This is a genomic window from Gordonia sp. IEGM753 (genome assembly GCF_050321825.1).
Lineage (GTDB): Bacteria > Pseudomonadota > Gammaproteobacteria > Pseudomonadales > Pseudomonadaceae > Aquipseudomonas.
Genome location: NZ_JBNQGB010000003.1, coordinates 54,324 through 110,625, shown reverse-complemented (window position 1 = coordinate 110,625; position 56,302 = coordinate 54,324). Strand labels below are relative to the sequence as shown.

Genomic DNA, 56,302 nt, shown 5'->3' with positions numbered 1-56,302 from the left:
ACCCAAACACCGTCCTTGAGCAGTTCATCGCCCTTCTTCGCCACGTGCTTGAGTGCCGCTTTCGGGTTGTCACGGTCGATGGCGATAGGCCGCAACATGGCCATGGCCCAACCGAAAAACGGTACGAACAACAGCGACCGCTTGAGCACTTGGCTCAACGGCTGGAAGTAAGCGGAAAGGAAAAAAGTTTCCCAGGTGCTCTGGTGGTTCGACTGAATCACGCAGGGCTGCTCGGGCACATTTTCGGCGCCCTTCACTTCGTAGCTGATGCCAAGGAAAACCTTGCTGAGCCACAAGGCGCAGCGGCACCAGTAAACATTGATGAAGCGATAGCGTGCCTTGAACGGTAGAAAAGGCGCGATAAAAAAGCTCAGGCTGCACCAAAGCAAAGAGCTGGTGCCCAGCAACAGGTAAAAGAGGAAGGTTCTGATGGCCTGCAGTATCGACATGGTGACGTTTACCGTGCGGGCTCTGCCCGTCTTTATAAAGCGCAATCCCGATCAATCCTTGGTCAGGAATCTCGAAAACGCTCTAATTGTGGATAAGTTCTGCGGCAATCGCCGCCAGATCGTCAAAAATCAAGGTGCCTACCGGTAGGGTCAAGCCCTGAGTCTTTTCGCCTTTCCCGGTCTTTACCAAAACGGGCTGAGAATCGACGGCTTTGGCGGCTTCCAGGTCACCGAGACTGTCGCCAACAAACCATAGATTCGTCAGCGGTACGTTGTAATGTGCGGCAATGGATTTCAACATGCCGGGTTTTGGCTTGCGGCACTCGCAGCCTTCGTCTGGCCCGTGCGGGCAGTAAACGATCAGCCCGACTTCACCGCCCTGCTCCGCCACCAGCGAGCGCAAGCGCTCGTGCATGGCGTCCAGGGTGGCGATGTCGTAATAGCCGCGAGCGATGCCAGACTGGTTGGTTGCCACAGCTACCGTCCAGCCGGCCTTGCTCAACTGCGCAATGGCCTCGATCGAGCCGGGGAGCGGTAACCACTCCTCAACCGATTTGATGTAAGCGTCGGAGTCGTAGTTGATCACCCCGTCCCGATCGAGAATCAGCAGTTTCAACAGCAGCTCCTTAGCCCAGCAGCGAGATATCAGCGACACCGAGGAACAGCCCACGCAGGCGCGACAGCAGTGCATAACGGTTGGCGCGCACATTGGCGTCATCCGCGTTGACCATCACGGCTTCGAAGAATGCATCCACGGGTTCACGCAGGGCCGCCAGGCGAGCCAGCGATTCGCTGTACTGGCGCGCAGCGGCCATCGGTTGTACGGCTTGGTCAGCTTGCTGGATTGCCGAGTACAAGGAGAACTCGTTGGCATTGTCGAAGTACTTGGCTTCAACGACGGTCGGCACCGAACCTTCAAATTTGCTGAGCAAGTTCGAAACACGCTTATTGACCGCTGCCAGCGCAGCCGCTTCAGGCAATTTGCGGAACGCTTGAACAGCTTGTACACGCTGATCGAAATCCAGCGCCGAACCCGGCTTCAACGCACGCACCGACAGATAGGTCGCCACATCGACACCTTCGTCTTCGTAACGCGCCCGCAGACGGTCGAAGACAAATTCCAGCACCGACTCATTGAGACCGGCCACTTTGACTTTGGTACCGAACGCGTTCACCGCAAACGCTACGGCGTCGTTCAGGTCGAGGTCGAGCTTCTTGTCGATCAGGATGCGCAGCACACCCAACGCTGCTCGGCGCAGTGCATACGGGTCTTTGCTACCGGTTGGCAGCATGCCGATGCCGAAGATGCCGACCAGGGTGTCGAGTTTGTCAGCGATGGCCACGGCCGCGCCGGTCAATGTGGTTGGTAGCTCAGCGCCGGCACCGCGAGGCATGTATTGCTCGTTCAGCGCCAGGGCGACTTCTTCCGGCTCGCCGTCATTGAGGGCGTAGTAATAACCGGCGACACCTTGCATCTCCGGGAACTCACCGACCATTTCGGTCGCCAGGTCGCACTTGGACAGTAGCCCCGCACGGGATGCCCAGGCTGCGTTGCCGCCAATGCGCTGAGCAATGAATGCGGCCAGTCGGGATACGCGCTCGGCCTTGTCGTAGACGCTGCCGAGTTTTTCCTGGAACACCACGTTTTGCAGGCGCAGGTTGAAATCTTCGAGTTTCTGCTTCTTGTCTTGCTTGAAGAAGAACTCGGCGTCGGTCAGGCGTGGACGAACCACTTTCTCGTTACCGGCGATAATCTGTTGCGGGTCTTTGCTTTCGATGTTGGCCACGGTAATGAAACGAGGCAGCAACTTGCCGTCGGCATCCAGCAGGCAGAAGTATTTCTGGTTGTCCTGCATGGTGGTGATCAATGCTTCTTGCGGCACGTCGAGGAAACGCTCTTCGAACGAGCACACCAGCGGCACCGGCCATTCAACCAGCGCGGTCACTTCATCGAGCAAGGCTGGCGGAACGATGGCCGTGCCTTCCTGCAAGGTCGCGAGTTCTTCGGTGCGCTTGCTGATGATTGCGCGACGCTCGTTGGCATCGGCCAGAACGTAGGCAGCACGCAGGTCGGCCAGGTAGTTGGCCGGTGCGCTGATGCGTACATTTTGCGGGTGATGGAAGCGGTGACCACGCGAATCACGGCCAGCCTTCTGGGCGAGAATCGTGCAATCGATGACCTGGTCACCGAGCAGCATGACCAGCCACTGGGTCGGGCGAACGAATTCTTCCTTGCGAGCACCCCAACGCATGCGTTTCGGGATTGGCAAGTCGTTCAGGGAATCTTCGACGATGGTCGGCAGCAGGCTCGCGGTCGGTTTGCCGGCGATGCTCTGGCTGTAACGCAGTTTCGGGCCGCTCTGATCGATTTCGCTCAGGTCGACACCGCACTTCTTGGCAAAGCCAAGCGCTGCTTGAGTCGGGTTGCCATCGGCGTCAAACGCGGCCTGACGTGGCGGGCCGTCGAGGTTGATGCTGCGATCCGGTTGCTGGGTGGCCAGCGCGGTGATCAGCACGGCCAGACGGCGCGGTGCGGCGTAAACGGTTTTGGCTTCGTAGTTCAGACCGGCCGCTTGCAGGCCTTTGTCGATACCGGCCAGGAACGCATCGGCCAGGGTGTTCAGGGCTTTGGGTGGCAGTTCTTCGGTGCCCAATTCAACCAGGAAATCCAGAGCACTCATTGTGCAGCCTCCAGCTTAGCCAACACTTCATCACGCAGGTCCGGGGTCGCCATCGGGAAGCCCAGCTTGGCGCGAGCCAGCAGGTAGGCTTGCGCAACGGAACGCGCCAGGGTGCGTACACGCAGAATGTATTGCTGACGCGCAGTCACCGAGATTGCCCGGCGCGCATCCAGCAGGTTGAAGGTATGGGAGGCCTTCAACACCATTTCGTAGCTCGGCAACGGCAGCGGCTGGTCGAGTTCGATCAGGCGCTTGGCTTCGCTTTCGTAGAAATCGAACAGCTCGAACAGCTTCTCGACGTTGGCGTGTTCAAAGTTGTAGGTCGACTGCTCGACTTCGTTCTGGTGGAACACGTCGCCGTAGGTGACTTTGCCCATTGGGCCGTCAGCCCACACCAGGTCGTAGACCGAATCCACGCCTTGCAGGTACATGGCCAGGCGCTCGAGACCATAGGTGATCTCGCCGGTCACCGGGTAGCACTCGATGCCGCCCGCTTGCTGGAAGTAAGTGAACTGGGTCACTTCCATGCCGTTCAGCCAGACTTCCCAGCCCAGGCCCCAAGCGCCCAGGGTTGGCGATTCCCAGTTGTCTTCAACAAAGCGAATGTCGTGGACCAACGGGTCCAGGCCGACGTGCTTGAGGGAGCCCAGGTACAGTTCCTGGAAGTTGTCCGGGTTCGGCTTCAGCACTACCTGGAACTGATAGTAGTGCTGCAGACGGTTCGGGTTTTCGCCGTAGCGGCCGTCAGTCGGGCGACGACTGGGCTGCACATAAGCGGCGTTCCACGTTTCCGGGCCGATGGCCCGCAAGAACGTGGCTGTGTGGAAAGTGCCGGCGCCTACTTCCATATCGTAGGGCTGAAGTACCACGCAACCTTGCTCGGCCCAGTATTGCTGGAGGGCGAGGATCAAGTCTTGGAAGGTACGCACGGCTGGCGTAGGCTGGCTCACGAAATTCACCTGTTTCTTGGGCTGCGATTTAAAGAGCGGGAGTATACCCGATTCGTTGCTGCGCACGCCCCCTGGAGCCTTATGCCACGCTGCTTTTGGTGTTCCGAAGATCCGCTGTACATGGCTTATCACGATCACGAGTGGGGCACGCCGCTACGCGATGCGCAGGGTTTGTTCGAGTTGCTTTTGCTCGAAGGGTTCCAGGCCGGCCTTTCCTGGATCACCGTGCTGCGTAAACGTGAGCGTTATCGCGAGGTGCTGTTCGGCTTCGACGTGCAGCGCGTGGCGCAGATGAGCGATGCCGAAATCGATGAATTGATGCTCGATCCCGGCATCATCCGCAACCGCTTGAAACTCAACGCGGCCCGGCGCAATGCCCAAGCCTGGCTGGCGCTGGAGGACCCGGTGACGTTTCTCTGGTCGTTCGTCGGCAACACACCGGTGATCAATCATTTCAAGGACCGTAGCCAGGTTCCGGCCATCACCCCGGTCGCGGTAGAGATGAGCAAAGGCCTGAAAAAGGCTGGTTTCACGTTCGTCGGCCCGACCATTTGTTATGCGTTGATGCAGGCGTCGGGGATGGTCATGGACCACACCCAGGACTGTGATCGTTACGCGACTTTGGCGAACGGTGGTTAGAATGGTCGACTCGCGCACAGCACAAAATCAGGAGTGACCTGTGGATAAGTTTAAAGGCGCCTTGCTGGTAGGCGCTCTGCGGCTGTTTGCCCTGCTTCCGTGGCGGGCAGTGCAGGCGGTGGGGTCGGCGATTGGCTGGCTCATGTGGAAAACCCCCAACCGTTCCCGCGATGTGGTGCGGATCAACCTGTCGAAGTGCTTCCCCGACATGGACCCCGCCGAACGCGAGCGTCTGGTTGGCCAAAGCCTCAAGGACATCGGCAAGTCACTGACCGAAAGCGCCTGCGCGTGGATCTGGCCGGCTCAACGTTCCATCGATCTGGTACGTGAAGTCGAAGGCCTCGACGTGTTGAAGCAAGCCCTCGCGTCCGGCAAAGGTGTGGTCGGCATCACCAGCCATCTGGGCAACTGGGAAGTGCTGAACCACTTCTACTGCAGCCAATGCAAACCGATCATTTTCTATCGCCCGCCCAAGCTCAAGGCCGTCGACGATTTGCTGCGCAAGCAACGCGTGCAATTGGGCAACCGCGTCGCGGCGTCGACCAAGGAAGGCATACTGAGTGTGATCAAGGAAGTGCGCAAAGGTGGTGCAGTGGGCATTCCCGCTGACCCGGAACCGGCCGAATCTGCCGGTATCTTCGTGCCGTTCTTTGCGACCCAGGCTCTTACCAGCAAATTTGTGCCCAACATGCTCGCTGGCGGTAAAGCGGTCGGTGTGTTCCTGCATGCCCTGCGATTGCCGGACGGTTCAGGCTACAAGGTCATCCTGGAAGCTGCGCCGGACGCCATGTACAGCACTGACACCGAAACATCCTGTGCCGCCATGAGCAAAGTCGTCGAGCGCTATGTGGCGGCTTATCCGAGCCAATACATGTGGAGCATGAAGCGATTCAAGAAGCGTCCGCCGGGCGAAGAGCGCTGGTATTAGGCTGTTGGCATGATCTGTGGATAACTTTTCGATCAAGGTTATCCACAGTTGACACGTACAGGGCGCAGAAGATGTCCGAACATCGTAAATCGTTTCGAATCAAGATCAGCCATCACAGCTTCGGTGAATGCTTGGGCCAAACCCGCAACCTCTCGACCACCGGGGTTTACGTCAAGCACCCGATGTTGTCCGCATTACTCCCGGGCGCGATGGTGTACGGCCAGGTCCAGGACTTGCCCACCAGCGCACCGCGGGTGTTGATGGAAGTGATATTGGTGGATGCCGATGGAATCGGTTTGCGCTATCTGTGATCAGAGCGCCTGGCGTTCGAGCTTCTTCAAAAACACCGTCATTTCCTTCTCTGCCTGCTTGTCGCCATGCGCTCGCGCGGCCTCAAGCCCTTGCTCCCAAGCCTGACGTGCAGCGGGATAGTCCGCGAGTGCCACGTGCGCTTTGCCTAACAGCTTCCACGCCGCCGAATACTTCGGGTCGAACGCAACGCAGCGCTGAAAATGCTTGGCGGCCTTGGCGTTATCCCCAAGATCCAGGTAGCCCTTGCCCAAGCCAAACCGGAGCAAAGCGTTATCCACACCCTTGGCGAGCATTTTTTCCAGGGATTCGATCATGGTCGTTCCTATTGAGGTGTGTCAGAAGGAATATTCTCTGCGACGCCGCTATCGCGAGCAGGCTCGCTCCTACAGTAGATCTTCAGTGAACAGTAGTTGGGTGTGCGGCGCAGAACCCTGTGGGAGCGAGCCTGCTCGCGATGAGGCAACTTGAGACACCAGAATATCTGGATCAGAAGAAGCTCAGCCCCACGTGAAACAGCTTCTCAACATCCCGAATGTGCTTTTTATCCACAAGGAACAGAATCACATGGTCGCCCGCTTCGATCACCGTGTCGTCGTGAGCAATGATCACTTCTTCATCACGAATGATCGCGCCAATCGTAGTGCCCGGGGGCAAGCCAATGTTCTCGATGGCCTTGCCAATGACCTTGCTCGATTTCGCGTCGCCGTGGGCAATCGCCTCAATCGCTTCGGCCGCGCCACGGCGTAGCGAATGCACACTCACGATGTCGCCGCGCCGCACATGCGCCAGCAAGGTGCCGATGGTGGCCAATTGTGGGCTGATGGCGATGTCGATGTCGCCGCCCTGAATCAAATCAACGTAGGCCGGGTTGTTGATGATCGTCATCACCTTCTTCGCGCCCAAACGCTTGGCCAGCAATGAAGACATGATGTTGGCTTCATCGTCGTTGGTCAGTGCCAAGAACAGGTCAGCATCAGCGATGTTTTCTTCGAGCAACAGATCGCGGTCCGATGCACTGCCCTGCAACACAACGGTGCTGTCCAGCGTGTCTGACAGATGCCGGCAGCGTGCCGGGTTCATCTCGATTATTTTGACCTGGTAACGGCTCTCGATAGCCTCGGCCAAGCGTTCGCCTATTTGCCCGCCGCCGGCAATCACGATGCGCTTGTAGGTTTCATCGAGGCGGCGCATTTCGCTCATCACCGCACGAATATTCGCTTTGGCGGCGATGAAAAACACTTCGTCATCGGCTTCGATCACCGTATCGCCTTGCGGCAAAATCGGCCGGTCACGTCGGAAAATCGCCGCCACCCGGGTTTCGACATTGGGCATGTGTTCGCGCAACTGACGCAGTTGCTGGCCCACCAAAGGGCCGCCGTAATAGGCCTTCACCGCCACCAGTTGCGCCTTGCCTTCAGCGAAGTCGATGACCTGCAACGCGCCGGGATGCTGGATCAAGCGCTTGATGTAATTGGTCACCACTTGTTCCGGGCTGATCAGCACGTCCACCGGAATCGCTTCGTTATCGAACAGTTCGGCGCGGGTCAGGTAGGCCGCTTCGCGCACGCGGGCAATTTTGGTCGGCGTGTGGAACAGGGTGTGAGCGACCTGGCAGGCAACCATGTTGGTTTCGTCGCTATTGGTGACAGCCACCAGCATGTCGGCATCGTCCGCGCCAGCCTGGCGCAGCACTGTCGGCAAGGAGCCGCGGCCCTGAACCGTGCGGATATCGAGCCGGTCACCGAGGTCACGCAAACGCTCGCTATCAGTATCGACCACGGTAATGTCGTTGGCTTCGCTGGCCAGGTGTTCCGCCAGCGAACCGCCAACCTGCCCCGCACCGAGGATGATGATTTTCATCCAGTCACTCCATTGAATCCATTTAACCGCGCGCGGCGGCGATCTTGATCAGCTTGGCGTAGTAGAAACCATCGTGGCCGCCTTCCTGTGCCAGCAATTGGCGACCATGCGGTTGCTTGATGCCTGCTGCAGTGGCGAGGTCCAGCTCACGAGCACCCGGGGTGCGAGCCAAAAACGCTTCGATGACTTCGGTGTTCTCGGTCGGCAATGTGGAGCAGGTGGCGTATAGCAAAATCCCGCCGACTTCCAGGGTTATCCACAGGGCGTCGAGCAGTTCGCCTTGCAGCACCGCCAGTGCGGCGATGTCGTCGGGTTGGCGGGTCAACTTGATGTCGGGGTGACGACGGATCACGCCAGTCGCCGAGCATGGCGCATCGAGCAAAATGCGTTGGAACGGTTTGCCATCCCACCACGTGGCGGTATCGCGACCGTCCGCAGCTATCAGCTCGGCGCTGAGGCCTAGGCGCGCAAGGTTTTCCCGCACCCGCACCAGACGTTTGGCTTCGAGGTCCACGGCCACCACGCCGGCGAGTGCCGGTTCGGCTTCAAGGATGTGGCAGGTCTTGCCACCGGGTGCGCAGCAGGCGTCGAGCACCCGTTGGCCGGGTGCCAGGTCCAGCAAATCGGCGGCCAGTTGCGCCGCTTCGTCCTGCACGCTGATCCAGCCCTCAACGAAGCCCGGCAGGCTGCGCACGTCTGCAGCGGTGTCGAGAATGATGCCGTCCGGACTGTAAACGCACGGTGTGGCGGCGATCCCGGCACCGGTCAGCAAACCGAGGTAAGCGTCTCGGGTGTGATGACGACGGTTGACCCGCAGGATCATCGGCGGGTGTGCATTGTTCGCCGCGCAAATGGCTTCCCACTGTTGTGGCCAGAATGCCTTCAGCGATTTTTGCAGCCAGCGTGGGTGAGCGGTGCGCACGACAGGGTCGTGTTCCAACTCTGCCAGCAGCGCTTCACTCTCACGTTGGGCGCGACGCAGGACAGCGTTGAGCAAGGCTTTGGCCCATGGCTTTTTCAACTTGTCGGCGCAGCCCACGGTTTCACCGATGGCGGCGTGGGCCGGAACGCGGGTGTAGAGCAGTTGGTACAGGCCCACCAGCAGCAACGCCTCGACATCCGCATCGGCCGCTTTGAACGGTTTTTGCAGCAACTTGGCCGCCAGCGCCGACAACCGCGGCTGCCAGCGAGCGGTGCCGAACGCCAGGTCTTGAGTGAAGCCGCGATCACGGTCCTCAACCTTGTCCATTTGCGTCGGCAGCGAACTGTTGAGCGAGGCTTTTCCGCTAAGAACAGCAGCAAGTGCCTTGGCGGCGGCCAGACGCGGGTTCATTGCGCATCTGCCGTTTGGCCAAGCACCGTTCCGACCGCGAATTTTTCACGACGGCTGTTGAACACATCGCTGAAGTTCAGCGGTTTACCCCCGGGCAGTTGCAGGCGGGTCAGGCTTAAGGCTTGCTCACCGCAGGCGACGATCAGGCCGTCCTTGCTGGCGCTGAGGATTTCACCGGGCGCGCCCTGCCCTTCGGCGAGTTTCGCTGCCAGCACTTTCAGCGCTTCGCCGTTCAGCGTGCTGTGGCAGATCGGCCATGGATTAAAGGCGCGCACCAGGCGCTCCAGCTCCACGGCCGGACGGCTCCAGTCGATGCGCGCTTCGTCTTTGTTCAATTTATGAGCATAAGTGGCGAGGCTGTCGTCCTGCACTTCGCCCTCCAGCGTTCCGGCCGCGAGCCCGGCAATGGCTTGAATCACCGCCGGTGGCCCCAGTTCCGCCAAACGATCGTGAAGACTGCCGCCGGTGTCGTCACCCGTAATCGGGGTGCTGACCTTGAGCAGCATCGGACCCGTGTCCAGGCCCAGCTCCATGCGCATGACGGTCACACCGCTTTCGCTGTCGCCTGCTTCTACCGCGCGCTGGATCGGCGCGGCGCCCCGCCAGCGTGGCAGCAAGGAGGCGTGGCTGTTGATGCAACCCAAGCGCGGGATATCCAGCACCACTTGCGGCAGGATCAGGCCATAAGCGACCACCACCAGCAAATCGGGCTTCAGCGCGGCCATTTCAGCCTGGGCATCTGCATTGCGCAGTGTGGGTGGCTGTAACACCGGGAGGCTGTTTTCCAGCGCCAACTGCTTGACCGGACTTGGCATCAGCTTTTGCCCACGACCCGCCGGACGGTCCGGCTGGGTGTAGACCGCAACAATCTCGTAAGGGCTGTCGAGCAGGGCCTTGAGGTGTTCAGCGGCAAATTCCGGGGTGCCGGCAAAGACGATGCGCAGTGGCTCAGTCATGGAAACTCTCTATTACAAAGCAGTCGCAAAAGAAAAAGGCTTGCCGCAGCAAGCCTTTGAAAGGAGGGCATCAAGCGTTCTGGCGATGGAGCTTTTCCAGTTTCTTCTTGATTCGATCGCGTTTGAGGTTGGACAGGTAGTCGACGAACAATTTGCCGTTGAGGTGGTCGCATTCGTGCTGGATGCACACGGCGAGCAGGCCTTCGGCGATCAGTTCATAAGGCTTGCCGTCGCGGTCCAGGGCTTTTACCTTGACCTTCTGTGGGCGATCAACGTTTTCGTAGAAGCCTGGCACAGACAGGCAGCCTTCCTGGTATTGCTCCATCTCGTCGGTCAGCGATTCGAACTCGGGGTTGATGAACACCCGGGGTTCGGTGCGATCTTCGGAAAGGTCCATCACCACGATACGCTTGTGCACGTTGACCTGGGTCGCAGCGAGGCCGATGCCTGGCGCTTCATACATTGTTTCAAACATGTCATCGACCAACTGGCGCACTTCGTCGTCCACTACGGCCACAGGTTTGGCAATAGTGCGCAGGCGCGTGTCGGGAAATTCGAGGATGTCTAAAATGGCCATAAGCTTATTTGCTGCACGTGTGAGGTAAAGTCGGGTCGATGGCCTGGCGGGTCCGAAGATGCAGGCTACCGTTGTGAAGCGTAGCTCCCTTCTTTACAAGAAGTGCCGGGAGCGAGCCACGAAGGCTCAAGCGTTTCACGCGAACGCACATAATAAAGGGATTCACCGCATGAGGAAATCACTACTCGCCCTGCTCCTTCTGGCCTCGGCCGGTTTCGCGCATGGGCAAGTGCAACTCAGGGAAGGTTTTCCACAGCAATACACAGTGGTAGCGGGGGACACACTCTGGGACATTTCCGGAAAATTCCTGCGCGAGCCATGGAAGTGGCCAGAGCTATGGCAAGCCAATCCGCAGATTGAAAACCCCAATCTCATCTATCCCGGCGACGTGTTGTCGCTGGTCTACGTCAACGGCCAGCCACGGCTGACGCTCAATCGAGGCGCTTCACGCGGCACTATCAAACTGTCGCCGCGCATCCGCAGTTCACCGGTGGCCGATGCAATCGCGAGTATCCCGCTGCAATCGATCAACAGCTTTTTGCTGAGTAACCGCATCGTCGACAAGGCCGAGGACTTCGACAAGGCGCCCTACATCGTCGCCGGGGATGCCGAGCGCGTGCTCAGTGGCACCGGTGATCGCATCTTTGCCCGTGGCCATTTCGATCCGAATCAGCCGGTGTACGGGATCTTCCGCCAGGGCAAGGTTTACACCGATCCACAGACCAAGGAGTTTTTGGGGATCAACGCCGATGACATCGGCGGGGGCGAAATCGTCGCTACCGAAGGCGATGTCGCGACGCTGGCGCTGCAACGAACCACTCAGGAAGTACGCCTGGGCGACCGCTTGTTCAGCGGTGAAGAACGCTCGATCAATTCGACCTTCATGCCCAGCGCGCCGAACACCAGCATCCATGGGCTAATCATTGATGTCCCACGCGGTGTCACCCAGATCGGCGCATTGGATGTGGTGACGCTGAACAAGGGGCAGCGCGATGGGCTTGCCGAGGGCAATGTACTGGTGGTGATGAAAACCGGCGAAACCGTGCGTGATCGCATCACCGGCCAACCGTTGAAAATTCCTGATGAACGAGCCGGGTTACTCATGGTTTTCCGCACTTACGACAAACTCAGCTACGGGTTGGTGCTGAATGCATCGCGGTCGTTGGCCGTGATGGACAAGGTGCAAAATCCTTAGCTAGCTCTACAAGTTACCAACAGAGTTATCCACAGCTTATTCCCGTTTGTACGGGGCTCATAACGATCAAGGATGATCCATGTCGCTGTCTGCTGCTACACCGGTTTCGCCTGCGGAACTGGAAGCTCGTTTACGTCTGCATCGTTTACCTGAATTGGGTCCGATGCGTTTCAAAAAGTTGCTTGAAGCCTTCGGTTCGGCGTCCAAAGCACTCAGCGCGCCAGCGAGTGCCTGGCGCTCGTTGGGTATGCCATTTGCCTGCGCGGAGGCCAGGCGCTCCACCGATATACGTGACGGCGCGAGCCATGCATTGGCCTGGCTAGAGCGTCCGGGCCAGCATTTACTGATGTGGGACCAGCCAGACTACCCGGCATTGCTAGCGGAAATCAGCGATGCGCCGCCGCTGTTATTTGTTGCGGGTGATCCGGGCATCCTGGAAAAACCGCAGTTGGCGATGGTCGGCAGCCGTCGAGCATCACGGCCGGGCATGGACACCGCTGCTGCGTTCTCGCGTAGTTTGGCCGGCGCCGGTTTTGTCATTACCAGCGGCTTGGCGTTGGGTATCGATGCCGCCGCACATCAGGCTGCTCTGGATGTGGGCGGGCAAACTGTCGGCGTGCTGGGCACCGGGCTTGAAAATTTTTATCCACAGCGCAATCGCAGCCTCGCGGAGGCCATGATCGCCTCGGGCAGCGCCGTGGTTTCCGAGTTCCCGCTGGACGCCGCGCCTTGCGCTGCTAACTTCCCTCGACGCAATAGAATCATCAGCGGTTTGTCCGTCGGTGTGCTGGTGGTCGAGGCCAGTATGGCCAGCGGTTCGCTGATTACCGCGCGACTGGCGGCTGAACAGGGCCGTGAGGTGTATGCGATTCCGGGTTCGATTCATCATCCTGGCGCCAAGGGCTGCCATCGATTGATCCGCGATGGTGCTGTGTTGGTGGAAACCATCGAGCACATCCTGGAAGCCTTGCGCGGCTGGCAACGGTTGGCGGTATCCGCCGAAGCGCCGTCAATCAGGGTGAGCCATCCATTGCTGAAACTGTTGCACGCAGCGCCTCAAACCAGTGAATCGCTGGTCGGTGCCAGTGGTTGGACCTTGTCTAAAGTGCTGGCGTCGCTCACGGAACTTGAAATGGATGGCCGGGCAGTCTGCGAAAACGGGCGCTGGTTTGCACGGGTGAGCTAGGTTTTACGGGGAACATCGGTAAACTGCGCAGAGCCTTTTTCCGGAGAATTTTTCATGGTCAACAGTTGGCGCGTGCAACAAGCCGCACGAGGTATTCGCGCAGGGGCAGTGCTTGCCTACCCGACCGAAGCCGTGTGGGGACTGGGTTGCGACCCGTGGGACGAAGAGGCTGTGGAACGTTTGCTGCTGATAAAGGGCCGGTCCGTGGAGAAGGGGCTGATTCTGGTCGCCGACAACATTCGTCAGTTCGACTTCCTCTTCGAAGACTTCCCGGAACTGTGGATGGATCGCATGGCCAGCACTTGGCCCGGGCCCAATACCTGGCTGGTGCCGCATCAGAATCTGTTGCCGCAGTGGATTACCGGCGTGCATGAAACGGTGGCGCTGCGCGTCAGCGATCACCCGCAGGTCCGGGATTTGTGTGCCTTGGTCGGTCCGCTGATCTCCACGTCGGCCAACCCTCAAGGACGACCAGCAGCGCGCACGCGAATTCGTGTGGAGCAGTACTTCCGCGGCCAGGTGGATTTTATATTGGGCGGAAATCTGGGCGGGCGTAAAAACCCGAGCGTGATTCGCGATGTAGCAACCGGGAACGTCATTCGTCCGGATTGAGACCGTAGTGCTGCCAATCGCGAGCAGGCTCGCTCCCACAGAGATCTCCAGTGAACGCAGGTTTTGCGTTCGACAATGATCCAATGTGGGAACGAGCCTGCTCGCGATGGCGTCCTCAAGGCAACAAAACAGTCGAACCCGTCGTCCGCCGCGCCGACAGCTCGGTCTGTGCCTTCGCCGCCTCAGCCAACGGGTATTTCTGGCTGATGTCCACGTGCAGCTTGCCGCTGCTGATCATCTCGAACAACTCATCGGCCATCCGCTGCAGGTTTTCTGCGTTGTTGGCATAAGTCGCCAGCGTTGGCCGGGTGACGTAAAGCGAACCTTTCGCCGACAAAATGCCCAGGTTCACACCATCCACCGCACCTGACGCATTACCAAAACTGACCACCAGGCCACGTGGCGCGGCGCTGTCCAGCGACGTTAGCCACGTGTCTTTGCCGACGCCGTCATAAACCACCGGGACTTTTTTGCCGTCAGTCAATTCGAGTACGCGTTGTGCAACGTTTTCGTGGCTGTAGTCGATGGTGGCCCAAGCGCCATTGGCTTTGGCCAGCGCCGCTTTCTCTGGAGAGCTGACCGTGCCGATCAACTTTACGCCCAACGCCCTGGCCCATTGGCAAGCCAGCGAGCCGACGCCGCCCGCAGCCGCGTGAAACAGAATGGTTTCGCCAGCCTTGAGTTCATAGGTCTGACGTAGCAGGTATTGCACGGTCAGACCCTTGAGCATCACGCCGGCAGCCTGTTCGAAGCTGATGGCGTCTGGCAGGAGCACCAGATTAGCCTCAGGTAATACGTGAACCTCGCTGTAGGCGCCCAACGGGCCGCTGCCATACGCCACGCGGTCACCCACTTTGAAGCGGGTAACTTCGCCGCCCACCGCTTCAACCACACCGGCACCTTCAGCGCCCAGGCCGGATGGCAACGCAGGCGGCGGGTAGAGTCCACTGCGAAAATAGGTGTCGATAAAATTCAGGCCAATGGCCTTGTTCGTCACGCGCACCTGTAGCGGGCCGGGCTCGGCGGGCTGGTAATCAACATATTCGAGCACTTCGGGGCCGCCATGGGCGCGGAACTGGATACGCTTTGCCATCTGCCTACTCCTAAAATCCTGGGTACGAGAGTTGTAGCACGAAGCTGCCTATCGAACGCTCAACGTTGATCTTCGTCAACTGCGGCGGGTGCACCTGCGATGTTATGCTACGCGCCCATTTGCGCCGGCCCCCCGCTCTGATGGAGCGCCGCGTAGCTTTGCCCGATTCAAGGTGATGCCATGACTACCCGCACCGAGGCCGTAAAAGCCTACCTGCTCGACCTGCAAGACCGCATTTGCGCGGCTCTGGAAACTGAAGACGGCGGCACCCGATTCGTCGAAGACGCCTGGACCCGGCCTGCTGGCGGTGGCGGTCGCACGCGCGTGATTGAAAACGGCACCATCATCGAAAAGGGCGGCGTCAATTTTTCCCATGTCTTTGGCAGCGGCCTCCCACCGTCCGCCAGCGCCCACCGGCCAGAGCTTGCCGGCCGTGGTTTTGAAGCCCTGGGCGTGTCGTTGGTCATTCATCCACACAACCCGCATGTACCGACTTCCCACGCCAACGTACGCTTTTTCATCGCGGAAAAAGAAGGCGAGGAAGCGGTCTGGTGGTTCGGCGGTGGTTTCGACCTGACGCCTTACTACGGCAATGAAGAAGACTGCGTGCATTGGCATCGAGTGGCCGAGCAGGCATGCGCTCCTTTCGGTGCGGACGTGTATTCGCGTTACAAAGCCTGGTGCGACAGCTACTTTCATATCAAGCATCGCCAGGAACCGCGTGGCATTGGCGGGCTGTTCTTCGATGATTTGAACGAATGGGATTTCGACACCAGTTTCGCGTTCATGCGCGCTATCGGCGACGCGTTCATCGATGCATACCTGCCTATCGTGCAGCGCCGAAAAAATGAAGCATTCACGGCCCGGCAGCGCGAATTCCAGGAGTTCCGGCGCGGGCGTTATGTCGAGTTCAACCTGGTCTACGACCGCGGCACACTGTTTGGCCTGCAATCGGGCGGGCGTACCGAGTCGATTCTCATGTCGCTGCCACCCCAAGTGCGCTGGAGCTACGACTGGAAAGCCGAGCCGGGCAGCGAAGAAGCGCGGTTGACTGAATACTTCCTGCAAGACCGCGATTGGTTGGCCAAGGCCTGAACGAGGAGTTCTGATGGACCGTTACGTCGTATTTGGCAACCCGATTGGCCACAGCAAGTCGCCATTGATCCACCGACTGTTCGCCGAGCAAACCCATCAACAATTGGACTACAGCACGTTGCTGGCGCCGCTCGACGACTTTTCCGGCTGCGCGCGGGCGTTTTTTCTTGAAGGTCGTGGGGCGAATGTAACGGTACCGTTCAAGGAAGAGGCCTTTCGCCTGGCCAACAGCCTGACGGAACGAGGCCAACGGGCAGGCGCGGTGAACACGCTGAGCAAACTCGCCGATGGCACTCTGTTGGGTGATAACACCGACGGCGCAGGCCTGGTCCGCGACCTTACGGTCAATGCCGGTGTCAGCCTCAAGGGCAAACGCATCCTGTTGCTGGGTGCTGGCGGTGCGGTACGTGGCGCGTTGGAACCCTTGCTGGCCGAGCAACCTGCTTCAGTGATCATCGCCAACCGCACCGTGGAAAAAGCCGAGTTGTTGGCCGAACTGTTTGCTGACCTTGGCCCGGTATCCGCCAGTGGCTTTGATTGGCTGCGCGAACCGGTGGACCTGATCATCAACGCAACGTCGGCGAGTCTTTCGGGCGAGGTGCCGCCGATTGCCAGCAGTTTGATCGCGCCCGGCAAAACGGTTTGCTACGACATGATGTACAGCAAGGAGCCCACACCTTTCTGCCGCTGGGCTACGGAGCATGGCGCGGCAGTGTCGATGGATGGTTTGGGGATGTTGGCCGAGCAAGCGGCAGAGGCCTTTTTGCTGTGGCGCGGCGTGCGCCCGGATACTGCGCCGGTGCTGGCTGAATTGCGCCGTCAATTGGCCCAGTAACCCGTGTGGGAGCAAGCTCCCACAGGTTTCAGTCTTCGAAACGAATCGGGCATTTCTCCGGACCTTCAAGCTTTCTCAACTCATCAACCACCTGCGGCCGCGCTTGGCGCAGGGTCAGGCTGCGACCTTGCTTGAGCAAGCGTCGTGCTTCCTGGTGCAACATTTCCACACCCGAGTAGTCGATGAAGTTGATCTGTTGGGCTTCGATCACCACGCGTGCGCCGTGCATGCGCTGCAGGCGCACTTGCAGGTAATGGCTGGCGCCGAAAAATATCGAGCCGCCCACCCGCAAAATGTCTTCATCGCCTTCACGCCAATGCTGCACACGCGGCTGTGACGTGCGCTTGAGATAGAAAAACAACGACGCCAGCACCCCCGCATAAATGGCGGTCTGCAACTCCAGTAGCAAGGTCGCGACACAGGTCAGGGCCATCACCACGAATTCGGCGCGGCTGACCCGCAACAAGGCGCGAATGCCACGATGGTCGACCAATCCCCAGGCAATCAGCAGAATACTGCCGGCCATTGCCGGGATCGGAATGTGCGAGATCAGCGCCGCGCCAAAAATCGCAAACAGGGCCACCCATAACGCCGAGAACACGCCAGCCAACGGCGAGCAGGCACCTGCTTCGTAGCTCAGGCCCGAGCGAGTGAACGATCCGGCCGACAGGGAGCCGGAAAAAAACGCACCGACGATATTCGACAGGCCCTGAGCACGGACCTCCTGATTTGCATCGAGCAATTGCTGCGAACGCGCAGCCAAAGAACGGGCAATCGACAGGCTGGTTACCAGCCCAAGCATCCCTACCGCCACCGCGCTGGGCAGCAAACGCAAGATCAGCTCCAGGTCCAGCGGCACCGGGCTGAAGGGCGGTAAGCGCCCGACGAAGGCACTCACCAGTTTCACGTGGCCGAACATCGAGGGCCACAGCCACACCAGCAATCCGCCCAGCAGCAGCGTGATCAGCAGCGTCGGCCAGCGTGGCAGCAGCCATTTGAGGGTGGCGCCTACCACCACTGTCGCCAGGCCCAGTGCAAGAGAGGGTTTATCCACCTCGCCGAGGTGGTGCAACAACGTCATGAAGCTGTCGAGTGCCGTGGCTTTGCCGGGCAAGTCCAGGCCTAAAAGGTTGGGCAATTGCCCGATGGCAATCACCACTGCCGCACCGAGCGTGAAACCCAGCACCACCGAATGCGAAACGAAATTCACTAACGCGCCGAAGCGCAACATGCCCAACAGCCATTGGAAAATGCCTGCCAGCAGCGTCAGAAGCAGGATCAGAGTGATGTAGTCCTGTGACGCCGGCACGGCCAACGGGCTGACGCTGGCGTACAGGACGATGGAAATGGCCGCTGTAGGACCGCAGATCAAATGCCAGGACGAACCCCACAGACAGGCGATCAGCACCGGGATTATGGCGGCGTACAAGCCGTATTCCGGTGGGAGACCGGCGATCAATGCGTAGGCAATGGACTGTGGCAACGCGAGAATCGCGCCACTGAGGCCGACGATCAGGTCGCGCCCGACGCTGGCGCGGGTTTGCCGAGGCAACCAACTGAGGAAGGGAAAGAGTGAATGGCGGCTGGGAAAGGCCATGGGTCCTCTCGGGTGGGGTTTTGGCGCAAGAGTATCAGGACCAATTGAACATTGTGGCGAGGGAGCTTGCTCCCGCTCGGCTGCGTAACAGCCGCAAATTGGAAAACTCGGTGAGAATGACAAGCCGCGTTTGTCGATTTGGGAGCACTGCGCACTCCAGCGGGAGCAAGCTCCCTCGCCACAGGTAACCGTTACAACTTGGCTTTAACCGCCGGCAACGCGTCCTTGCCATCCACTGTCGTCACGCCCTCCAGCCATTTATCCAGTACGGCCGGATTCGCCTTGATCCATGTTTTGACCGCGTCTGCATTGCTGACTTTCTTGTTCACCACGTCGGCCATGATGCTGTTCTCCATTTCCTGGGTAAACGTCAGGTTGGTCAGCAACTTGCCGACGTTCGGGCAGGCCTGTGCATAACCTTTGCGGGTCAGTGTATAAACGCTGCCGGTGTCGCCAAAGTATTTCTCGCCGCCCTTCAGGTAATGCATTTTTAGCTGCACATTCATCGGGTGCGGGGTCCAGCCGAGGAAGGTCACGAACTTCTGTTTTTTCACCGCGCGTGAGACTTCGGCCAGCATGGCCTGCTCGCTGGACTCCACCAGTTTCCACTGGCCCAGCTCAAAATCGTTCTTCTTGATGATGTCTTGAAGAGAGATATTCGCCGGAGCGCCAGAACCGATGCCGTAGATTTTTTTGTCGAACTTGTCGGCAAATTTGTTCAGGTCGGCAAAGTTATGCACACCCGCATCCCAGACGTAATCCGGCACCGCCAGTGTGAACTCGGTGCCGTCGAGGTTCTTCGCCAGTTGCGTCACGTCGCCGGTGGCCACGAACTTATCGTAGAAGCCTTGCTGCGCGGGCATCCAGTTACCTAGAAACACGTCGACCTGGCCATCCTTCAAGCCGCCAAAGGTGATCGGCACGGCGAGCGTGTCGACCTTGGCCTTGTAGCCCATGCCGTCGAGCAGGAATCCGGTAATGGCGTTGGTCGCGGCGATGTCGCTCCAGCCAGGGTCAGCCATTTTTACCGTGTCGCAGCTTTGATCGGCAAAAGCCGAAGCGCTGCTCATGGCCAGCATCGCAACCGTCAGTACTGTGGATAACCTTTGCATGGACTTCCCCTTAACATTATTGGTTTTGGCAGGGTTGTGGATAACGTGCTTTGCGCTCCAGATCATCAAGGTCGATATGGTTGCGCATGTACTGCTGACTGGCGTCCACCAGTGGCTGGTGATCCCAGCTCTTCAGCTTGCCGACAGTCAGCGCGTCGGCAACAAAACGCCGACGACGCTGGCTTGCGAGCACCTGTTGGTGTATCGCCGGAATGTTCCATTTAGCCCGTGCTTCAGCGAGAAACTCATCAAACAACGGTCGATGGGTCTGGCTGAGTTCTTCCTGTTCACGCGGGTCATTGTGTAGGTCGAAGAGTAGGCAAGGGTCGTCTTCGCTGTAGATGAATTTGTAAGCGCCGCGTCGAATCATCATCAGTGGGCTAATAGTGCCCTCAGCCATGTATTCGCCGAAAACCTCGTCGTGTCCGCCCCTCCCTTGCAGGTGCGAAACCAGCGAGCGGCCATCCATCGGCAAGCCCGGCTCCAGCGAGCCGCCCGCCAATTCGACAAAGGTTGGCAAAAGGTCTGCGGTCGACACGGCGGCGCTGACTCGCCCGGCCCCGAACTGGCCCGGTGCACTGATCAACAGCGGCACGCGAGCGGCCATTTCGTACCAGTGCATTTTGTACCAGAGCCCTCGCTCGCCGAGCATGTCGCCATGGTCGCCAGAGAAAACGATGATGGTGTCGTCAATCAGCCCTGTTTCTTCGAGTGTTTGCAGGAGTTTGCCGACGTTGCTGTCGATATAGCTGCAAGCTCCGAAATAGGCTCGGCGTGCATCGCGAATCTTATCCACAGGCAGCGGCTTGTCCCACAAGTCATACACCTTGAGCAAACGCTGGGAGTGCGGATCAAGCTCGGACTGTGCGGGCGTTTCAGGCATCGGAATGTCGGCGTCGTCGTACAGGTCCCAGAAAGCTTTGGGAATGGTGTACGGGTCATGTGGATGAGTCATCGACACGGTCAGGCAAAACGGCTGATCGCCATCCTCGCGGATGTGATCGAACAAGTATTGCTGGGCCTTGAACACGACCTCTTCGTCGAAATCCAGTTGATTGGTGCGCACGCAAGGCCCGGCCTGCAACACCGACGACATGTTGTGGTACCAGGTCGGACGTACATCCGGCTCATCCCAGTTGACCGACCAGCCATAATCCGCTGGGTAAATATCACTGGTCAGGCGTTCTTCGTAACCGTGGAGTTGGTCCGGGCCACAGAAATGCATCTTGCCGGACAGCGCAGTGCGGTAGCCGAGGCGCCGCAGGTAATGCGCATAAGTCGGTACGTCGGCGGGGAAATCCGCTGCATTGTCGTAGGCGCCGATCTTGCTCGGCAGTTGACCGCTGACCAGGGTGAACCGTGAGGGCGCGCACAACGGACTGTTGCAATAGGCGGCATCGAACACCACGCCTTCGGCGGCGAGGCGGCTTAAATTAGGTAATTTGATGGGCGAAGGGCCGTAGAACGGCAACATTGGCGCGGCCATCTGATCGGCCATGATGAAAAGAATATTCTTGCGCTTCATGTGATCGCGGCATTCCATAGTAAATATTTATGCGACAGTGCTGCGATCGAGCATGGATCCCATGTTGTTTGCGGTAAAGCCCATGTCAGGCAATGACTAGGATAAGCACAGCTTATGTATGAAGCCCTTGGCGATTTGTCCCTCGATTTGTTGCGAGCCTTTGAAGCGGCCGCCCGTCAGCGCAGCTTCACCGCCGCCGCGGTCGAACTGGGCACCACGCAACCGGCGATCAGCCAGCAGATCAAACGGCTGGAAGAACAACTCGCCACACGGTTATTCGACCGAATCTACCGCGGCATAGAATTAACCGAGCCAGGGGCGATACTTTTCGAGCAAGTTCAGCTCGGTTTGCAGAATATAGACGCAGGCTTGAGCGCGATCAGTACGCAGGATCACCATGAGGTACTGCAGGTAGCTACCGATTTTGCATTCGCCGCGTATTGGCTGATGCCGCGCCTGCACCGTTTTCACGCCGCCAATCCCCACGTTGATGTCAGCCTGGTCACCAGCGAGCGCAGCCACAACATGCTGCGCTCCGATATAGACGTGGCCGTGCTGTTCGGCGAGGGGCGCTTCAAGCAAGGCCAAAGCCATTGGTTGTTCAGTGAAGAAGTTTTTCCGGTGTGCAGTCCGTTGCTGCTACACGATCAACGTCTGCCGCTGCCCGCGCAGTCATTGCTGGATTTCCCGTTGCTGCATTTGCGTGGCGAAAACGGCAGCAACTGGTTTGACTGGAGCGGCGTGTTTCGCGAATTGGGGATTGCCGCAGCACCCGCGCCGGGGCAATTGCGTTTCGACAATTACACCCTGCTGATTCAAGCAGCGATTGGCGGACAAGGCGTGGCCATCGGTTGGCGGCACCTTGTGGATAACTTGCTGGCACAGGGTTTGTTATGTCGACCGATAGCCGAGACGGTTATTTCACGACTTGGCTATTACGTGGTTCTGCCGCAACGCAAAAGGCGCGGTGCGTTGATCCAGCAATTTGTCGACTGGCTGATGGCGGAGCAAGCCAGCAGCGCACAATCACTCAATGGCCTACCGTTGCCGTCTATCGCTGTATAGCGTCAGCTGCGACGAAACTGACGTGCTGTCCGACGTGCAGGTTCAGGCGCAGTTCATCAGTAATGCCCACGGCGGCGCGGTTCAAGCGCTCCAGTGGTTCGGCAAGGCCCGGTTCCAGACTATGGCTTACGTGGCTGAAATGCTCGATCGTCAAACCTGGCGTTCCACGCGGCGCGTTCACCAATGTCCAGTGCAATGGGCTGCTCTGCAGGGCTTCGCGTATTTCTTCGGCGGCATGGCGTTGCAAGCGGTCTTCTATCTCCGGCTCGTCCAGCACCTCGAAATCGCCCACCAAAAACAGTCGGGTAATGCCTGCCGCTTGCATCCCGTCTATCAGCGCATCAACCGCCAGCACTTGCTCCACAGGACCCGGCACGATGGTTTTTTCCACCTGCTCGCTGCTGAACGGCAGGCCTGGCGCGTCTAACAAACAAATGACGGCCGAACAGCCCGCTACGCTTTGCTTTACCCGTTCAGCGTCAAACAAATCGCCAGTCTTGGTTCGCAAACCCGGGCGTGGCGCGAGCGCGGTCAAGTCATCCAGTATCGCGATGACCTCGTGCTGGCGCCGCAGCATTTCAGCCATCAGCGCACTGCCCAGGCTACTCATGGCACCATATAGCACCACTTTCACGACGGGGGTTTCGGCATTTTTCATGGCTGACATTCCTTGTTTTCGACGTATATGGCGTGTGACCTGTGGCAAACGGTGAGGGTTCGACTGGGTTTCAGAGGGTTTGATATGCAACAGATCAAGGGCTACCACGCCCATGTCTATTTCGACGCCAGCACCCTTGATCAGGCGCGTGCGTTGTGTGAGCAGGCGGCGCAGTTATTTCCATTGAAGATGGGCCGCGTTCACCAGCGGCCGGTGGGTCCGCACCCGGACTGGAGTTGCCAACTGGCTTTTGAGCCTCAGTACATCGGCGACGTGTTGCCGTGGCTGGCGCTCAATCGCGCGGGCCTGGTGGTGTTCCTTCACCCCGACACCGGAGATGATTTGCTCGACCACACTGAGCATGCGATCTGGATGGGCGCGGTCCGGCCGCTAGATGTGTCTATTTTTTGATCAAAGTGTTTCTTCGGTTTCTTCGGGCAACTGCTCATCCAGATGCAACCAGGGTAAACGGCTGTCAGTCCAGATATGCCGCTCGGCCTGCGCTTGCTCCGGATGATCGAGCGTGGCAATGGTGACGTCGATGCTCTGCGGGCTGAGCCGTGTCACCAAGGCAACTTGCGCCCCACACGTCGGGCAGAAATATCGCACGCACGTTGTTGATGATTCGTACTGCGATGGTGGCCCGGCCAGCCACTGAAAAGCCGCTGTTGGTACGGTAATCCATGTGGTGACGATGCCGCCGCTGACTCGTCGGCAAATAGAACAATGACAATGGGCGATGTCGTGCAAAGCGCCGCTGAATTGATAGCGCAGATGTCCGCAATGGCATCCGCCGGTGTGAATTTTGCCCATGTTATTTCCTCCAGACAGGTCCTTACCGATGCCATCGCGAGCAGGCTCGCCCCACACATACGCGGTCATTGAGGAAGCGTTGTGCGAACGAGCCTGCTCGCGGAAGCCGCGACGCGGTCCGACGACCGGTTACCCATTGCACTCAATGCTTTCATCAGCGAAAGCTGGCTGAAAGCTTTCGCCATTAGGATCGCCCCACTCCCGGCAACAGACCGGTTGGCCAATGCCAGTGTTTTATCGCTTGCACGGCCCATTTAACAACAACAATGGTGATCCTGATGTCCTCTGCTACCCGCCGCCTCGCTGTCACTCCGCCCGTACGCCTCGTGCTTGCCGTTCTGCGCTGACCTCACCCGGTTCGCCCATTCCCTAGCCGCGCTACGCCTGGAGTATTCCTATGCTGACTTTCCTTGGCTTTGCCATGGTCATCACGTTCATGTTCCTGATCATGACCAAGCGCCTGTCCGCGCTGATCGCCCTGATCATCATTCCAATCGTCTTTGCCCTGTTCGGTGGTTTTGCGCCGAAGATTGGTCCGATGATGCTCGAAGGCATCACCAAACTTGCGCCGACCGGCGTGATGCTGATGTTTGCCATTCTGTACTTCGCCCTGATGATCGACTCCGGCCTGTTTGACCCTGCCGTGCGCAAGATCCTCAAACTGGTCAAGGGCGATCCGCTGAAAGTTTCGGTCGGCACCGCCGTACTGGCGCTCGTCGTTTCCCTTGATGGGGACGGCGCGACCACTTATATGATCTGCGTGGCCGCCATGCTGCCGCTCTACAGCCGTATCGGCATGAGCCCGCGAATCATGGCCGGCCTGATCATTCTTGCCGGCGGGGTGATGAACATGACCCCGTGGGGCGGCCCGACAGCGCGTGCAGCCAGTGCGCTGCATGTGGACCCGTCCGATATTTTCGTGCCGATGATTCCAGCGATGCTGGCTGGCGTGGTGGCAATCCTGGCGATCGCTTACTTCTACGGTAAGCGCGAGCGTGCGCGTCTGGGTGAACTGCACTTGGCGGGCGATGAAATCGATCACAGCGAAATCAGTGTTTCGCAGTTCCCGGATGCCCGTCGTCCTAAGCTGATCTGGTTCAACGGCGCTCTGACACTGGGCTTGATGTGCACCCTGATCGCCGGCCTGTTGCCGTTGCCGGTGCTGTTCATGGTGGCTTTCAGTATTGCGATGATCGTCAATTACCCTTGCCTGCAAATGCAAAAAGACCGCGTGGCGGCGCACGCTGGCAGCGTATTGGCAGTGGTCGGGCTGATCTTCGCGGCAGGTATTTTCACCGGTATCCTTTCGGGCACGGGCATGGTCGACGCCATGTCGAAAAGCTTGTTGGCGGTGATTCCAGAATTTCTGGGCCCTTACCTCGCCGTTATCACCGCGCTGGTTAGCATGCCGTTCACATTTTTCATGTCGAATGACGCATTTTATTACGGCGTGTTACCAGTACTTGCCGAAGCAGCCAGTCATTACGGTATAACCGCGGTTGAAATGGCACGTGCCTCGATCGTCGGTCAGCCCGTCCACTTGCTGAGCCCGCTGGTACCATCGACCTATTTGTTGGTGGCGCTGGCAGGCATCGAATTTGGTGACCACCAGCGTTTCACCCTCAAATGGGCCGTGCTGGTGTGCATGTGCATATTGGTTGCAGCATTGCTGATGGGGATTTTTCCGCTGTACAGCACTCTATAAGCCCAAGACTCACCATGACGGGTCCAGGCTTCGCTGCTCGAATCCTGGGCCCTTCGTGGTTTAACGCATCCTCAAAGGAATACACATGGAATGGCTGACCAACCCTGAAATCTGGGTTGCCTTCTTTACCCTGACCGCCCTCGAAATCGTCCTGGGTATCGATAACATCATCATGATTTCGATCCTGGTCAGCCGCATGCCCAAGCACATGCAGGCGCGTACCCGGATATTCGGCCTCGCATTGGCGATGATCACGCGGATTCTGTTGCTGCTGTCGATCACGTGGGTCATGCGCCTTACCGCCGACTTGTTCGTGGTATTCGGCCAGGGTATTTCCGGTCGGGACCTGATTCTGTTCTTCGGCGGTCTGTTCCTGTTGTGGAAGAGCTCGCAAGAGATGTACCACGCGCTGGAAGGTGAAGACGAAACCAACGAAGAGCCAGGCGGCAAGGGCGGGAAGTTTCTCTACACCATTATCCAGATCGCGATTATCGACATCGTGTTCTCGCTGGATTCGGTGATTACTGCGGTCGGCATGGTTTCCCATGTACCGGTTATGGTCGCAGCGATTGTCGTCGCCGTGCTGGTGATGATGTTGGCCGCTGGCAAGATCAGCGAATTCATCGACAAGCACCCGTCGCTGAAAATGCTCGCCCTGGCGTTCCTGCTGGTGGTCGGTACCGTACTGATCGCGGAATCCTTCGGCGTTCACGTGCCAAAAGGCTACGTTTACTTCGCCATGGCGTTCTCGCTGGCGGTTGAAGCGATCAACATCAAGTTGCGCACAACGCTGGCGAAAAAGAAAAAACAGCAAGACCCGGTGAAACTGCGCAAGGACGTTCCGGGTCAATAACCCGAACACCGCGCAACCTGAAAGGGGCCCTCGGGCCCCTTTTTCACATTTGCATCAAGCTGTTTTTATGACAGTTTTGTTTCAAACACTTCTTTAGCTATGCGATGCTGGCGCCTGGACCGTTAGCAAACTACAAGCTTAAGTACAGAACGTAGAACGTCGCGCGGCACCGTCAACTTGCCCCTTTGGGGCGCTACCACCACAGGGGGCCCGAATGCTCACCCTGCTCAATTTGTTATCTGCCGTGACCTTGTTGATCTGGGGCACGCACATCGTACGAACCGGCATCCTGCGGGTATACGGCTCTAACCTGCGCCATGTCATTGGCCAGAACATGTCCAAGCGCTGGCTGGCCTTCATTTCCGGAATCGTCGTGACGGCGATGGTGCAAAGCAGTAACGCCACCGCAATGCTCGTCACCTCATTTGTCGGTCAGGGCCTGATGGCGCTGACACCGGCGCTGGCGACCATGCTGGGTGCCGACGTCGGTACTGCGCTGATGGCACGGGTGCTGACGTTCGACTTGTCGTGGCTTTCACCCTTGTTGATTTTCCTCGGGGTGATCTTCTTTCTGTCGCGCAAGCAAACCCGGCTGGGGCAAATGGGCCGGGTCAGCATCGGTTTGGGGCTGATCATTCTGGCGCTGCAACTGATTGTTGAATCGGCGGCACCGATTACCCAGGCCCAAGGCGTGAAAGTTATTTTCGCGTCGCTGACCGGCGACATCTTGCTCGATGCTCTGGTCGGCGCGTTGTTCGCGATGATTTCCTACTCCAGCCTGGCGGCCGTGCTGCTGACGGCCACCCTGGCCGGCGCCGGGGTCATCAGCCTGCCGGTGGCGATTGGCCTGGTGATCGGTGCCAATATCGGCAGCGGTGTACTGGCGTTTCTCAGCACCAGCATGCAGAACGCCGCTGGGCGCCAAGTGGCACTCGGCAGCTTGTTGTACAAACTCATCGGCCTGCTGCTGATCATCCCGGTGCTCGACCCACTGGTGAACTGGATCGACAGCCTCAATTTCAGCTCTCAGGAAATGGTCATCGGCTTCCACCTGCTCTACAACACTGCGCGTTGCCTGATCCTGTTGCCGAGTGTCGGACCGATGGCCAAACTTTGCGCGTGGCTGTTGCCGGAGCGGCCGGAAATCAACGGCACCGCCAAGCCGCGGCATCTTGACCCGACCGCGCTGGTTACACCCAGCCTCGCGTTGGCCAATGCCGCGCGGGAAACCCTGCGTATGGGCGACCTGATCGACAACATGCTCGAGGCGATGCTGGATGTGCTGCACGGCAAACAAACCGCCGTCACTCAGGAAATGCGTCGCCTGACCGACGATGTCGAAGCGCTCTACAGCGCCATCAAGTTGTACCTGGCGCAAATGCCGCGCGAAGACCTCAGCGATCAGGACAGCCGGCGCTGGGCAGAAATCATCGAGTTGGCGATCAACCTCAAACTTGCCAGCGACCTCATCGAACGCATGCTGCGTAAGGTTCAGCAGCAGAAAACCTCGCAGCGCCGTTCGTTTTCCGATGTTGGCCTGGAAGAGTTGGCAGGGTTGCACGGCCAGTTGATTTCAAACTTGCGCCTTGGCCTGTCGGTATTTTTGAGCGCCGATCCGGAGAGCGCTCGTCAATTGCTGCGCGAGAAACGTCGCTTTCGCGCACAGGAACGCCGCCTGGCCCATGCGCATGTCAGCCGATTGCAACGTAAAATCGTGCAAAGTATCGAAACCAGTTCGTTGCACCTGGAATTGATCGCAGACATGAAACGCCTGAATTCGCTGTTTTGCAGCAGCGCTTACGTGGTGCTTGAAACGTCAGAAACGGGCGCACTGGCGACCGACGATTTGGTCGACATTACTCATTCACCCTGAACGTCCACTGTTGTCTGAAGTCTGTTGAACTTGCGCAAGCCGTATGGAAACTCGTTATGCGTTGTCTGTTGTTCGCTTTGGCGTTGCTTGGATCGTTCCCCTCGTTTGCCCTGGACCGCTATCAGGTCGAGGGCTACACGCTGCCCAATGGCCTGCAGTTGTTGCTCAAACCAGGCACTGAGCGTGGGCACGTGGCCATTCGGCTGGTGGTTGGCGTGGGCCTGGATGATTTCACCTGCGCCGACAAAGAGCTGCCGCACCTGCTTGAACACTTGCTGTTCAGTGGTATCGACACCACGGGTGAAGGCGGACTGGAAGAACGCATGCAAGCGCTGGGCGGCGAATGGAACGCCTACACCAGCAATGCCGATACCACTTTCGTCATCGAAGCTCCGGCAAAAAACCAGCGCAAAGTGCTGGATCTGCTGTTGGCGTTGTTGACCCAGACACAATTCGACGACAACGCCATCAATGCCGCCAAGGAAGTGGTGGAGCGCGAGGACGGTGGCCATTATTCGCACCTGCAGCGCTGGATGGACCGTCAAGACCTGGGCCACACGGCGAGCAGCCAGTTGGCCGTCGAACTGGGCCTGAAATGTTCCGAGCGGGCTGAGGTCGATCACCTGACCCGAGAGCAATTGCAGACCGTGCGCAACGCCTGGTACGCGCCCAACAACATGACGTTGATCGTGGTGGGCGATCTCGACCGTTTACTGCCGGCGTACCTGGAACGGGCCTGGGGTGCGCTTGAAGCTGTTGACCCTACCGATCATTTACCGCTGCCGGAAATAAACGCCACGGCCGCCCATGAGCGCAGCCTGATTCATGGGTTTGTCGGCGGCAGCGCGAAATTGCATTGGCTGGTACCGGAGCCGATGCTGGACGAAGTACCCGACGAAGCCTTCGACCTGCTCAAGGACTATCTGGACTGGGCGCTCTATCGCCAGTTGCGCCTGGCTCACAGTTTGTCCTACGGGCCTTCGGCTGAGCGCGAGGTGTTTGGCGGCGTAGGCTTCATGAGCCTGAATGCCGACCTTGAACGCGACGATGTGGCTGAGGCCGAGCGCGTGCTGGAGACCTTGAAAGCCGATCTGCTGAAGAACGGTCTCGACCCCGACACCTTCAATCGCCTCAAACAAGCCGCCATTTCCCGTCAGGCCTGGGCGGTGCAAGGCAACAGTGCGTTGGCCGATTACTACTGGAGCGCACTCGGTGACTTCCAGGACGGCCGTTTCGCTGACCCGGCAAAAGAGCTGCAGGGTGTGACCATTGAAGAAGCGAACAAAGCCATGCGCGAGTTGCTGCTGCAGCCCGGTTACCTGCGCATCGAAAAACCGCTGATGAATTACGATCAGTTGTTGTGGGCGATTGCCGGGATTCTGGGCCTGATGCTGCTGGCCCTGTTGGCCTGGCGCGTTCATCGCAGGCGCTAACAATCCGGGTGTTGAGGGCGTAACCTGTCGGGGATTTTTCCGACGACTATTGTGAACTGCCGAATGCCTAACCTGACCCTGTATGTCCAGCGCATCCTGGAATTGATGAAGCGCTATCCGGGGGTCATTGCGCTCGGCGGATTCATCTCCGGGGTCGGCAGTTTCATTCTGGTCGATCGCCAGCAAGGGCTGGCGACCTGGATCACCATCATCATGCTGATCAGCTGGATCTGGCTGATGTTGGAAAACAGCCTGACGCAGCTTTTCACCAAAATCTTCAAACGCGAAATTCCTCAGCCGCTGCTGCGTTACGCCACGCAGATGATCCACCAGGAAAGTCTGTTTTTCGTCCTGCCGTTCTTTTTCATCACCACCACATGGAACAGTGGCCAACTGTTTTTCACCGGGATGCTGGGGGTCGCGGCGCTGATTTCCATCACCGATCCGCTTTACTACAAATGGCTGGCGCCCCGCCGATGGGCGTTCCTGGCGTTGCACACGCTGACGCTGTTCGCGGCGTTGCTGACGGCGCTGCCGGTCATCATGCACCTGACCACATCGCAGAGCTTCAAATGGGCGTTGGGCATTTCCGTGGTGTTGTCGTTTCCCAGCCTTGCATCGATTTTCCCGATTCGCACGTTGCGCAATGCCTTGGCGATTTTGACGATTACCGTGGGCATCGGCGGCGTCGGTTGGGTCTTGCGCTCGTGGGTGCCGCCGGCAACGCTGTGGATGACCGATGTGGCGATCAGCACCCAAATGCAGGACCGCACGCCCGGCGACAGCCTTGAAGAAGTCAGCGCTGATCAGATTCGCGGCGGCGGGCTGTACGCCTACACTGCAATCAACGCGCCACGCGGTCTCGATGAACGGATTTACCACGTGTGGCAGTTCAACGGCAAAGAGGTCGACCGCATTGCGCTGGATATTCATGGCGGGCGCAAGGAAGGCTATCGTGCCTGGACTCACAAGCAGAACTTTCCGGGTAATCCCGCGGGTGACTGGCAAGTCCGGGTGTTGACCGAAGACGGCCAGTTGATCGGAGTGCTGCGCTTCAAAATTACCGACAGCGCACCGACCAAAGAAAAGTAATGCGGTTCGTGCTATTACGTACTTATGCGTAGTAGCCAAGCAAGCATGGAGCTTATGACCCGCAGCAGTATGGCCGGCAATGCCCAGTTAGACGCCTCTCACTCCCCCGCCCAACTGCGGGTTACGGGTGACTGGACGCTTGCCCATTATGCTGACCTGAAGCACCTCAGCGAAAATCTTCGCGGCCAATACACCGACAGCACTCACATCGACCTTAACGGTCTCGGCGCGCTCGACACCGCCGGTGCGTCGCTGCTGGTCGAGTTACTGGGTTCGGAGCGATTGGGGCGATCTGCCGAGCACCCGGACTGCACGTTGTCTCCCGCTGATCGTGCGCTGCTGCAAACCGTTTACCGCTCGTTGACCGACTTCTGCATCCCGATCAAGGAACCGCAAGTCAGCGTCGGCATTCAGTTGCTGGATCGCATCGGCCGAGCAGTGGATACGGTGTGGCAAGACACCCTGCAACTGCTGGGTTTCGTCGGCCTGATTCTTGAAACCATCGCTCGCGGCCTGTTTCGGCCCAAGCGCTGGCGCCTGACGCCAATGGTCGCGCACATCGAGCAGACTGGCCTCGACGCGGCGCCCATTGTCGCCCTGCTGACGTTTCTGGTGGGCGCTGTGGTGGCGTTCCTGGGCGCGACGGTGCTGGCGAGTTTTGGCGCAAGCATTTTCACCGTGGACCTGGTGGCGTTCTCATTCCTGCGCGAATTCGGTGTGCTGCTGACCGCGATCCTGATGGCCGGGCGTACTGCCAGTGCGTTCACGGCGCAAATCGGCTCGATGAAAGCCAATGAAGAAATCGACGCTATCCGCACCTTGGGCCTCGACCCCATAGAGCTGCTGGTTGTGCCGCGAGTGCTGGCGCTGTTGGTAGCGCTGCCCATGCTGACGTTTCTGGCGATGCTGTCGGGAATCATTGGCGGCGGTGTGGTGTGCGCCATATCGCTGGGTATTTCGCCAGCGATGTTCCTGTCTTTGCTGCAGTCGGACATTGGCGTCCAGCACTTTTTAGTGGGCATGGTCAAAGCGCCGATCTTCGCCTTCCTGATCGCGGCCATTGGTTGTCTCGAAGGCTTCAAAGTCAGCGGCAGCGCCGAATCGGTAGGCGCTCACACCACGTCGAGCGTGGTGCAATCGATATTCGTGGTGATCGTACTCGACGCCGTGGCCGCACTGTTTTTCATGGAGATGGGCTGGTGAGTCGTTTACCCCGAGCGCCCTCCGAGGCGGTGATCGAAGTGCGTGGGCTGTGCAATCGCTTTGGCCAACAGAGCGTGCATGAGAACCTTGACCTGGACTTGTACAAAGGCGAAATCCTTGCCGTGGTCGGCGGCTCTGGCAGCGGTAAATCGGTCTTGCTGCGCAGCATCATCGGCCTGCGCCAACCGACCGAAGGGGTGGTGAAGGTCTTCGGTAAAAACCTGCCGAGCTTGCCCGAACACGAACGCTCGATGGTCGAGCGGCGCTTTGGCGTGTTGTTCCAGCGTGGCGCCCTGTTCTCTTCGATGACGGTGACCGAAAACGTCGCCCTGCCGTTGATAGAGCACGCCGGCCTGAGCCGTAACGACGCGGAACATTTGGCGGCGGTGAAGTTGGCGTTGGCCGGGCTGCCACTGTCGGCGGCAGACAAATACCCTGCTTCGCTGTCCGGCGGCATGATCAAGCGAGCGGCATTGGCCCGGGCGTTGGCGCTGGACCCGGACATCCTGTTTCTCGACGAACCCACGGCCGGTCTCGATCCGATTGGTGCGGCGGCGTTCGACCAGTTGATTCTGACCCTGCGCGACGCCTTGGGTTTGAGTGTGTTTCTGGTGACCCACGACCTCGATACGCTCTACACCATCACCGACCGCGTGGCGGTGCTGGCGCAGAAGAAAGTGCTGGTGGCAGACGCCATCGACAAGGTTTCGGAAACCGACGACGCCTGGATTCACGAATACTTCCATGGCCCTCGTGGCCGCGCGGCGCTGACCGCCGCTAAACAGCTCAACGAGGTCTGACATGGAAACCCGAGCCCATCATGTGTTGATCGGCCTGTTCACCGTGATTGTGGTGGCAGGCGCCCTGCTCTTCGGCCTGTGGCTGGCCAAGTCCAGTGTCGACTCCGAGTTCAAGGATTACGAGATCGTCTTCAACGAGGCCGTCAGCGGTTTGTCCAAGGGTAGCTCCGTGCAGTACAGCGGCATCAAGGTCGGCGACGTGGTGAGTTTGCGCCTGGACCCCAAAGACCCTCGGCGGGTGCTGGCGCGCATTCGCCTAGGCGGCGAAACGCCGATCAAGGAAGACACGCAAGCCAAACTGGCGCTGACCGGGATCACTGGTACGTCGATCATTCAACTCAGCGGCGGCACACCGCAAAGCCCCAAGTTGAAGGGGAAGGATGGCGAGTTACCGACCATCGTTGCATCGCCCTCGCCCATCGCCCGTTTGTTGAACGACAGCAACGACTTGATGGCCGGCGTGAACACGCTGATGCAGAACGCCAACCAGATGTTTTCCACCGAAAACGTAGCGCGCGTCAGCAAAACGCTTGAGCATCTGGAGCAAACCACCGCCACCATCGACGATCAACGCGGCGATATCCATCAAGCCATGCAACAACTTTCCGCCATCGGTAAACAAGCGTCGGCGACCCTGGAACAGACCGCCACGTTGATGCGCAATGCCAACGGCTTGCTCAGTGATCAGGGCAAGCAGGCATTGGGCAGTGCCGAGCGGGCCATGAAGTCGCTTGAACAGAGCAGCGCAACCATCAACACGTTGCTCACCAATAATCAGGATTCGCTCAACAGCGGTATGCAAGGCCTGAACGGCCTCGCGCCGGCGGTGCGTGAATTGCGCGAAACGCTGACCTCGTTGCGGGCGATTTCCCAGCGCCTGGAAGCCAATCCCAGCGGTTATCTGCTGGGCAATGACAAGAACAAGGAGTTCACGCCATGAAGCTGACCAATGTCGCCCTCCTCGCCAGCTTCGCGTTGAGCAGTTCATGCTCGATTCTGCCCAAGGCCGAGCCATCTGATGTGTATCGGTTGCCTTCAGCCCAAAGCAGCGAATCGGCGAGCCACGGCGCGCCGCAACGCTGGTCGCTGAGACTGACCAAACTTCAGGCCAGCGAAGCCCTGAATAGCCCGAAAATTGCGGTCATTCCTCAGGGTGACCTGCTTAGCAGCTACGCCGCCTCGCGCTGGACCGACCCGGCGCCCGTGCTGGTGCGTAATCGCCTGCTCGATGGTTTTCAGCGCGATGGCCGGGTGACATTGTTGAGCACTGACGACAGCAATTTCCAGGCAGACCTGGAGTTGGGCGGAAGCCTGCAGGCGTTCCAGACGCAATACCAAGGCACGACGGCGAGCGTGATCGTGCGAATGGACGCATTGCTGGTGCGTGGTTATGACCAGCGACTTCTCGCCAGCAGACGCTTTGAGGTACGCCAACCGTTGAGCGATGTGAAGGTGCCTGCGGTGGTGGCAGGTTTTGGTCAGGCCAGTGATCAGTTGACGGCGCAGGTCGTGAACTGGGCCGTCGAGCAAGGCCAGAAATTCGCCCCGCCACCAAGGCCTTGAGGCCAGCATAAAATGCTGTGTGGTGAGGGGATTTATCCCCGTTCGGCTGCGCAGCAGTCGTAAACCCAGCACACGCGGTGTATCTGCTACACCTCGGTTGCAGCTTTTGGGCTGCTACGCAGCCCAACGGGGATGAATCCCCTCACCACACGGGGTTTGTGGTTATCCGAAAAACCAGTAACAGACGCCGATTGCGGCCACGACACCGGCAAACTCCGCCAACAATGCACACCCCACCGCATGCCTTGCGCGCTGGATTCCCACCGCACCGAAATACACCGCCAGCACATAGAAGGTCGTTTCGGTACTGCCCTGAATCGTCGCGGCAACCAGCGCCGGGAAGCTGTCGACGCCGGAGGTTTTCATGGTTTCAATCAGCATCGCCCGGGCAGCGCTGCCAGAAAATGGTTTGACCATCGCGGTCGGCAAGGCATCGACAAATCGGGTGTCCCACCCCGCCCACTCCACCAGATGGCGAATACCGTCCAGGCCGAAGTCCAACGCGCCGGAGGCTCTCAGAACACCCACCGCGCACAGCATGGCCACCAGATACGGCAACAGGTTTTTGGCCACATCAAAGCCTTCCTTGGCGCCCTCGATGAACGCCTCGTAGACTTTCACTTTGCGCAGCGCGCCGATGATCAGAAACAGCATGATCAGGCCAAACAGCGTCAGGTTGCCGAGGATCGAAGACAACCCGGCCAGCGCTGTCGCCGAGAGGGTTGCCAGCAGCGCCATGAAGCCTGCGAGCACCAAGGCACCCGGAATCAGGTACGCAAGCACCACTGGGTCCCACAGGCGCAGACGCTGCATGAATGCCACTGACAGCAGGCCAACCAGGGTCGAGCAACTGGTCGCCAGCAAAATCGGCAGGAACACTAATGTCGGGTCCGGCGCGCCTTGTTGGGCGCGGTACATGAAGATCGTTACCGGCAACAGGGTCAGCGATGACGCGTTGAGCACCAGGAACAGAATCTGAGCGTTGCTGGCAATGGTTTTGCTGGGGTTGAGTTCTTGCAACGCTTTCATGGCTTTCAGGCCGATGGGCGTCGCGGCATTGTCCAGACCCAGGCCGTTGGCGGCGAAGTTGAGCGTGATCAGGCCGATCGCCGGGTGACCCGCCGGAACTTCCGGCATCAGCCGCAAGAACAACGGCCCAAGGGCCTTGGCCAACCAGTCGACGATGCCGGCCTTTTCCGCGATCCGCAAAAAGCCGAGCCAAAGCGTGAGTGTGCCGAACAGCAGCACCATGACTTCGACCGACAACTTGGCCATGGCGAAAATGCTTTCCACCATCGCTGCGAAAATCCCGGCGTTACCGCCGATCAGCCACTGCGCCAGCGCCGATACGGCCGCTACGATGAAGAAGCCGAGCCACAGGCCATTAAGCATCAGTTAAATCCCCCGAAGAATGCGGCGAATGATAGCGGGGTCGCCAGAAACGACAAACCCCGGATTTCTCCGGGGTTTGTTTTGTAACGGCTGGCACGGTTCACTGTGGGAGCCAGCCTGCTGGCGATAAGGCCGGCACTTCAACATCTCTGCTGTTGATACCCCGCTATCGCCAGCAGGCTGGCTCCCACATAAGAGCCGGTCCCCACAGGGGCCAGCTATCAGTTGCGGGAAATCTCGCCGGCCGGCAGTTTTTCCTTGCTGCGCCAGTGCGGCAGCGAATTCCAGTAGCGCTCGCCCTTGGCGTCGTCGTACATGCCTTCCCAACGCGAGATGACCAATACCGCCAGCGCGTTGCCGATCACGTTGAGAGCTGTGCGCGCCATGTCCATGATGCGGTCGACGCCTGCGATAAACGCCAGGCCTTCCAGTGGAATACCGACGCTGCCCAAGGTAGCCAGCAGCACCACAAAGGAAACGCCCGGCACACCGGCGATACCTTTGGAGGTGACCATCAGCGTCAGAACCAGCAGCAATTGCTGGCTGATCGACAGATCGATGCCGTACAACTGGGCGATGAAGATGGCCGCGATGCTTTGATACAGCGTCGAACCATCGAGGTTGAACGAGTAGCCGGTTGGCACCACAAAGCTGCAAATGGCTTTCGGTGCGCCATAGGCTTCCATCTTCTCGATGACACGCGGCAGCACGGTTTCGGAGCTGGCGGTGGAGTAAGCCAGTACCAACTCATCCTTGAAGATGCGCATCAGCTTCAATACCGAGAAGCCGAACAGGCGAGCGATCAGGCCCAGCACCACAAAAGCGAAGAAGGCGATGGCGAAGTAAACCAGGATCACCAGTTTGGCCAGCGGGATCAGCGAAGCAAAGCCGAAGTTGGCGACGGTGACCGCGATCAGCGCGAATACACCGATCGGGGCGTAGTTCATGATCATGTGAGTGACCTTGAACATGCTTTCCGAAACGCCCTGGAACATCGTGACCAGCGGTTCGCGCAATTCTGGCTTCAGGCTCGACAAACCGAGACCGAACAGCACCGAGAAGAAGATGATCGGCAGCATTTCGCCGCGAGCCATGGCCGCGAAGATGTTCGACGGGATCAGGTTGAGGATGGTTTCGATGAACGCGTGTTCATGCTGAACCTCGGCAGCAGTTGCCTGGTACTTGGAAATATCCACCGTGCCGAGGGTACTCATGTCGATGCCGACGCCCGGATGGAAAACGTTGGCCAATACCAGCCCGACAACAATGGCAATGGTGGTGACGACTTCGAAGTAAAGAATGGTCTTCAGGCCGATTCGCCCCAACTTCTTCGCGTCACCGACACCTGCGATACCGACGATCAACGAAGAGATCACGATCGGGATCACAATCATCTTGATCAGACGGATAAAGATATCGCCTGCCGGTTGCAGGACGTTACTGATCCACCAGGCTTTTTCCGCACTGAAGTGGTTGAGCAGCGCACCGATTGCAATCCCCAATACCAGACCGATCAGGATCTGCCAGGCGAGGCTGAGCTTTGCCTTCTTCATATCTTTACCCTTACTTGCGTTTGACTCAGGCAGATGCAGGAACTGGAACGCTTGTGGCGAAAAAGTCTTGTGCATCTGCCTCCGTATAAGGAGCCCCGGAGCGCGTGATTTCGGCTCTCTGGCAGGCGAAAAAAGGCGCAACTATTCCGATGCAAGAAGGCGACGTCTAATGCCGTAAACGCCTACCCTATGCCGAATCGGCATGAGCTTTTTTTAATGAAACTAGCGTCCCAACCGGTTCGAATACGCCATTTCGGCAGTCATAAGTGCCGTGAACCGGCCATCTCCGGGCAGATTGGATGTTTTTTGATCATTCGAAGAAGGGCTGTTTTTGAGAAAAATTGCTCGGTGCAGGACATGAAATCGCGGCGAAATTCGATCGATTTTTCTCGATGTACGGTCACCGGAAACAACCCGAAAAAGATTATTCGTCTGAGGTTTCGAGGGAAGGGAGGCAGGGCGAGCGAATGGAGAGGGTTCTTTATATTTCAACGCGTTGCGCGCAATAAGCTCTCCGCAGGAACGACGACCCATAAATGACCGGCGAACCTGCGTCGCAGCTTTACTACCTGACCCGGCCCTTTCGCAGGCACTCCATGTGCCCGTAGGTCACTCCGCCCCTGAAACAGGCAGAACGTCCCGACCCCGTGGTCATGCGACTACCTTCATCGGGTAGCGCATCGGAAAGAAGCATTGATGCATCTTTCTTGTTTCGAACTCAGTACCAGTTTGGATCTTTTTTCAGTTGTTCCATCAACAGGTTCTGCATGCCTTGGTCCGGCTTACCGAGGAAGCGGTAAGTGGCATGTCGCGTCGGCGACTTGTCGGCCGGTAGCCCCTCAGGGACTTCAACCAACATGGCATAAGCATCTTTTTTGTCGAAGCTGACGGCAACAATCAGTCGCTTGTTGAGGCACGTTGCCTGCGATTCGCAGAGCGGCCCGACAAGGTACTTATCACCATCCTCTTCAACGGCATTCATTTGTTCGGCATCGCCGGACAAGTTCATGACCCATTCCGGCAGGCGTTCTTCTTTCTTCACAACGCCTTGCCAGGTGTCACGGTATTGCGGGTCAGTGTTCAGTAAATCGTTGACCCGCGCCTGGCCATCATTGGCCGCCATCACCATGGCACTGCCGCCCAGAAGAAGGGCGGCTGCCAGTGTTTTTAACGAAACGCTCATGTCAGCCTCGGCCGCGACGGCCAAAGAAGAACGAAGCGATAAACATCACCAGGAACACGACAAAGAGAATCTTGGCGATACCCGTGGCGGTGCCCGCGATACCACCGAAGCCCAATACCGCAGCGATGATGGCAATGATCAAGAATGTGATTGCCCAGCTCAACATGGTGATTCTCCTTACGCTTCTATTTAGAGGTTCTGCTTGTGGTGCTTTTCCCGGCACATGCAACGCGCCAAGTTCGTATGTTTAAAAAATCCAGCGCTCTTGACGTGGCATGTCGTCAACAGGCTGAGCCTGATCGACATCCATCATGCGCATGGCAGCGCCCTCAGCTTGATTGTTGCTGACAGCGCTGAAGTGGGTTTGCGTCCGGTGTTCAATCGAAAGACGTGGCGCTTCCTGCTGCTGGCTCTGCTCCCAGCGCTGAAACTGTTGGCCGCCGATCAAGGTGATCAACAGCGCCAAAACAGCAAACAGGCCTTGCTGGATGTGCAGTGGAGAGATGCGCAATTGGGCGGCACGTTGGCGATTCATCCGGAAACTCCTCCCACTTTGGTGGTGATCTTGTTGGTGGGCTCATGTGTTGATTGCCCTGATTACCTAGACTATTGCAGCCTGCATGCCAGCTTTTTGAAGATATAAAATCGTTATAAATCAATGACTTATTAAGTAACAAAAAATCAATGTGGACGCATCCTGCACGATGGGCCTTTTAGGGTCGTGCGTAATGCACGATATGTTCGTAGTAACTTTCAGAATTTTTGAATTGAGAGGAGGGCGCGGGTGTCAGAAAGGAAGGCAGATAACCGCCTAAAACAGCGTTTTTTTTAAAAAATCTTATAAATCAGCTGATTAGCCACGGATTGAGTTCAGGGCTACCCTGCTGAGGCTGTAATGGATCAGAATCAACCATGCAACTTGCCCGATTTTTTCGGGACTAACCAAGATCATTCATTAAGGAGCGTAGGAAAATGGAATCAGCCACTGAGCAACAAGGCCGCATTCTGCTGGTGGACGACGAATCTGCCATCCTGCGAACCTTTCGTTATTGCCTCGAAGACGAAGGCTACAGCGTCGCCACCGCGAATAGCGCGGCCCAGGCAGACGCTTTGCTGCAGCGCCAGGTTTTCGATTTGTGCTTCCTGGATTTGCGCCTCGGCGAGGACAATGGGCTCGATGTCCTGGCGCAGATGCGCATTCAGGCACCGTGGATGCGGGTGGTGATTGTCACTGCTCATTCCGCAGTAGACACCGCAGTTGATGCGATTCAGGCAGGCGCCGCTGATTACCTGGTCAAACCTTGCAGCCCTGACCAATTGCGCTTGGCCACGGCGAAACAGCTAGAAGTGCGGCAACTGTCTGCGCGGCTTGAGGCGCTGGAAGGCGAGATTCGTAAACCCAAGGATGGCCTGGACTCTCACAGCCCAGCCATGAAAGTGGTGCTGGAAACCGCACGTCAGGTGGCTGGCACCGACGCCAATATCTTGATTCTGGGTGAATCGGGCACCGGTAAAGGTGAGTTATCGCAAGCCATTCACGGGTGGAGCAAACGCGCTAAAAAATCCTGCGTGACCATCAATTGCCCGTCATTGACCGCAGAGCTGATGGAAAGCGAGCTCTTCGGCCATAGCCGTGGTGCGTTCACCGGCGCCAGCGAAAGTACATTGGGGCGGGTCAACCAAGCGGATGGCGGTACGCTGTTTCTCGACGAAATCGGCGATTTTCCCCTCACGTTGCAGCCAAAGTTATTGCGTTTCATCCAGGATAAGGAGTACGAGCGTGTCGGCGACCCGGTCACCCGGCGCGCGGATGTACGAATTCTCGCGGCCACCAACCTCAATCTGGAAGACATGGTGCGCGACGGGCGTTTCCGTGAAGACCTGTTGTATCGCCTGAATGTCATCACCTTGCACCTGCCGCCCTTGCGCGAACGCCGCGAAGACATCCTTAACCTGGCGGATCGCTTTTTGGCGCGCTTCGTTAAAGAGTACGCACGTCCCGCGCGAGGTTTCAGCGACGAGGCGCGCGAAGCGCTGCTCAGTTATCGCTGGCCGGGCAATATTCGAGAGCTGCGCAACGTCGTCGAGCGGGCGAGCATCATTTGCCCACAAGAACGAGTCGAGATCAGCCACTTGGGCATGGCCGAGACGCCGGTTAACAACGCTCCCCGAATCGGTGCGGCATTGAGTCTGGATGAGTTGGAAAAAGCGCACATCGGTGCGGTACTCGCCACTGCCGACACGCTTGATCAAGCCGCCAAGACGTTGGGTATTGATGCTTCCACCCTGTACCGCAAACGCAAGCAGTACAACCTGTGAGCCGCGCGCGATGAAACTCGCGATGAAGTTGCGAACCCGGCTATTCCTGAGCATTTCGGCACTTATTACCGTTGCGCTGTTGGGCCTGTTACTTGGGCTGGTCAGCGTGATGCAAATGGCCGGTACTCAGGAAACCCTGGTTCGCAACAATTTCGCCACGCTCGATCTGGGTTTGAAGTTGCGCCAGACACTCGGCGATCAACTGATCATTATGCTCAGTGAGAAGCCCGATCACGCCGCATTCGAGGCCTCCAGACAGCACTATTTCGATTTGCTCGAAGACGGTATCGCTCACGAGCAAGCAAGCGATGGCTCGCAGTACGGGTTCAAACAGGCAAAAGCCGATTACCTGAGCTTCCTCGAGGCCTACGACCAATCGCGTGACCCGGCGCACGTGCTGGACGGCAATGAAGAACTGACCGAAAAATTCAACGCGCTGCGCAATGGTTTGATCTCCGAGCACAAACGCGCACTGGACAACATCAATGAAACCGAACGGGAGTCTCGCGACCGGGCATTGTTGATCGCAGGCTTGCTCGGGTTCGTCGGTTTGGCGGTGCTGATCATCGGTTTCATCACGGCCCATGCGATAGCCAGACGCTTTGGCGCGCCGATCGAGGCGCTGGCCCAAGCGGCGGACAATATTGGCCAAGGTAATTTTGAGGTGACATTGCCGATTTCATCGGCGGTGGAAATGAATCAACTGACCAAGCGTTTCGGGATCATGGCCGAAGCATTGCGCGAACATCAGGCGACCAATGTCGATGAGTTACTCGCCGGCCAACAGCGGTTGCAGGCGGTACTCGACAGCATTGATGACGGCTTGTTGATGATCGACCGCCAAGGGCATCTCGAACACCTTAACCCTGTGGCGCAGCGTCAACTGGGTTGGGACACCGATCAACTGGGCTTGGGACTGGGCGCAGCGCTTGAGCGTCCCGAGCTGGATGAACAGCTGCAGTTGGTACTTCGCGGCGGCACGCTGGAGCGGGCGCCGGAAGACCTGAGCATTGAAGTGGATGGCGAATCACGGCTGCTGACTTACAGCTTGACGCCGGTCAGCCACACCCAGGGCCATATTCTGGGCGCGGTCATGGTGCTGCACGATGTGACCGAGCAGCGTGCGTTCGAGAGGGTGCGTAGTGAGTTCGTACTGCGAGCTTCGCATGAGCTACGAACGCCGGTGACGGGTATGCACATGGCGTTCGGCCTGTTCCGCGAGCGCGCGCATTTCGCCGAAGATTCGCGTGAAGCCGATCTGCTCGACACGGTTAATGAAGAAATGCAGCGCTTGATGCAATTGATCAACGACCTGCTGAACTTCTCCCGCTATCAGAATGGCCTGCAGAAACTCACTCTGGCACCGTGCTCCATCGAAGATTTGCTGGAGCAGTCCCGTGCTCGATTTGCTGACACTGCGGCCGAGATGGGCGTTGATCTGTTGGTGGAAGTGCAAGGGCCTTTACCTTGGTTGCAAGCGGACCAGGTGCAGCTGGAACGGGTGCTCGACAACCTGATCGACAATGCGCTGCGCCACACCGCGCCTCAGGGTCAGATTCGCTTGCAGGCCCGGCGCCATGGCGAGCGCGTGATCATCAGCGTCGAGGACAACGGCGAGGGCATCGCTTACGGCCAACAGGGAAGGATATTCGAACCCTTTGTACAGGTCGGGCGGAAAAAGGGTGGCGCCGGTCTCGGCTTGGCTTTGTGCAAGGAGATCGTGCAATTGCACGGCGGACGGATGGGTGTTTATTCGAGGCCGGGGCAGGGTACGCAGTTCTATATGGCGCTGGGTGTCTGAAGTTCTTTCACGCTTCGTCATCCAGGCGTCGGCCGGCGAGCCTGCGGCCACGGGTAATCAGTTCTATGAACTGCACCGCGCTCAACGCGTGGGCAAACAGCCAGCCTTGACCAAACCTGACGCCTTCGCTGCTCAAGAACGCGGCTTGGGATTCATGTTCAATGCCTTCTGCAATCACCTTCAGCTGCAGGGCCTGCGCCATATGAATGATGTGCGGCGCCACGCCACTGCTGGCGGCGTCATGGCCTAACGCATCGATGAACGCCTTGTCGATTTTCAAACAGTCCACGGGCAGGGTTTGCAGGTAGGCGAGACTGCAATAGCCTGTCCCGAAGTCATCTATCAGCACTTGGTGACCGACATCCCGCAAGGCTTGCAGGTTTTCCCGGGCGACCTCTACATCGATCAAGCCCCTTTCGGTCACCTCGAAGGCAATTTGCTTCGCTGCAACGCGGTGCAAGGTCAGCAAACGCGCCATGACCTGGCCGATACGCGGCACCATGACGTCGCACGCGGCAAGGTTGACCGAGATATACAACTGCGGATTGGCGCGCAGCAATTGACCGAGCTGTTCCAGCAGGCGTTGCAGTACGAAATCGGTCATCTGACGGATCTGGCCGGTATTTTCGGCCATCGGAATAAACAGGTCAGGACTGGTCAGCGTGCCGTCAGGACGGCGCCAGCGCAGCAAGGCTTCAGCGCCGACACAGTGACGGCTTTGCAGGTCGAAGATCGGCTGGTACAGCACCTGGAGTTCGCCCCGGCGTATGGCGCCCTGAAGTTCGGCGTCCAGCGATTGGCGCTGGCGCACCAGCAGGAACACCAGAAAACCCACAAACGCACCCACCGCGAGACTCGCCGGCAATAACCACCACCAGACCGCCGGCACGCTCATCACCGTGCGCGGGCTGGTCAGCACCAGTTGATATTCGGGGTTATTGGTTGGCATTCGGTAAATCAGGCGATTTTGCGTGACTTGCAGGGCTCCTGTGCTTTTTGCCGGCCATGGTTCGGAGGGCGGCCAGACCTGATACGCCCCCAGCACCGGGATTGCACGCGCGCCGTGGTCGAGGATCACCAGCAAACTGCTTCCCGGAGGCAGGTCGACCATGTCAGTCAAATGGCCGCGAGACGTCGCCACTCGAAAATTACCGCGCCCGAGCATCAGCGCAGCACGATTTTCGTCAGGTTCGGTAGTGGTATTCAGCCAATAGCTGTAAGTGGGACCTTTGATGTCCGGGGGCCTTATCACCGACAAGCCTTCCTGCCGGGGGCGGTTAGAGCAAATACGTGAGCCGTCCATGTAGGCCGCTTCATAAACGAAGCGGTAATCGAAAGTCACCTGTTGCAAGGCTGCAATCATTCCTTCATCGCAGCCTCTGAGTGGCTGGGCTTCCAGATCGTCGAGACTTTCACGCAGTTGCCCAAAGAGTTGTTCGAGGCGAGCGAGAAAGCGCGCTCCCTGGGCGTTCATTTCCAGGCTTTCGTTTTGCTCAACTTGATGAACGGCCACGAAAAGGCTGCCGGCCATCATCAGTGTCGCGCTTAAAACAGCCGCCAGCATCGCCAGGAACCATGGGCGATAAAACCAACTACGCAATCTCTCTCGAGCAGCAGGCATATTGGAATATCCGAAGAATTACCAATGAGTTATAGCTGCTGATTGAGAAAAAGCGCGGACCGTCGGGCGGGCGTCATTATTTTGTCTGATTGAGTACTTGCAGCAGCGCAGCGCTTTGCGCGTCTGGTGTGCCATCGAAGCGCGCTGGCCGGAAGTGCATTTGGAATGCGGCCATGACGTGACGCGTGGCTACGTCCAGTTCGCCGGTTTGCGGGGTGGCGTAACCGAGGTGGGCCAATTGTTCCTGAAACCAACTGATACTGGGCAGTTGCGCTTCATATTGGGCTTGGTGGCGCATCACGACCTGTTCATTTGGCCAGACTCCCAGTCCCTCAGCCGCCAAGCGTTTCCACGGGAACAGCGGCCCGGGATCGAGCTTGCGCAGTGGCGCGATATCGCTATGACCAATGATGTTGCTGGGGTTGATTGCGTAGCGCTTGCTGATGTCTTTGAGCAGAACGATCAGCGATTGAACCTGCGCTTCGCTGTAGGGATACCAAAGTCGCCCGGTGGGAGTGTCTTTAAAACCTGGATTAACGATTTCGATGCCGATGGAACTGGAGTTCAACCAGGTTCGACCTTGCCATTCGCTTTCGCCTGCGTGCCAGGCCCGCAGGTTTTCATCCACTAGTTTGTAGATGGTGGCACCTTTGTCGTCGCCGATCAGGTAATGGCTGCTGACCTCGCCATGGGTCAGCAATTGTAACGAGCGTTCAAGCGATGCCGAGGTGTAATGCACCACCACGAATTGCACGCGGCTGTCGTGATTGGCTGAAGGGTGACTGGTGTCGAACCGGGGGCCGCTGGCACAACCGGCCAACAGTAGCAGTGACACGATAAACGCAAAATATTTCATGGTTGGGGGCAATACACGCTAGGCAGTAATGCAACAGTGTAACGTACTGCCCGGCATGCGGAAGGCAACGACGAGGTTTTAAACAAAATCGAACAATTGCGCTTTAGCCCAGCTCCACCCGGTTGCGTCCGGCATTTTTAGCTCGGTATAGCGCCTGATCGGCTCTTTTGAGAACCAAGTCACTGTGTTCACCGGGTTTGAACGCGGTCAGGCCCATGGAAATAGTGATGGTGACCGGCTCGCCTTTAAAGTGAAAAGGGCACGCCTCAATCGCCGCGCGCATCGTGTTCAGCAACTTTACGCCGACCGCAGGCAAAGTAGCCGGCATCAACAGTACAAATTCCTCACCGCCAAACCGGGCGATGAAGTCGGTACCGCGTAGCCGCTTGCGGAGCACGTTGGCGATGATTTTCAGCACCTTGTCGCCGGCCAAATGCCCGTAGTTGTCGTTGATGCGTTTGAAGTGATCGAGATCGAGCATGGCCAGCAACAAGGTATTGCCATGCTGCTGCCATTCGGCGACTTCGGCCTCCAGGCGTTCGCTCCATGCCGCCCGATTAGGCAGGCCCGTCAATGGATCGACCAACGCTTTTTGGCGTTGTTCTTCGAGGTGCTCGCGAAAGCCCGCAGCTTCCTGCTCCATGTGCGCAACCCGCTCGGCCAGTCCCTGCAGGCGCGTCGCCACTTCTTGTTCGCGCTCGTCACGCTGCTTCTGGTGTTGGTCCATGGTGCCCAGCAAGCCTTCGAGGTGGTTTTCCAGAACAGCCTTCAAGTCGTCCAGGTCGGCGGCTTCTTGCATGCTGCTTTGCAAGCCATCGACTTGCTCACGGATTTGCGTGTCCATCTCGCGGGCAGCAGATCGACTGTCGGCATGGCCCTCGCTGGCGGCTTGCAGGTTGCTCTGGAACGATTCGAGCCGCTCGTTTAGGCGCTGCAGATACGCCTCGAATTCATGCTGGCCGCTGTCTGTTATCGCCAGCATTAAAGTCGCCAGATCATCGAGGATCGGAATTAACTCGTACCAATTCAAACCATTTTGCAGACGATCACGCATCGCCTCGGCTTGCGGGCGATGGCGTTCGGGCAGTGTCAGGTCGTCGAGCAACCCAAGCAGTGTGTCCTCGATGTGTTTGGCTACCGAGCTGTAGGAGGGCTCCGGTGAGTCCGGCAGGGCATAGAGAATGTCTTGCTCGGGCTGCTCCGGATCAATGGCTGCCAAGGCCTGGGCCATGGGCGCTGGCAACGGCAGGCTGTCCAGCAGCATCGGTTTGGTCAGCTCGTCGGGATTGATAACCGGCGGCGCTTCGGAGGCGGCGGGTTCGATGTCCGCTGGCGGCTCAATTTCAAGTGACGACGCGTTCACGTGCGGCGGTTCATGCACCGGTGGTACAAACGTGACAACGGCAGGCTCAATCGCTAACGCGGTTGGCTCGTCTATCGATTGAGGCTGCGGCGGCTCGGCGACAGGTGAAGGTTGTGCGACTGCGGGCGCTGTTTCGGTGGGTGGCGCTAGCGCTGATTGCGCTTCCACAGGCTGTTGAACCGGAATCTGGGTGGCTGGTGCGGGTGCGGGTGCTGCTGCTGGCGCTGCAGGAGCAGGAGCGGGCGCAGCCTGAGTGGCCGCTTCCTCCGACTCCCGATTACCAAACAACCGTTGCAGCAAGCCTGGCCGTTCGGCTTCTGCCGGGTTTTCCATTTGGCTCAGGGCTTTGCCTTGCAAGTTGCTGAGCTCGCTCAACAGCAACGGCATCTCGCGCGCCTGGCCGACTCGCGCATCGAGTTGTTTGGCGAAATTCTTCAGCGGACGGCTGACTTCGCGCGGCAGCGGTAATGTCTGCAACTGGGTGACCAGGGCGGTCAGCGCAGTGCTGGTCTGGTTGACTCGGGTTTCACGGCGCTGCTCGGAGTCGAGTACGGCTTTTTCCAATCGAGGGAGCAGGGCGGCGAGGCCAGCATCCATGTCATCGGTGCGCACCACGTCGCGCATTTCCTTCATGCACTCGTCCACAGCCCGGTCGGTGCCCTCGGCGGCCAACGTACTGCGCACCAGGCCACGGCGCAGCAGGTCGAGGCGTGCGGCCCATCGACGTTCAAGTTTTTCCTGCTGTTCGATGCTTTTAAGGTACTTCTCTTTCCAGCGCTGTGCTTCGTCGCTCATTCAAGGGATCCGCGAGGGGGCAGGACTCAACGCGGGCAATGCATCAGCCGTGAGCGAACCCGGCAGACGAATCTCTACCGCGACCGGCAGGTGATCGGAAATCGGTTGGGCCAGCACCTGCACCTTTTCCAGGGTCAGGGTCGGGCTGAGCAGAATATGGTCCAGGCAGCGCTGCGGGCGCCAGCTAGGGAATGTCGCTTCCAGTTGTGGCGCCAGCAAACCCAAGTCGCGTAACGGGGAGTTTTGCAGCAAGTCACTGGCATGGGTGTTCATGTCGCCCATCAGTACCTGATGTTTGTAGCCGCCAATCAACTCGCGGATGTAGGCCAATTGCATGCTGCGGGTGCGTGCGCCCAGTGCCAGGTGCATCATAACTACCACCAGCGCTTCGGGGCCTTCGCCAAATCGTACCAGTATCGCCCCGCGACCTTTCGGCCCGGGTAGCGGATGGTCTTCAATCGCCCACGGGCGCAGGCGGCTGAGCACGCCGTTGCTGTGCTGGCCGAGTTTGCCAAGATTGCGATTGAGCTGCTGATACCAGTAAGGAAATGCGCCGAGTTGCGCCAGGTGTTCGACCTGATTGACGTAGCCCGAGCGCAGGCTGCCGCCATCGGCTTCTTGCAGGGCGACCAGATCAAAGTCGCCCAACAGGTCGCCGATTTTCTGCAGATTGCCGGCACGCCCGGTGTGCGGCAACAAGTGCTGCCAGCCCCGGGTCAGATAGTGCCGATACCGCTCGGTACTGATGCCGACCTGAATATTGAAGCTGAGCAAGCGCAGACGACTGTCTGCGGGCAGGCCCGTGGTCTCCAGGTGATGTTCGTTGACCCGCGGATCATGCAGGCCGACGACGCGTTCAGTGCCCCAGCGGCGCATGGCAGGGCCGCGCTTAGTTAGCAGCAGCCTTGTTCGCCGCTCGCTCTTTGGCGATCAAGTCATCAGCCAGTTTCAATGCTTGCTCGGCACCGCCGGCAGAGCCGATGTCAAAACGGTATTTGCCATCGACGATCATGGTCGGTACACCGGAGATTTGATATTTTTTGGCCAGATCGCGGGCCTGGACAATTTTGCCCTTGATGGCGAACGAATCGAAAGTCGCCAGGAACTTGTCTTTGTCGACGCCTTGGGTCGCCAGGAAGTCAGCCATGTCCTGTTTGTCGGTCAGCTTCTTGTGTTCTTTCTGGATGGCTTCGAACACCGCAGCATGAACCTTGCTTTCAACGCCCATGGCTTCCAGTGTCAGGAACATTTGGCCGTGAGCATCCCATGGGCCGCCGAACATGGCTGGAATACGCACGAAGTTCACGTCGGAAGGCAGTTTCGCAACCCAAGGATTGATCACCGGCTCAAACGCGTAGCAGTGTGGGCAGCCATACCAGAACAGCTCGACCACTTCGATTTTGCCAGGCACGGCGACCGGAACCGGATTGCTCAGTTCAACGTAAGGTGCGGCGGGGGCTTCAGCGGCTTGGGCAGTCATGCCGAACAGGCTGGCAGCGACAAATGCGGCGCCGATGATCAGATTACGCATGCTTTACTCCTGGACAATTTTGGTCGCCACGCGCGACCTGCTTTTTGACAGATCATGGCGGGCATGAGTTCGTTAGTGTAACGGTAGCGGCCACAAAAAAGGGCGGCCTAGGCCACCCTTTTTATACTTGCAGTAACGGATTAATCGAGCGTTAACGTTGCAAGAGATGTACATGTCTCGCAACGCTCGATCCGCAGGCCTTAGTGCAGGCCCTGGATGTAGCTGGATACTGCCGCGATATCTTCATCACTCAGCTTTTTGGCGATGGTTTGCATCGGTTTGGTATCGCCATCGTTATTGCGTCCGCCTTCTTCTTTTCTGAAGTCGGTCAGTTGCTTGGCGATGTATTGAGCGTGTTGGCCACCCAGGTGCGGGAAGCCAGCGGCGGCGTTGCCAGTGCCATTAGGCGAGTGGCAACCGGTGCAGGCCGGCAGGCCTTTGTCCAGGTTACCGCCACGGAAAATTGCTTCACCGCGAGCCACGATTTTAGGGTCGGCGGCGCCAACGCTACCTTTTTGGCTGGCGAAGTAAGCGGCGATGTCGGCCAGGTCCTGATCGCTCAGGTTGGTCAGCAGGCCGGTCATTTCAAGTACCTGGCGTTTGCCGGACTTGATGTCGTGCAACTGCTTGTCCAGATAACGCTCGCCCTGACCTGCCAGTTTTGGAAAGTTAGGCGCCATGCTGTTGCCATCCGGGCCATGACAGGCGCCACATACTGCGGCTTTCGCCTGACCAGCAGTCGCATCACCTGCAGCATGGGCAATACCTGTGATCCCCACGGTCAACAGCAGACTCACGATCAATTTGTTCATCAGCTAATCCAACTACGGCTAAGGGTTAAAGAGTTATGGGCCGGGATCACTCGCTCATCCAATGGATGATGGCTTGGTAATCCTCGGCACTGCAGTCCATGCACAAACCACGCGGCGGCATCGCCTTGAAACCCTGGGTCACGTGTTGCACCAGCGTCTCCATACCTTTCGCCAACCTCGGCGTCCAAGCTTCCTGATCGCCCTTTTGAGGCGCCATGGGCAGTTGGCCGGAATGACAGGCACCACAAACACGGTTGTACACAGCTTCCGGATCCTGTGTAGCCTGAGCGCTGTAAAGCGGCATCAAGACACCGGCAGCTAGCAGCCATTTCGTCATAAAACGACCTTTTCAGGGTTGAGAGCTTTCTGCGTTCTAGTGCGCAATCAAGGTCAATCGCTCTCGTGAACTTCATCCTACGCTGGGACAAAGCGCACACAAAATCTGCGGCATTATATACTGGCGTCACTGAAACGGAAACGACACTGCTCGCCGCGTCCATTCCCGGCGCCGCCCACATCGGAAATCCCATGCAACTCAAGAACCCCATCCTCGGCCTGTGCCAACAGTCCACCTTTATGCTCAGCGCTGCCAAAGTCGATCAATGTCCCGACGACGAAGGCTTTGAAGTAGCGTTTGCTGGGCGTTCCAACGCCGGTAAATCCAGCGCGTTGAACACCCTGACTCACGCCAGCCTGGCGCGGACCTCGAAAACTCCAGGTCGCACGCAACTCTTGAACTTCTTCAAGCTAGACGATGATCGTCGTCTGGTCGACCTGCCGGGTTACGGCTACGCAAAAGTACCTATCCCGTTGAAGCTGCACTGGCAGCGTCACCTGGAGGCTTATCTGGGTGGTCGCGAGAGTTTGAAGGGCCTGATTCTGATGATGGACATCCGTCATCCAATGACCGACTTCGACCTGCTGATGCTGGACTGGGCTGTCGCCAGTGGCATGCCGATGCATATTTTGCTGACCAAAGCAGACAAGCTGACTTATGGCGCCGCGAAAAATGTGCTGTTGAAGGTTCAGGCAGATATTCGTAAGGGTTGGGGTGATGCGATCACTATCCAGCTGTTCTCTGCGCCCAAACGCATGGGTCTGGAAGACGCCTACACTGTACTGGCGGGCTGGATGGAGCTGCCGGACAAAGGCTCAGAGCCTGCTGAATAAGGCCTGGCGGTAAATGGCGGGCAAAAAAAACCCCGGACTTCTTATGGGGAGGGGGAAGTTCCGGGGTTCAAGCTCTAGACCGTTAGGGCGGGGTCCAGATATCTGCCAACACTTAACACAACATAGGAGCATGAACGGCTTCACCAGCCATTCAGTAACTCTGAGTGGCACTTCACAAGATTAGTTCAGAATTTTTTCAGTCGCCTTTGGAATAATCTCAAGCGCGTTCCGAGCTATGCCCATGCGGCCTATCCGCCGCGGCACTATGCCGCAGCAGATGGCACGTTTTGGCCGACTCAGTGAGCCTCGTCCCAGTTATTTCCCACACCCACTTCCACCAGCAGCGGCACGTCCAGTTTCACGGCGCCGCTCATGTGCGCGCGAATTTCGTCACGCACCTGGTCCACCAGGTCTTCGCGCACCTCAAGAACCAATTCATCGTGCACTTGCAGGATGACTTTGGCGTCCAGCCCCGAGGACGTCAGCCAGTTATCCACAGCCACCATGGCTTTTTTGATGATGTCGGCCGCGGTGCCTTGCATCGGGGCGTTGATGGCCGTGCGCTCGGCGCCTTTGCGCAATGCCGGGTTTTTCGCGTTGATTTCCGGCAAGTACAAGCGGCGTCCGAAAATAGTTTCGACGAAACCTTGTTCGGCGGCTTGGGCGCGCGTGCGCTCCATGTATTCCAGGACGCCTGGGTAACGGGCGAAGTAGCGGTCGATGTAAGCCTGGGATTGCTTGCGATCAACGCCGATCTGTTTGGCCAAGCCAAATGCGCTCATGCCGTAGATCAGGCCGAAGTTGATCGCCTTGGCGCTGCGGCGCTGATCGGTCGTGACCTGCGCCAGTTCCACGCCAAAAACTTCGGCGGCGGTGGCTTTGTGTACGTCCAGGTCATTGCGGAAGGCATGCAGCAAACCTTCGTCCTTGGCCAGGTGCGCCATGATCCGCAGTTCGATTTGCGAGTAGTCGGCGGCCAGCAACTTGTAACCTTTTGGCGCAACGAATGCCTGGCGAATCCGCCGGCCTTCGGCGGTGCGGATCGGAATGTTCTGCAAGTTCGGATCGCTGGACGACAATCGCCCGGTTGCTGCCACAGCCTGATGATAAGAGGTGTGAATGCGTCCGGTACGCGGGTTGATCTGCTCGGGCAGTCGATCGGTGTAAGTGCTCTTCAGCTTGCTCATCGAGCGGTACTGCATCAGCACTTTTGGCAGCGGAAAGTCCTGTTCGGCCAATTCCGCCAGCACGGCTTCAGCGGTAGACGCCTGGCCCTTGGCGGTTTTGCTGAGGATTGGCAGGCCGAGTTTTTCGTAAAGAATCACCCCCAATTGCTTGGGCGAGCCCAGGTTGAACTCTTCGCCGGCGATGGCAAACGCCTCACGCTCCAGTGCGACCATTTTTTCGCCCAGCTCAACACTTTGAATGCCCAGCAGGTTGGCATCGACCAACGCGCCCTGGCGCTCGATACGCGCCAGCACTGGCACCAACGGCATTTCGATCTCGCTCAACACCTTGCTCAGGCTCGCAATGGCATTCAGCTTTTCCTGCAGGGTCTGATGCAGGCGCAATGTCACATCGGCATCTTCGGCCGCGTAAGGCCCTGCAAGCTCAAGGGAAATCTGATCGAACGTCAGCTGCTTGGCACCTTTGCCTGCGATGTCCTGAAAGCTGGTGGTGCTGTGATTCAGGTATTTGAGGGCCAGGCTGTCCATGTCGTGGCGGGTGGCGGTGGAATCCAGCACGTAGGACTCAAGCATGGTGTCAAAGGCAACGCCCTGAACCATGATGCCGCAACTTTGATCACCACCAATGGCGCAGTTGGCCAGGATATTCATGTCGAACTTGGCGTGCTGGCCAACCTTGAGCTTGTTCGGATCTTCCAGAATTGGCTTCAGCGCGAGCAGTACGGTGTCGCGATCCAGTTGTTCCGGCACGCCCATATAGGAATGCGTCAACGGGATGTAGGCAGCTTCGTTGGCCTGGACGGCGAAAGACAGGCCAACCAACTGCGCCTGTTGCGCATCGATGCCAGTGGTTTCGGTGTCGAAGGCAATCAGTTTGGCGTCGTTGAGCTTCTTCAACCACAGGTCGAAATCTGCCTGGGTGAGGACAGTGGTGTACTTGAGTTCGGTTTCAGCCGCGGCTTCTTCGACCACGGGAGCTGTCACCTCCTGACCGGAACGCTTGGCGTCGCGCTGGTTCTCGTCGAACCAGCTCTTGAACTCCAGCAAGGTGTAAAGCTCAGCGAGTTTGTCGTGATCCGGTTTGCCCATCTGCAAATCGTCGAGGCCGATGTCCAGCGGCACGTCGATTTTGATGGTTGCCAACTGATAGGACAGGAAGGCCATTTCCTTGTGCTCTTCGAGCTTGGCCGGCAAGGTCTTGGCGCCGCGAATCGGCAAGGTCGGGACTACGTCGAGGTTGGCGTACAGCTCTTTCAGGCCGCCATTTACTCCCACCAGCAAGCCGGAAGCCGTCTTGGGGCCGATGCCGGGAACACCTGGAATGTTGTCGGAGGAGTCGCCCATCAGCGCCAGATAATCGATGATCTGCTCGGGAGCGACACCAAATTTCTCCTTCACGCCCTCTACGTCCATGGCGCTACCGGTCATGGTATTGACCAAGGTAATGTGGCCATCGACCAGTTGCGCCATGTCTTTGTCGCCGGTGGAGATGATCACGGGCCGATCGGCTGCCGCGCTGCTGCGGGCCAGGGTGCCGATTACGTCATCGGCCTCGACGCCTTCGACGCACAGCAGAGGGAAACCCAGGGCGATCACGCTTTGGTGCAATGGCTCGATCTGCACGCGCATGTCGTCGGGCATGCTTGGGCGGTTGGCCTTGTATTCGGCGTACATGTCATCGCGAAAAGTCCCACCCTTGGCGTCGAAAACGACGGCGAACGGGCTGTCAGGGTACTGCTTGCGCAGACTCTTGAGCATGTTCAACACGCCTTTGACCGCACCCGTCGGCAGGCCTTTGGACGTAGTGAGCGGTGGCAGCGCGTGAAAGGCGCGGTACAGGTAGGAGGAACCGTCCACCAGGACGAGGGGGGCTTGGCTCATGAGCAGGATCAACCTTTTCGGCGGGTCCGGCGCTAGAATAGCGGGACCGTTGACGACAAAGGGACAAGGTTATCATGCGCACACTAAATCGCCTGTTGCTGGCAGGGTTCTTTGCATCCGTTCCATTCGCTGCCATGGCGGCGGCCGATGTATCGAAATCCGAGCCGGAAGTTACCATCAACACGCACACGGAAGGCGACAAGGTCATTCAGGAATACAGCCGGAGTGGTTTCGTGTATGCGATCAAGGTCACCCCGAAGGGAGGCAAGCCTTACTTCCTGGTGCGCGCAGATGGTACGGACGCGAACTACATCCGGTCCGACCAGCCGGATATGCTGATTCCATCGTGGGAAATTTTTACCTGGAAGTAGTTTCTTAATTTCAATTGGCGCCGGCTATCAAGCGGCGCCCGTACTGGCAGTTTAAACATGTCTGTGTTCACCCCGCTGGCTCGGCCCGAGCTGGAAACTTTTCTCGCCCCTTACGGGCTCGGCCGCCTGCTTGATTTCCAGGGAATTGCCGCCGGCAGTGAAAACACCAATTTCTTTATCAGCCTGGAGCAGGGTGAATATGTCCTGACCCTGGTTGAGCGTGGTCCCGTTCAGGAAATGCCGTTCTTCATCGAATTGCTGGACGTCCTGCATGAGGCCGACTTGCCGGTGCCCTACGCATTGCGCACCACCGACGGCGTTGCCCTGCGTGAACTGGCGGGCAAGCCTGCACTGTTGCAGCCTCGTCTTGCCGGCAAGCACATTAAAGTGGCCAACGCGCAGCATTGCGCTCAGGTGGGCGAGTTGCTCGGTCACCTGCACTTGGCAACCCAGGCCAACATGATCAAGCGCAAAACCGATCGTGGGCTGGACTGGATGCTGGAGGAGGGCGCGCAGTTGCTGTCGCATCTGAATGCCGAACAGAGCGATTTGTTGCAGCGGGCGCTGGATGAAATCACCCAGCAGAAGACGAAAATTCTGGCGCTGCCACGCGCCAATATTCACGCTGACCTGTTTCGTGATAACGCAATGTTCGAAGGCACTCACCTGACCGGGTTGATCGATTTCTACAACGCCTGCTCGGGGCCGATGCTGTACGACGTGGCGATTGCGTTGAATGACTGGTGTTCGGATGAACAAGGCGTGATTGACGGGCCGCGTGCCCGGGCCTTGTTGGGCGCGTACGCAGCGCTACGCCCGTTCACCGCTGCGGAGGCTGAACTCTGGCCGACAATGTTGCGTGTGGCGTGCGTACGGTTTTGGCTGTCTCGGCTGATCGCCGCCGAGTCCTTTGCCGGGCAAGACGTGTTGATTCACGACCCGATGGAGTTTCAGCAGCGTTTGGCGCAGCGGCAGAAAGTCAGCACACCATTGCCGTTTGCCCTTTGAGAGCGCCCGCAAAGTAAGGGAAATAAGGATGGGAGCAAGCTTGCTCCCACCCTTTTTTAGGGGTTACAACGAGTCCAGGCACCCAGCCAGATCATTCCCCAGTTTCTCCAGCACCTGCTCATAGCCATTCGCCGTTGCCGGCGTGTAACCGCCCAGCGCATCCAGTTCCGCCAATTTCACCGGAAGCCCGGCAACCAGCGTCTCTGCCAGGCGTGGACGCAAAGGAGGCTCGCTGAACACACAGGTCTTGCCCACTTCCTGCAGTCGCTTGCGCATTGCTGCCACGTGTTGGGCGCCCGGCTGAACCTCGGCAGCAACACTGAACACGCCGGTGTGCTTGAGGCCGTAGGCGTCTTCGAAATAATCGAACGCTTCGTGGAACACGAAGTAAGGTTTGCCTGCAACGCCCGCCAGGCGTGCCTTCAAGCGCAGGTCCAGAGCGTCCAGGCGCTCATCGAAGGCCTTGGTATTGCTCTGATAGCGGGCGGCGTTCGCTGGGTCGGCAGCGCTCAAGTCAGCGGCCATTTTTTCGGCGATCACCCGAGCGTTGACGGGCGACAACCATAAATGCGCATCGAGAGTGCCCGGGCGGTGATCATGGTCATGTTCGTCGGCATCTTCGGCGTGAGACTGGCTATCTTCGGCGAAATGACGCAATTTCAAGCCCGGTAAATCCTGTATGGCTACGCTCGGCAGCGTCCGGCCATTAAGCACGCGTGGGAGGAACCCTTCCATGTCGGGTCCGATCCAGTAAAGCAAATCAACCGACTGCACCTTGCGTACGTCGGATGGGCGTAACGCATAGTTATGCGGCGAGGCGCCGGGCGGCAGCAACACCTCCGGAATCGCCACGCCATCCTGCACCGCTGCGGCGATCAGCTGTAGCGGCTTGATGCTGGTGAGCACCTTGACCTCGGCCTGCGCTGAACCCATCAGCAGAAAACTTGCGATAAATGCGACATAGATAGAAAAAAGTCGGGACACGATGACCACTCGAAGAGGCGAGAACGGGTAACATAATAACGTCTCTCACAAACCTCGTCGCCGCTCATGCCAAAAACACCGATTGCCAGCCGTCCCCACGACCACTCTCATTGCGTGCACAGCGCTTTGTCCGAGGCCGATGCCCTGTGTGCGCGTCAAGGCCTGCGCCTGACCGCATTGCGCCGGCGTGTGCTGGAGCTGGTGTGGCAAAGCCACAAACCGCTGGGTGCCTACGACATCCTTGCCGTGCTTAGCGAGCAGGATGGCCGCCGCGCCGCGCCGCCGACGGTCTATCGGGCGCTGGACTTCCTGCTGGATAACGGTCTCGTCCACCGAATATCTTCGTTGAACGCCTTCGTCGGCTGCAATCATCCGGAACACGCCCACCAAGGCCAGTTCCTGATTTGCCGGGAATGCCACGCGGCAATCGAGCTGGAACAGAAATCCATCAGCGATGCGATCATTGGCAGCGCCAGCGATGT

The 56,302-nt window shown here is 58.4% G+C and carries 54 protein-coding genes (2 of these 54 only partly in view); 25 read left to right on the top strand and 29 right to left on the bottom strand.

Annotation, left to right across the window (positions count from 1 at the left end; all coding sequences use genetic code 11):
* The 4 genes from ACQR3R_RS17460 to glyQ all read right to left on the bottom strand — a co-directional run.
* A protein-coding gene (locus ACQR3R_RS17460; protein WP_428273658.1) for a 1-acyl-sn-glycerol-3-phosphate acyltransferase crosses the window boundary here: on the bottom strand, positions 1-449 show its 5' portion. It extends 331 nt beyond the left edge of the window; the window shows 449 of its 780 coding nt (coding positions 1-449); the start codon lies at positions 447-449; the stop codon falls past the left edge of the window.
* An 82-nt stretch (positions 450-531) separates the two neighbouring features.
* Positions 532-1,065: a D-glycero-beta-D-manno-heptose 1,7-bisphosphate 7-phosphatase gene (gene gmhB, locus ACQR3R_RS17455; RefSeq protein ID WP_428273656.1), complete on the bottom strand. Its 534-nt coding sequence runs from the start codon at positions 1,063-1,065 to the stop codon at positions 532-534.
* Positions 1,066-1,075: 10 nt separating this feature from the next.
* Complete coding sequence (glyS, locus tag ACQR3R_RS17450) at positions 1,076-3,130, bottom strand: glycine--tRNA ligase subunit beta (protein WP_428273654.1); 2,055 nt, start codon at positions 3,128-3,130, stop codon at positions 1,076-1,078.
* Positions 3,127-4,080, bottom strand: a complete 954-nt coding sequence (glyQ, locus tag ACQR3R_RS17445; protein ID WP_008155694.1) for a glycine--tRNA ligase subunit alpha — start codon at positions 4,078-4,080, stop codon at positions 3,127-3,129. The genes glyS and glyQ overlap by 4 nt, the downstream gene beginning before the upstream one ends.
* 81 nt (positions 4,081-4,161) lie before the next feature.
* On the opposite strand from glyQ, the gene tag reads away from it, so the two are divergent.
* From tag to ACQR3R_RS17430, 3 genes are all read left to right on the top strand, one after another.
* Positions 4,162-4,719: a DNA-3-methyladenine glycosylase I gene (tag, locus tag ACQR3R_RS17440; RefSeq protein ID WP_428273651.1), complete on the top strand. Its 558-nt coding sequence runs from the start codon at positions 4,162-4,164 to the stop codon at positions 4,717-4,719.
* Between the two features lie 40 nt (positions 4,720-4,759).
* Positions 4,760-5,647: a lysophospholipid acyltransferase gene (locus ACQR3R_RS17435; RefSeq protein ID WP_428273649.1), complete on the top strand. Its 888-nt coding sequence runs from the start codon at positions 4,760-4,762 to the stop codon at positions 5,645-5,647.
* A gap of 71 nt (positions 5,648-5,718) precedes the next feature.
* Positions 5,719-5,958, top strand: coding sequence for a hypothetical protein (locus tag ACQR3R_RS17430; RefSeq protein WP_428273647.1), 240 nt, complete (start codon positions 5,719-5,721; stop codon positions 5,956-5,958).
* Here the strand turns inward: ACQR3R_RS17430 and ACQR3R_RS17425 are convergent, their stop codons facing one another.
* The 5 genes from ACQR3R_RS17425 to def form a co-directional block, all read right to left on the bottom strand.
* Positions 5,959-6,273: a tetratricopeptide repeat protein gene (locus ACQR3R_RS17425; RefSeq protein ID WP_428273645.1), complete on the bottom strand. Its 315-nt coding sequence runs from the start codon at positions 6,271-6,273 to the stop codon at positions 5,959-5,961.
* Positions 6,274-6,445: 172 nt separating this feature from the next.
* Complete coding sequence (gene trkA / locus ACQR3R_RS17420) at positions 6,446-7,819, bottom strand: Trk system potassium transporter TrkA (protein ID WP_428273643.1); 1,374 nt, start codon at positions 7,817-7,819, stop codon at positions 6,446-6,448.
* 22 nt (positions 7,820-7,841) lie between these two features.
* On the bottom strand, positions 7,842-9,152 hold the full coding sequence (gene rsmB / locus ACQR3R_RS17415) for a 16S rRNA (cytosine(967)-C(5))-methyltransferase RsmB (RefSeq protein ID WP_428273641.1): 1,311 nt from the start codon (positions 9,150-9,152) through the stop codon (positions 7,842-7,844).
* Entirely contained in the window at positions 9,149-10,108 is a 960-nt protein-coding gene (gene fmt, locus ACQR3R_RS17410; RefSeq protein ID WP_428273639.1) for a methionyl-tRNA formyltransferase, read from the bottom strand. Before fmt ends, rsmB begins: the two co-directional genes overlap by 4 nt.
* Before the next feature lie 70 nt (positions 10,109-10,178).
* Positions 10,179-10,685, bottom strand: coding sequence for a peptide deformylase (gene def, locus ACQR3R_RS17405; protein WP_428273637.1), 507 nt, complete (start codon positions 10,683-10,685; stop codon positions 10,179-10,181).
* Positions 10,686-10,854: 169 nt separating this feature from the next.
* Here def and ACQR3R_RS17400 point away from each other — a divergent pair, with 169 nt between their 5' ends.
* From ACQR3R_RS17400 to ACQR3R_RS17390, 3 genes are all read left to right on the top strand, one after another.
* On the top strand, positions 10,855-11,880 hold the full coding sequence (locus ACQR3R_RS17400; RefSeq protein WP_428273635.1) for a LysM peptidoglycan-binding domain-containing protein: 1,026 nt from the start codon (positions 10,855-10,857) through the stop codon (positions 11,878-11,880).
* A gap of 79 nt (positions 11,881-11,959) precedes the next feature.
* Positions 11,960-13,066 carry a DNA-processing protein DprA gene (gene dprA, locus ACQR3R_RS17395; RefSeq protein WP_428273633.1) on the top strand — a complete coding sequence of 369 codons (1,107 nt, stop codon included), beginning with the start codon at positions 11,960-11,962 and terminating at the stop codon, positions 13,064-13,066.
* A gap of 54 nt (positions 13,067-13,120) precedes the next feature.
* Positions 13,121-13,678, top strand: coding sequence for an L-threonylcarbamoyladenylate synthase type 1 TsaC (locus tag ACQR3R_RS17390; protein ID WP_428273631.1), 558 nt, complete (start codon positions 13,121-13,123; stop codon positions 13,676-13,678).
* Between the two features lie 115 nt (positions 13,679-13,793).
* On the opposite strand, the gene ACQR3R_RS17385 is transcribed toward ACQR3R_RS17390, so the two are convergent.
* Entirely contained in the window at positions 13,794-14,771 is a 978-nt protein-coding gene (locus ACQR3R_RS17385) for an NADPH:quinone reductase (RefSeq protein ID WP_428273629.1), read from the bottom strand.
* 180 nt (positions 14,772-14,951) lie between these two features.
* Between ACQR3R_RS17385 and hemF the strand changes: the two genes are divergently transcribed.
* On the top strand, positions 14,952-15,866 hold the full coding sequence (gene hemF / locus ACQR3R_RS17380) for an oxygen-dependent coproporphyrinogen oxidase (protein ID WP_428273627.1): 915 nt from the start codon (positions 14,952-14,954) through the stop codon (positions 15,864-15,866).
* 13 nt (positions 15,867-15,879) lie between these two features.
* On the top strand, positions 15,880-16,701 hold the full coding sequence (gene aroE, locus ACQR3R_RS17375) for a shikimate dehydrogenase (RefSeq protein ID WP_428273625.1): 822 nt from the start codon (positions 15,880-15,882) through the stop codon (positions 16,699-16,701).
* A gap of 28 nt (positions 16,702-16,729) precedes the next feature.
* Here aroE and ACQR3R_RS17370 read toward each other — a convergent pair whose 3' ends face one another.
* The 3 genes from ACQR3R_RS17370 to betC form a co-directional block, all read right to left on the bottom strand.
* Positions 16,730-18,298, bottom strand: a complete 1,569-nt coding sequence (locus ACQR3R_RS17370; protein ID WP_428273623.1) for a SulP family inorganic anion transporter — start codon at positions 18,296-18,298, stop codon at positions 16,730-16,732.
* Between the two features lie 191 nt (positions 18,299-18,489).
* On the bottom strand, positions 18,490-19,410 hold the full coding sequence (choX, locus tag ACQR3R_RS17365; protein WP_428273621.1) for a choline ABC transporter substrate-binding protein: 921 nt from the start codon (positions 19,408-19,410) through the stop codon (positions 18,490-18,492).
* A 16-nt stretch (positions 19,411-19,426) separates the two neighbouring features.
* A complete protein-coding gene (betC, locus tag ACQR3R_RS17360; RefSeq protein ID WP_428273619.1) occupies positions 19,427-20,935 on the bottom strand; it encodes a choline-sulfatase in 1,509 nt (502 codons plus the stop codon).
* Between the two features lie 114 nt (positions 20,936-21,049).
* Between betC and ACQR3R_RS17355 the strand changes: the two genes are divergently transcribed.
* On the top strand, positions 21,050-22,000 hold the full coding sequence (locus ACQR3R_RS17355; RefSeq protein WP_428273617.1) for a choline sulfate utilization transcriptional regulator: 951 nt from the start codon (positions 21,050-21,052) through the stop codon (positions 21,998-22,000).
* Here the strand turns inward: ACQR3R_RS17355 and ACQR3R_RS17350 are convergent.
* Positions 21,987-22,658, bottom strand: a complete 672-nt coding sequence (locus tag ACQR3R_RS17350) for an NAD(P)H-binding protein (RefSeq protein ID WP_428273615.1) — start codon at positions 22,656-22,658, stop codon at positions 21,987-21,989. The genes ACQR3R_RS17355 and ACQR3R_RS17350 overlap by 14 nt on opposite strands.
* 84 nt (positions 22,659-22,742) lie before the next feature.
* Between ACQR3R_RS17350 and ACQR3R_RS17345 the strand changes: the two genes are divergently transcribed.
* Entirely contained in the window at positions 22,743-23,069 is a 327-nt protein-coding gene (locus ACQR3R_RS17345) for a DOPA 4,5-dioxygenase family protein (RefSeq protein WP_428273613.1), read from the top strand.
* Here ACQR3R_RS17345 and ACQR3R_RS17340 read toward each other — a convergent pair whose 3' ends face one another.
* Positions 23,070-23,471, bottom strand: coding sequence for a GFA family protein (locus tag ACQR3R_RS17340; protein ID WP_428273611.1), 402 nt, complete (start codon positions 23,469-23,471; stop codon positions 23,070-23,072).
* Between the two features lie 397 nt (positions 23,472-23,868).
* Here ACQR3R_RS17340 and ACQR3R_RS17335 point away from each other — a divergent pair, with 397 nt between their 5' ends.
* The 9 genes from ACQR3R_RS17335 to ACQR3R_RS17295 all read left to right on the top strand — a co-directional run bounded on the left by ACQR3R_RS17335 (position 23,869) and on the right by ACQR3R_RS17295 (position 33,993).
* Complete coding sequence (locus ACQR3R_RS17335; protein ID WP_428273609.1) at positions 23,869-25,176, top strand: citrate:proton symporter; 1,308 nt, start codon at positions 23,869-23,871, stop codon at positions 25,174-25,176.
* A gap of 85 nt (positions 25,177-25,261) precedes the next feature.
* Positions 25,262-26,029 carry a TerC family protein gene (locus tag ACQR3R_RS17330; protein ID WP_428273607.1) on the top strand — a complete coding sequence of 256 codons (768 nt, stop codon included), beginning with the start codon at positions 25,262-25,264 and terminating at the stop codon, positions 26,027-26,029.
* Between the two features lie 214 nt (positions 26,030-26,243).
* A complete protein-coding gene (locus ACQR3R_RS17325) occupies positions 26,244-27,902 on the top strand; it encodes a sodium-dependent inorganic phosphate transporter (protein ID WP_428273605.1) in 1,659 nt (552 codons plus the stop codon).
* Between the two features lie 56 nt (positions 27,903-27,958).
* Positions 27,959-29,335 (top strand): insulinase family protein, encoded by a 1,377-nt coding sequence (locus ACQR3R_RS17320; RefSeq protein ID WP_428273603.1) that lies wholly within the window; start codon positions 27,959-27,961, stop codon positions 29,333-29,335.
* A 63-nt stretch (positions 29,336-29,398) separates the two neighbouring features.
* Positions 29,399-30,427 carry a DUF5924 family protein gene (locus tag ACQR3R_RS17315; protein ID WP_428273601.1) on the top strand — a complete coding sequence of 343 codons (1,029 nt, stop codon included), beginning with the start codon at positions 29,399-29,401 and terminating at the stop codon, positions 30,425-30,427.
* A 54-nt stretch (positions 30,428-30,481) separates the two neighbouring features.
* Positions 30,482-31,630 carry an MlaE family lipid ABC transporter permease subunit gene (locus ACQR3R_RS17310; RefSeq protein WP_428273599.1) on the top strand — a complete coding sequence of 383 codons (1,149 nt, stop codon included), beginning with the start codon at positions 30,482-30,484 and terminating at the stop codon, positions 31,628-31,630.
* Positions 31,627-32,430 carry an ATP-binding cassette domain-containing protein gene (locus ACQR3R_RS17305; protein WP_428273597.1) on the top strand — a complete coding sequence of 268 codons (804 nt, stop codon included), beginning with the start codon at positions 31,627-31,629 and terminating at the stop codon, positions 32,428-32,430. Before ACQR3R_RS17310 ends, ACQR3R_RS17305 begins: the two co-directional genes overlap by 4 nt.
* A gap of 1 nt (position 32,431) precedes the next feature.
* Complete coding sequence (locus tag ACQR3R_RS17300; protein ID WP_428273595.1) at positions 32,432-33,370, top strand: MlaD family protein; 939 nt, start codon at positions 32,432-32,434, stop codon at positions 33,368-33,370.
* Entirely contained in the window at positions 33,367-33,993 is a 627-nt protein-coding gene (locus ACQR3R_RS17295; protein WP_428273593.1) for an ABC-type transport auxiliary lipoprotein family protein, read from the top strand. Before ACQR3R_RS17300 ends, ACQR3R_RS17295 begins: the two co-directional genes overlap by 4 nt.
* Positions 33,994-34,155: 162 nt before the next feature.
* On the opposite strand, the gene ACQR3R_RS17290 is transcribed toward ACQR3R_RS17295, so the two are convergent.
* The 5 genes from ACQR3R_RS17290 to ACQR3R_RS17270 form a co-directional block, all read right to left on the bottom strand.
* Positions 34,156-35,385 (bottom strand): nucleoside recognition domain-containing protein, encoded by a 1,230-nt coding sequence (locus ACQR3R_RS17290; protein ID WP_428273591.1) that lies wholly within the window; start codon positions 35,383-35,385, stop codon positions 34,156-34,158.
* A gap of 221 nt (positions 35,386-35,606) precedes the next feature.
* Positions 35,607-36,938, bottom strand: a complete 1,332-nt coding sequence (gene gltP, locus ACQR3R_RS17285) for a glutamate/aspartate:proton symporter GltP (RefSeq protein WP_428273589.1) — start codon at positions 36,936-36,938, stop codon at positions 35,607-35,609.
* 718 nt (positions 36,939-37,656) lie between these two features.
* A complete protein-coding gene (locus ACQR3R_RS17280; RefSeq protein ID WP_428273587.1) occupies positions 37,657-38,121 on the bottom strand; it encodes an Ivy family c-type lysozyme inhibitor in 465 nt (154 codons plus the stop codon).
* 1 nt (position 38,122) lies between these two features.
* On the bottom strand, positions 38,123-38,287 hold the full coding sequence (locus tag ACQR3R_RS17275; RefSeq protein ID WP_003177151.1) for a DUF1328 domain-containing protein: 165 nt from the start codon (positions 38,285-38,287) through the stop codon (positions 38,123-38,125).
* Positions 38,288-38,368: 81 nt separating this feature from the next.
* Positions 38,369-38,656, bottom strand: coding sequence for a hypothetical protein (locus tag ACQR3R_RS17270; protein ID WP_428273583.1), 288 nt, complete (start codon positions 38,654-38,656; stop codon positions 38,369-38,371).
* Positions 38,657-39,093: 437 nt separating this feature from the next.
* Between ACQR3R_RS17270 and algB the strand changes: the two genes are divergently transcribed.
* Both algB and ACQR3R_RS17260 read left to right on the top strand, forming a co-directional pair.
* Positions 39,094-40,440 carry a sigma-54-dependent response regulator transcription factor AlgB gene (algB, locus tag ACQR3R_RS17265; protein ID WP_428273581.1) on the top strand — a complete coding sequence of 449 codons (1,347 nt, stop codon included), beginning with the start codon at positions 39,094-39,096 and terminating at the stop codon, positions 40,438-40,440.
* Positions 40,441-40,462: 22 nt separating this feature from the next.
* Positions 40,463-42,241 carry a KinB sensor domain-containing domain gene (locus tag ACQR3R_RS17260; RefSeq protein ID WP_428273579.1) on the top strand — a complete coding sequence of 593 codons (1,779 nt, stop codon included), beginning with the start codon at positions 40,463-40,465 and terminating at the stop codon, positions 42,239-42,241.
* Between the two features lie 7 nt (positions 42,242-42,248).
* Here ACQR3R_RS17260 and ACQR3R_RS17255 read toward each other — a convergent pair whose 3' ends face one another.
* The 7 genes from ACQR3R_RS17255 to ACQR3R_RS17225 all read right to left on the bottom strand — a co-directional run bounded on the left by ACQR3R_RS17255 (position 42,249) and on the right by ACQR3R_RS17225 (position 49,556).
* On the bottom strand, positions 42,249-43,841 hold the full coding sequence (locus tag ACQR3R_RS17255; protein WP_428273577.1) for an EAL domain-containing protein: 1,593 nt from the start codon (positions 43,839-43,841) through the stop codon (positions 42,249-42,251).
* A gap of 97 nt (positions 43,842-43,938) precedes the next feature.
* Entirely contained in the window at positions 43,939-44,697 is a 759-nt protein-coding gene (locus ACQR3R_RS17250) for an N-acetylmuramoyl-L-alanine amidase (RefSeq protein WP_428273575.1), read from the bottom strand.
* Between the two features lie 124 nt (positions 44,698-44,821).
* On the bottom strand, positions 44,822-46,876 hold the full coding sequence (locus ACQR3R_RS17245; protein WP_428273573.1) for a diguanylate cyclase: 2,055 nt from the start codon (positions 46,874-46,876) through the stop codon (positions 44,822-44,824).
* Positions 46,877-47,752, bottom strand: a complete 876-nt coding sequence (locus ACQR3R_RS17240; protein WP_428273571.1) for an endonuclease/exonuclease/phosphatase family protein — start codon at positions 47,750-47,752, stop codon at positions 46,877-46,879. It lies immediately after the preceding gene.
* A gap of 13 nt (positions 47,753-47,765) precedes the next feature.
* Positions 47,766-48,407: a DsbA family protein gene (locus ACQR3R_RS17235; protein WP_428273569.1), complete on the bottom strand. Its 642-nt coding sequence runs from the start codon at positions 48,405-48,407 to the stop codon at positions 47,766-47,768.
* A gap of 200 nt (positions 48,408-48,607) precedes the next feature.
* The gene (locus tag ACQR3R_RS17230) at positions 48,608-49,219 is read right to left on the bottom strand and encodes a c-type cytochrome (protein ID WP_428273567.1); all 612 of its coding nucleotides are present in this window, start codon (positions 49,217-49,219) and stop codon (positions 48,608-48,610) included.
* Between the two features lie 46 nt (positions 49,220-49,265).
* Positions 49,266-49,556: a c-type cytochrome gene (locus tag ACQR3R_RS17225; RefSeq protein ID WP_054048012.1), complete on the bottom strand. Its 291-nt coding sequence runs from the start codon at positions 49,554-49,556 to the stop codon at positions 49,266-49,268.
* Positions 49,557-49,747: 191 nt separating this feature from the next.
* Here ACQR3R_RS17225 and yihA point away from each other — a divergent pair, with 191 nt between their 5' ends.
* Positions 49,748-50,389, top strand: a complete 642-nt coding sequence (gene yihA / locus ACQR3R_RS17220; protein WP_428273564.1) for a ribosome biogenesis GTP-binding protein YihA/YsxC — start codon at positions 49,748-49,750, stop codon at positions 50,387-50,389.
* A 296-nt stretch (positions 50,390-50,685) separates the two neighbouring features.
* Here the strand turns inward: yihA and polA are convergent, their stop codons facing one another.
* Positions 50,686-53,457, bottom strand: a complete 2,772-nt coding sequence (gene polA / locus ACQR3R_RS17215) for a DNA polymerase I (protein ID WP_428273562.1) — start codon at positions 53,455-53,457, stop codon at positions 50,686-50,688.
* A 74-nt stretch (positions 53,458-53,531) separates the two neighbouring features.
* On the opposite strand from polA, the gene ACQR3R_RS17210 reads away from it, so the two are divergent.
* On the top strand, positions 53,532-53,828 hold the full coding sequence (locus tag ACQR3R_RS17210; protein ID WP_428273560.1) for a DUF2782 domain-containing protein: 297 nt from the start codon (positions 53,532-53,534) through the stop codon (positions 53,826-53,828).
* Between the two features lie 57 nt (positions 53,829-53,885).
* Positions 53,886-54,836, top strand: coding sequence for a homoserine kinase (locus ACQR3R_RS17205; protein WP_428273558.1), 951 nt, complete (start codon positions 53,886-53,888; stop codon positions 54,834-54,836).
* A 63-nt stretch (positions 54,837-54,899) separates the two neighbouring features.
* On the opposite strand, the gene ACQR3R_RS17200 is transcribed toward ACQR3R_RS17205, so the two are convergent.
* A complete protein-coding gene (locus tag ACQR3R_RS17200; RefSeq protein ID WP_428273556.1) occupies positions 54,900-55,820 on the bottom strand; it encodes a metal ABC transporter solute-binding protein, Zn/Mn family in 921 nt (306 codons plus the stop codon).
* Between the two features lie 66 nt (positions 55,821-55,886).
* On the opposite strand from ACQR3R_RS17200, the gene zur reads away from it, so the two are divergent.
* Positions 55,887-56,302: the 5' portion of a zinc uptake transcriptional repressor Zur gene (gene zur, locus ACQR3R_RS17195; protein ID WP_428273555.1), read on the top strand. 67 nt of this gene lie beyond the right edge of the window; the window shows 416 of its 483 coding nt (coding positions 1-416); it begins with the start codon at positions 55,887-55,889; its stop codon lies off the right edge, out of view.

Bases quoted from the DNA above. Each gene is read 5' to 3' on its own strand.
- gltP (WP_428273589.1), bottom strand. From the start codon at position 36,938: ATGAAGAAGGCAAAGCTCAGCCTCGCCTGGCAGATCCTGATCGGTCTG.
- aroE (WP_428273625.1), top strand. From the start codon at position 15,880: ATGGACCGTTACGTCGTATTTGGCAACCCGATTGGCCACAGCAAGTCG.
- ACQR3R_RS17260 (WP_428273579.1), top strand. From the start codon at position 40,463: ATGAAGTTGCGAACCCGGCTATTCCTGAGCATTTCGGCACTTATTACC.
- ACQR3R_RS17325 (WP_428273605.1), top strand. From the start codon at position 26,244: ATGCTCACCCTGCTCAATTTGTTATCTGCCGTGACCTTGTTGATCTGG.
- ACQR3R_RS17335 (WP_428273609.1), top strand. From the start codon at position 23,869: ATGCTGACTTTCCTTGGCTTTGCCATGGTCATCACGTTCATGTTCCTG.
- ACQR3R_RS17205 (WP_428273558.1), top strand. From the start codon at position 53,886: ATGTCTGTGTTCACCCCGCTGGCTCGGCCCGAGCTGGAAACTTTTCTC.
- polA (WP_428273562.1), bottom strand. From the start codon at position 53,457: ATGAGCCAAGCCCCCCTCGTCCTGGTGGACGGTTCCTCCTACCTGTAC.
- ACQR3R_RS17210 (WP_428273560.1), top strand. From the start codon at position 53,532: ATGCGCACACTAAATCGCCTGTTGCTGGCAGGGTTCTTTGCATCCGTT.
- rsmB (WP_428273641.1), bottom strand. From the start codon at position 9,152: ATGAACCCGCGTCTGGCCGCCGCCAAGGCACTTGCTGCTGTTCTTAGC.
- betC (WP_428273619.1), bottom strand. From the start codon at position 20,935: ATGAAGCGCAAGAATATTCTTTTCATCATGGCCGATCAGATGGCCGCG.
- yihA (WP_428273564.1), top strand. From the start codon at position 49,748: ATGCAACTCAAGAACCCCATCCTCGGCCTGTGCCAACAGTCCACCTTT.
- ACQR3R_RS17355 (WP_428273617.1), top strand. From the start codon at position 21,050: ATGTATGAAGCCCTTGGCGATTTGTCCCTCGATTTGTTGCGAGCCTTT.
- hemF (WP_428273627.1), top strand. From the start codon at position 14,952: ATGACTACCCGCACCGAGGCCGTAAAAGCCTACCTGCTCGACCTGCAA.
- ACQR3R_RS17235 (WP_428273569.1), bottom strand. From the start codon at position 48,407: ATGCGTAATCTGATCATCGGCGCCGCATTTGTCGCTGCCAGCCTGTTC.
- ACQR3R_RS17280 (WP_428273587.1), bottom strand. From the start codon at position 38,121: ATGAGCGTTTCGTTAAAAACACTGGCAGCCGCCCTTCTTCTGGGCGGC.
- ACQR3R_RS17320 (WP_428273603.1), top strand. From the start codon at position 27,959: ATGCGTTGTCTGTTGTTCGCTTTGGCGTTGCTTGGATCGTTCCCCTCG.
- ACQR3R_RS17430 (WP_428273647.1), top strand. From the start codon at position 5,719: ATGTCCGAACATCGTAAATCGTTTCGAATCAAGATCAGCCATCACAGC.
- ACQR3R_RS17400 (WP_428273635.1), top strand. From the start codon at position 10,855: ATGAGGAAATCACTACTCGCCCTGCTCCTTCTGGCCTCGGCCGGTTTC.
- ACQR3R_RS17270 (WP_428273583.1), bottom strand. From the start codon at position 38,656: ATGAATCGCCAACGTGCCGCCCAATTGCGCATCTCTCCACTGCACATC.
- ACQR3R_RS17390 (WP_428273631.1), top strand. From the start codon at position 13,121: ATGGTCAACAGTTGGCGCGTGCAACAAGCCGCACGAGGTATTCGCGCA.
- ACQR3R_RS17425 (WP_428273645.1), bottom strand. From the start codon at position 6,273: ATGATCGAATCCCTGGAAAAAATGCTCGCCAAGGGTGTGGATAACGCT.
- ACQR3R_RS17290 (WP_428273591.1), bottom strand. From the start codon at position 35,385: ATGCTTAATGGCCTGTGGCTCGGCTTCTTCATCGTAGCGGCCGTATCG.
- fmt (WP_428273639.1), bottom strand. From the start codon at position 10,108: ATGACTGAGCCACTGCGCATCGTCTTTGCCGGCACCCCGGAATTTGCC.
- ACQR3R_RS17370 (WP_428273623.1), bottom strand. From the start codon at position 18,298: ATGGCCTTTCCCAGCCGCCATTCACTCTTTCCCTTCCTCAGTTGGTTG.
- algB (WP_428273581.1), top strand. From the start codon at position 39,094: ATGGAATCAGCCACTGAGCAACAAGGCCGCATTCTGCTGGTGGACGAC.
- ACQR3R_RS17225 (WP_054048012.1), bottom strand. From the start codon at position 49,556: ATGACGAAATGGCTGCTAGCTGCCGGTGTCTTGATGCCGCTTTACAGC.
- ACQR3R_RS17330 (WP_428273607.1), top strand. From the start codon at position 25,262: ATGGAATGGCTGACCAACCCTGAAATCTGGGTTGCCTTCTTTACCCTG.
- ACQR3R_RS17385 (WP_428273629.1), bottom strand. From the start codon at position 14,771: ATGGCAAAGCGTATCCAGTTCCGCGCCCATGGCGGCCCCGAAGTGCTC.
- ACQR3R_RS17295 (WP_428273593.1), top strand. From the start codon at position 33,367: ATGAAGCTGACCAATGTCGCCCTCCTCGCCAGCTTCGCGTTGAGCAGT.
- glyS (WP_428273654.1), bottom strand. From the start codon at position 3,130: ATGAGTGCTCTGGATTTCCTGGTTGAATTGGGCACCGAAGAACTGCCA.
- ACQR3R_RS17340 (WP_428273611.1), bottom strand. From the start codon at position 23,471: ATGGGCAAAATTCACACCGGCGGATGCCATTGCGGACATCTGCGCTAT.
- choX (WP_428273621.1), bottom strand. From the start codon at position 19,410: ATGCAAAGGTTATCCACAGTACTGACGGTTGCGATGCTGGCCATGAGC.
- tag (WP_428273651.1), top strand. From the start codon at position 4,162: ATGCCACGCTGCTTTTGGTGTTCCGAAGATCCGCTGTACATGGCTTAT.
- ACQR3R_RS17245 (WP_428273573.1), bottom strand. From the start codon at position 46,876: ATGAGCGACGAAGCACAGCGCTGGAAAGAGAAGTACCTTAAAAGCATC.
- ACQR3R_RS17240 (WP_428273571.1), bottom strand. From the start codon at position 47,752: ATGCGCCGCTGGGGCACTGAACGCGTCGTCGGCCTGCATGATCCGCGG.
- ACQR3R_RS17315 (WP_428273601.1), top strand. From the start codon at position 29,399: ATGCCTAACCTGACCCTGTATGTCCAGCGCATCCTGGAATTGATGAAG.
- trkA (WP_428273643.1), bottom strand. From the start codon at position 7,819: ATGAAAATCATCATCCTCGGTGCGGGGCAGGTTGGCGGTTCGCTGGCG.
- ACQR3R_RS17310 (WP_428273599.1), top strand. From the start codon at position 30,482: ATGACCCGCAGCAGTATGGCCGGCAATGCCCAGTTAGACGCCTCTCAC.
- ACQR3R_RS17275 (WP_003177151.1), bottom strand. From the start codon at position 38,287: ATGTTGAGCTGGGCAATCACATTCTTGATCATTGCCATCATCGCTGCG.
- ACQR3R_RS17345 (WP_428273613.1), top strand. From the start codon at position 22,743: ATGCAACAGATCAAGGGCTACCACGCCCATGTCTATTTCGACGCCAGC.
- ACQR3R_RS17300 (WP_428273595.1), top strand. From the start codon at position 32,432: ATGGAAACCCGAGCCCATCATGTGTTGATCGGCCTGTTCACCGTGATT.
- ACQR3R_RS17230 (WP_428273567.1), bottom strand. From the start codon at position 49,219: ATGAACAAATTGATCGTGAGTCTGCTGTTGACCGTGGGGATCACAGGT.
- def (WP_428273637.1), bottom strand. From the start codon at position 10,685: ATGGCCATTTTAGACATCCTCGAATTTCCCGACACGCGCCTGCGCACT.
- ACQR3R_RS17350 (WP_428273615.1), bottom strand. From the start codon at position 22,658: ATGAAAAATGCCGAAACCCCCGTCGTGAAAGTGGTGCTATATGGTGCC.
- dprA (WP_428273633.1), top strand. From the start codon at position 11,960: ATGTCGCTGTCTGCTGCTACACCGGTTTCGCCTGCGGAACTGGAAGCT.